The following is a 50,425-nucleotide window of genomic DNA, read 5'->3' as shown; positions in this document are numbered from 1 at the left end:
CCACAGGGTCAGACTTTCTACCAGTTCAAAAAAGAACGCACTCAAATCATTCTTTCCTACTCATTGTTGAGTCGGGTAGACTCACTACCAATTTTGATTCAGTTAAGGGAGTTTAATTTAAAACTATGGCTAAGGTAAACAATCTCAAAAAAGATCAATCTACCAAACGGAACACTCGACCAGGGGTTTCAGTGGACACCGTGCGGACTTATCTGCATGAAATTGGTCGTGTTCCTCTGCTTACCCAAGAAGAAGAAATTCACTACGGTAAGCAAGTCCAACAGATGATGAAACAGTTGGAAGAAAAAGACAAATTGACCAAAAAACTCGAACATGAACCCTCCAAAACAGAGTGGGCAAATGAAGTCGAATTAACGGAAGATGAACTAGATCGTATTTTAGATTGCGGTCGCCGCGCTAAACAAAAAATGATCGAAGCGAACCTGCGCTTAGTTGTTTCGATCGCTAAAAAATACCAAAAGCGCAACATGGAATTTTTGGATCTAATCCAAGAAGGAACACTCGGTTTAGAACGAGGTGTCGAAAAATTTGACCCGATGAGAGGGTATAAGTTCTCCACCTACGCTTACTGGTGGGTACGACAAGCCATTACTCGGGCGATCGCTCAAAATGGTCGTACGATTCGTTTACCGATCCATATCACCGAAAAACTCAACAAAATCAAACGAGTTCAACGGGACTTGGTTCAAAAATATGGTCGCAACCCGACACCCACCGAAATTGCAGAAGCTTTAGAGTTAGAACCCTCTCAAATTCGGGAATACTTGCTGGCTTCTCGCCATCCGATTTCGTTGGATCTGCGAGTGGGGGACAACCAAGATACCGAACTTCAAGAACTGCTTGAAGACGAAACAGCTTCTGCTGATAACTACGTCACCCATGAACTGCTACGTCAGGATCTCAAAAGCCTGATCGATGAATTAACCCCGCAACAACGGGAGGTGATTCTATTACGCTACGGCTTAGAAGATGGTAAAGAACTATCTCTCTCTAAAGTAGGCGCTCGGATGAGCATCAGCCGTGAACGAGTCCGTCAGCTTGAAAATCAAGCTCTCAATCACCTCCGTCGTCGGAAGTCTCAAGTGCGAGAATATCTGGCTAGCTAGTTTGATTGATCGCAATTCTAACCTCTCTCCGTGTCAGAGAAAGCCTGGGGAGAGGGTGAACTACTCCGCCCACAAGGGGACGGAGCTTCCCAACTCAACAGCAACCGCCGCTACAGATGGCTTGCGCCCCCGTTTTGGTCTTACATTGCCTCCTTGGGCAGTAGCGCTGGTTCCCAACGCTAATATCCGTAAGCCGTCCGGCTCGAATATTTACAGCCGCATTTATGTCTCTGTCGTGCTTAGTTTTGCAGTTGGAACACTCCCAACTCCGAATATCAAGCGGCAAGCTGTCAATTCGATTTAGGCATACATGACAAGTCTTGCTAGACGGGAAAAATCGACCAATTTCAAGGTAGGTTTTCCCGTCTTTTTCTGCTTTGTATTTTAATTGTCTGGTGAATTCAGACCAGCCACAATCGCTAATTGCTTTCGCTAGATTGTGGTTTTTTATCATGTTTTTAACTGCTAGATTCTCTACAATGATGACTTGGTTTTCGTTCACCAATTTGCGAGAGAGTTTGTGCTGGAAGTCTTTGCGAGTGTTGGCGATTCGTTCATGCACTCGCGCTACAATGCGTCTTGCTTTTTCTCGGCGCTTTGAACCCTTCTGTTTTCGGGAAAGTTTGCGCTGTTTACGTTTTAGATTTTTCTCTCGTTTTTTAAACGGCTTGGGGTTGTCAAACTTTGAGCCGTCAGATGTAATTGCGATCGGGGGTTAATCCTACATCAATACCAATCGCTTTACCCTGATTACTTGTTTCGAGTTCCGGCAGTCCATCGTCAAACAGCAAGGAAGCGTAGTATTTGCCTGTCTTACCCATGCTAACGGTAACGGTTTTCAGCTTGCCATCAAAAGCTCGGTGAAACTTTGCTTTGACTTCACCAATTTTCGGAAGCTTAATCACTCCATCTAGTAGCTTGACGTGCTGCGGATACTGGATTGATTGTTTCCCGTGCTTGCCTTTGAAGTTGGGATATTTCGTTCGACCTTCAAAGAAGTTGATAAAAGCCCGAGATAAATTCAGGGACACAGACTGAAGCACCTGAGAATAGCATTCAGCCAACCAAGGAAACTCCTTCTTGAGTCCTGGTAAGCGGTTGTTATATTCCTGTCTTGATAATCCTTTCCCAGTCGCCTTGTAGATTTCGTTATTTAGGTTCAGAGCGTGGTTCCACCACCATCTAGCACAGCCAAACGCCTTTGATAAGGCTACTTGCTGTTCAGTGGTTGGATAGATTCTGACCTTAACAACGTTTCTCATAACTTGAGTTTAGCACGGAAAAGATTGATGGTAAGTTCGGTGGATCGTTGTAAATCTGCGCGGCACGAACCGCTTGATTGACCTGCCTTTCATCCCCACCCACGAGGGTATGGGGAATTCCGGCAATTTCAGTTAAAATATGATCTAGTATTCGATCCCGGGTTGAGCTTTAACCCCTTGTTCTCGAAAAGGGTGCTTAACCAGGGTCATTTCTGTTACCAGGTCAGCCCGTTCAATTAACGCCTGGGGTGCGCCTCGACCCGTTAAAATGATATGAGTGTCTTCGGGTTTTTCTGCGAGTCCGGCTAACACCGTTTCCACGCTGAGATATCCCAATTTGATCACCACATTAATTTCATCGAGCAACACTAACTTATACTCAGGATTACGGATAAAAGATAAAGCCATTTCCCAAGCTTGTTGCGCCTTTTCGATATCGCGATCGCGATTTTGAGTTTCCCACGTAAACCCTTCTCCCATGGCGTGAAACTCTAACTGATCCAACCAATGGCTAAAAACGGCTTTTTCTGCGGGTTCCCAAGCCCCTTTGATAAACTGAACAATCGCCACCCGATAACCGTGACCAAGCGATCGCATCACCATCCCCAAAGCTGCGGTTGTCTTCCCTTTCCCGTTTCCAGTATGAACGATAATTAACCCTTTCGTCTGCGACGCTTTAGCGACTCGCTGTTCTTGAACTTCCTTGCGTCGCTGCATTTTGAGGCGATGTTGCTCGGAGGTTAATGTTGTATCGGTTTGAGAGTCCATAGCTTTTCTGTTGTCAATTTGATTAAACTACTATCATAGGTTTTAACGCTTTACGCTGTAACCCTTATAAACTCGTTACCCTCTATTTACTCAATCCAAACAACAGTTAAAGGATGATTAAAAAGTGAGTAACAAAGCTGAAGCTAGCAATAGCGGGTCTTACAAAGGGTATGAAGCCGTTCTAAAGAACGCTAAGGATGTAAAGGACACAGTAGATGAAGTCAAGGCAACCATGCCCAAAGGTATCAGTTTTAAAATTCAAGATAATAAATACTTGATGCTTCAATTCAAGTACCCGGGGACTGGTAAGCGACTACCAAAGTCCTGTAACGTACCCTTTGCACCGGAAGGTGTTTATCAGGCGCGAGACAAGGCATGGAAAGTCAAAGAAGCACTAAGCAAGTTTAAAACAACATCAGAATTTTGGGGGTGGTACGATCAAGAAATTTTAGAAGTTAACGAAATTGTTAACGACCTTAAAACCTACCGTGAAATTTTTCAAGAAATAGAAGATGAATACTTCAACGGAGTACACAAAAATACAGGCGAAAAAAGGTCAAGAGATAATCCTAGCTTCACCAAATCGTACAAAGTCACATACTTGATTTATTTCAATAAATTCCCTAATTGGGACAAATGCCCTAACTGGAAAGACTTTAACGCTGTTTTAAGCAACTGGAACAAAGGTACAAAGTCTTTTCGTAACGCTTATTTCGTTCTCAAAAAGATAGCAACATATTCTAGCAAATCAACAGCAATGATGTTACTAGAAAAGCTTTCAGAAATTGACCCAAAGCAAACTGAATTCACAGAAAAGCAATACATCCTATGGGATGATTTCACAAAATGGAGAGAGTCGGCTAAAAGAGCTACAAAGGAAGGGAGTTGTTACGAGCAAACTAAAAAGCGGTGGTTATGGGTAACAGGAATGATTGCAATGTATGGGTTAAGACCAACTGAAATTGCAGCATCATTAAACCTTGACAAACCGTACACAAAAGACGGTGTAACTATCCCTGCTATCAACGACCCAAACAACGAACTAAAGTTGCTAGTAACGGGTAGTCATACACCGTGGGGAGCAACAACTAAAACGGGATTTAGAATTTCATTACCGTTTACTACAGACAAGGGTATCTGGAACGTCCTAGAACTCACTAACGTGTTCTGTTTTGACGAGGATAAAGACAGGTATCTATCAGAAGATGCGATAACGTCAGGTTTCAACAGAAGTCACAGGCAATGGATGACAAGCAACAATTCTCCCGTTACTCAAATGTACGCTTTCCGTCGCTTAAATAGTTGGTTAAAGCATAAGTACGGCATTCCTGAAACCGTTGTAGCGGCTTCATTAGGGCATAGCGTTGATGTAAACCGCAAGCATTATATGTCATGGTCTGACTTCCGCTCTACTGTTGATATGCTAACTGGATTCACTAAAGAACCACTTGGTTATAAGACGGCTACAGAACAGCTAACAGCACTAGGAATTGACGTAAATGACCCATCAGCTAAACTCATTCTAAGAGTCATTTATCAACTAGAATAGTTGCAGTAGATTGAATAGACTTGATTGAGTTCCTAATGTAGTGTTAAACTCCCTAGAGATAACTTAGGGGGTTTTGTTTGTTTATTTTTATTTGACTCATCCTTTAACTGTTGTTTGGATTGAGTAAATAGAGGGTAACGAGTTTATAAGGGTTACAGCGTAAAGCATAGCTTTTAACCCTCTACAATGCGATCACGTCCTTGTTCTTTGGCTTGATAAAGTGCCCCGTCCGTCCGAGCAATTAACATTTTCAATGAATCTTCCGGTTGGGGAACACAAGCACTCACACCCTGACTTAAAGTGATGAATGGACAAACCGTGGATTGAGGATGAGGAAGCTGGAGTTGATGAATTTGGGAGTGAATTAATTCCGCCACAAGTTTCGCCCCTTCTATGTCCGTATTGGGTAAAATCACCGCAAATTCTTCTCCCCCATAACGAGCGACAAAATCAGCCGGACGCTTAACTGCATCATGGATCGCTTGAGCAATTTGACGCAAACACTCATCTCCTGCTTGATGGCCGTAATGATCGTTATAACTCTTGAAATAATCAATATCTGCTAGGATCAAAGACAGGACTAATTGCTCTCGTTTAGCTCGATGCCATTCTTGTTGGAGATAATGATCAAAAGCACGGCGATTTCCGATTTGAGTTAAAGAATCTGAAATCGCTTGTTGATAGATATTTTGACTGGTTTCATTGAGTAACATTTCCCATTCTTTGCCTTCGGAAATATCACGAATCGTCACCGCAAACCCCTCTCCATTTTTCACCGCTGTAATTTGATACCAGTTTTGAGTATGGTGTATATTAAAACGGAACTCTTGATTTAAAGTTTCTCCCATTTCGACAACCTGAACTAACTGTTCAAATAGAGTATGATCGAGTTTATCAATCATACTTTTTAGGACTCGTTGACCGACTAAACTATTCGGAGGCTGACCGATGAGTTTAGCGAACCGAGGATTAGCGACAACACAGCGAAAATAAGCAATCTTTCCCGTCTGATCACGAACCGCTTTAAAAGCTGCGATTCCATCGGGTGAACTATTTAAAACACTTGCTAATAGCGATCTAGACTCACAGAGAATTTCTTCAACCTGTTGACGACGTTCTATTTCTTGAGTGAGTTGTATTTTTTGACGTTTGAGGGCGAGCTGATTTTCAACCCGAGCGACCACTTCTTCAACTTGAAAAGGTTTAGGAATATAATCAACTCCTCCAACTTTGAAGGCTTTTATTTTGTCAAACAATTCATCTAAATCACTCATAAAAATAATCGGAATATCAGAAGTATTAGGATGATATTTTAGAGATTGACAGAATTTATAGCCATCAACTTCAGGCAGAATAATATCTAATAAAATTAAGTCTGGATTATGATATTCTGTCTTGATTCGTGCAATCTCTGCATTTTCGGCTTTGATCGTCAAATAACCATAACTGTTTAACATTTCAGCTAAAAAGTTTAAGTGTTCTAAAGAGTCATCAACAATGAGGATGCTACCCAATATACTCTTATCGTTAGAATCAATCATGATTTATATTACACCACTTATAATTTTCAATGTTTTTAAATTCCTCAACATGAGTCTCTCTCAAAATGAGAAAACAATCACCCCATTCAGAAAAATTACTGAATCATAGAGAACAGGCTGTTGATCGGTTTCTACACTCTCTAAAAAGAGTTTTCCTGGTCTTCGACAAGAATAACAGACTAATGGAGAGGGAATATAAACAAAGTTGATTATAGGGGTAGAGAAAGAAATCAAACGCGAAAATAAAGCTTGTTCAGATTGAACACAGGGATCGAGGTATTTCTATTATGCCAAAATCAATTCAAGTTTAACAGTATTGTAAAGAAAACCCTCACCACCCCTCAAGACAATAACGGGTTATTGCAATGGTAAAATATTGTCATCATCATAGTCAGTTTTGCTTTGGGGGTAATGGCAAACCCTTAAAATAAAATAAAATTGTTTTCTACTCAACTTCTATGTTACCTGTTGACCAAGCCGAATCAATCATTTTTGACTTAGTAAAGCCCTTAGAGAGTTCCCAAGATATACAAACTGTTGATCTCCGAGATGCTAGAGGACGAGTCTTAGCAACACCTGTGATCAGTCACCTTGATTTTCCTCACTGGGATAACTCCGCGATGGACGGTTATGCAGTACGTTATGTAGATATTACCGGATGTACTACTGATCATCAGCCAACCCTAGAAATTGTCGAAGAAATTCCTGCCGGATATCAACCCCAACAGACTCTACAACCCGGACAAGCCGCCCGGATCTTTACTGGGGCTTGTTTACCAATGGGGGCGGATACAATAGTCATGCAGGAAGATACCCAACGTCAAGGTGATCGGGTAACTATTTTGAACTGTCCACCATCGACAGCGTTTGTGCGTCGTCAGGGTTCTTTTTACAAAGCCGGAGAATTGCTATTAACGCCGGGAATTCTTCTAGATGCGGCAGAGATGGCGGTATTAGCGGCGAGTCAATGTGTACAAGTTCCAGTTTTTCGTCGAGTCAAAGTTGCCATTTTTTCTACAGGCAATGAATTAGTCACACCCGATCAACCCTTGGGGCCAGGACAATTGGTTGATTCTAACCATTATGCGTTAACTGCGTTGATGCAGAAAATGGGCGTAGAACCCCTGAATTTTGGGATTGTACGGGATGATCCTCAAGCCTTGAAACAAACCATTTCTGAAGCGATTTCTCAGGCGGATGTGGTGCTTTCGACGGGGGGAGTTTCAGTCGGAGATTATGACTATATCGAACAAATAATTACGGAGTTAGACGGTAAAATTCACATCCAATCTGTGGCGATGCAACCCGGTAAACCCCTAACGGTGGCAAAGTTTCCCGATTGTGTTTATTTTGGCTTACCCGGAAATCCGGTTTCGGCTTTAGTCGCGTGTTGGCGGTTTATCCAACCGGCTTTGAGGAAACTTTCGGGGTTAAAATCAGAGTATTGTCAACCTGTTTTTATTAATGCGCGATCGCTGAGTCATTTACAGTCGAAAGGAAAACGAGAAACCTATCTTTGGGGCAAACTGAGTGTGAACAATGGTGAGTATGAGTTTAAACTCGCAGGGGGAACCCATAACAGTGCAAATTTAGTGAATCTCGCCCAAACTACAGGTTTAGCAGTGTTACCTGTTAATTGTACCCAAGTTGAGGCCGGAGAGGTTGTTAAAGTGTTGCAAGTCTAGGTTTTTTTAAATAAGGTGAACTATGCGTGTTTTAATTGTGGAAGATGATCCGATGATGCAACTCGGCTTAGAACAGGTTTTATCGGATTGGGCAGATATTGATTTAATTGGAATTGCAGAAGATGGTTATTTGGGTGTAGAAACGGCGTTAAACCAAAAACCGGATTTGATTTTAATGGATATTGGTTTACCTCGGATGGATGGGATAGAAGCTACCCAAAAAATTAAGGAAGCTTTACCTGAAATTCGTGTGGTGATGTTAACCTCTCATACCGCAGAAACAGAGGTGATCGCAGCGTTGTCGAGTGGGGCGGATGCCTATTGTATTAAAGGGGCGAGTGTTGATCGTTTGCGGGCGGCGATCACAGCAGCCAGTGAGGGGGCGACTTATCTTGATCCGCAGGTGGCGAAATGTGTGATCAATCATTTACAACCGCCAACTCCTCAAAGTGATCTCAAAAGTACGAATTTATCGCCCCGAGAGTTTGAGGTTTTGAAGTTGATGGTCGAGGGGAAAACGAATGTAAAAATTGCTGAAGAATTGTACTTGAGTCCAAATACAATTAAAACTCATGTCCGAGGAATTATGAATAAATTGTCGGTTGATGATCGGGTGCAAGCTGCGGTTACTGCATTACGTTTGGGGTTAGTGACGTAAGCAGAAATCAGGAATAGAGTCTAGATTAATAATCAGTCTTTAGAATGAGGAATTGTTGCGCTCAAAAGGTTGATAATCTGTACAATCTTTGGCTTGTTCACTCATCACTAGAGAGGGTTGAACTGCACATTTAAGATAAACGTTACCATTAAAATATTGACAATTTGTACAAGGAATTTTTTGAAAAGGCTTGCTGATCGAGAGTTGAGTTCTAATCAGTTTCCGGGCTTGTAACTGTTTAATCAAGATAACAATAAAAGCAATTCCTAAAAAACCGGAGGCGAGATAAACTAATCCTATCCCTTGCTGAGATGCAGAGGTTTGATTAACAGACTCTTTCGAGAGAGGAACTTCCTGTACAACCGACTCTCGTGAGTCTACTTCGTAATAGCTTACGGCTGTGGAATCAGAGATTAACATACTAGAGGGAAAGGTAATGTTATCGGGGGGCTATTGGTATTATTCTCAGTATCAGACGATTGTCCGGACACCTGCCTCTTTCTTAGGGAAGAATTATCATCGATCTCTGTCTCTGTAAAAAGACGGGTTGGTGAGATGACATGAAACTCAAGAAAGAATACAGATTAGTTATCGATCAAAAATTAGAAGAAGTCAAGAGGCAAAAGTCAGAAGTTTTTTTCTTTCTCCCCCTTTCCTCCGCCCCCAACTTCTGGCTTTCCCATCACCCGATCTCCCTATCCGCTACCTCTAGCAAATAGAAAACGACAGCGACGACGTTTTTTCAGGAATAAAAAAGCTGCATAGAGAATTAGGGTTTCTCCTAAAAGTTCTGAGAATTCTTCAATCGCAACTCTGACTTTCTCCGCAAAAAAAATAATAAAATCATGCTGAAATAATAACCCAATAATCACTCGAAACGAACCTTTAAACAGTTCCGCCCCCAATCCTCCGACAATTAATAAAGTCAGTCCTAACAATACAATTAAAGCTTCCTGACGATACACTCGCCACAACTTCCGAACATCTTTGTACCAAACCGCAGGCGCGATGGAAAATACACCCAAATAAATTCCCATCCAATCTCCTTTTCCTAAGACTGAAAACCAGTTATCCAGTTGCAGATGAATTTCAAAGATTTCATCCAAAGTCGCGTACAATAATAAAATAGCGATCGCTAACTTAAAACCCCCAGAAGGCGGTAATTTAGAACGGCGTTCCGTCACAAACAACATCAAGGCGATCAAACCAATGGCAAACAGATAAAACGCCTGCAAAAAAGAAGGAATCGTCATTTGACCATTCATGTCGAAAGGCGCGTAGGGTTCCCCTGTTAATAAAATGCTTCCCAGATAGATAGCCACAATGACAAGTTCAAATCCAATCACACTCGCTAAAATAGCAGAATTAGAGGGTTTTAGAGGGAGTTGCGGGAATCTCTTGATCTTGTTCACAGTGGTGATCAAAATAAATACAACTTTCCCCTCTACAGCTTCTATTGCGTTGATTCCTGATCGCGATCAAGATTTATTGCGGATGTACCGAACCATCGGGTAATATCGCCCCAGCGAGAATTGTCCCTGTGAGTTTAACCATAATGCGATCGCCTGTTCCGACTTTCGCCCCGGTTAAATTAGCCCCTCGCAGATCTGCCCCACTCAAGTCAGCGCCAATTAAATTCGCTTCTTGTAGATTGGCATATCGTAAGTCTGCTTGCAGGAAATTTGCCCGAAACAAATTCGCCTTGTACAAACAAGCCCCATTCAAGTTAACTTTATGCAGAAAAGCATCACTCAAATTTGCATGGCTTAAGTCCGCCCCGGTTAAATTCCGCCCCGAAAAATCTCTTTCTTTGAGATCTGCCCCTTTGAGGTCAACTCCACTCATATCGGGCGCGTGAGGTCGCTGGTAGGCTGGTTGTGGGGGATAATTGGGTTGAGGTTTGGGTTGAGGTTTGGGTTGAGATTTGGGTTGAGATTTGGGTTGAGAAGTTCGGTAAGTGGTGGATGTCGCCGGACGAGAATAGGGTTTCGCCTGGGTTTGAGTAGACGAAGCGGAATATCGAGTTGTGGTTTGTCGAGTGGATGCAGTCGTCGTTTGCTGAGGAGTAGACTTATATTGAGAGGTTGTGCTTCGTTTTAAAATTGATCGCAGTTTATCTCGGGCTAAATTAATTTCTTTTAGCTTTTCTTCCGCTATTTTTCGTAATCGTTGATTGTCTTCTGGAATGCGATCAGGATGCCAAATAAACGCCAAGTCCTTATAAGCTTGATCAACCACATCCAGAGTGGCACCTGGCTTCAGTTCTAACACGCGATAGCAGTAGTTTAGTTCGCTTGGAGTCATCATGGAAGTGGCAGAACTCACTCAAGTTTCGATTGGGGATTTTGGGCGACTTGCATTTTCACAGAAACCTTTGCAATTTCAGCCCGGAGATTGGGGATTAACCCGTTAACTGTGATTCTGACATGGGGTTAAAATGCCTGCACAGTTCTCAACAATATAACGCTCAAAATGGATCACGGCATTTATTCCCTCAACACGTTACGCTTGTTAGACTATTTTAGCGTCTTGCTGGAATACAACAGTGTCGGATTTTCCCAATAAAAGAAATAGTATTCAAAAAATCGACTGCACATTTTGTTTTATTTTTGACGATTTTCTAATTTCTTGATCTCCAAAATAAGCCTAAACCGTTATGAACTCGGGCGGCGGTATCTGCTGTCCGGTTGAGTAAATGACCGCCTAAAATCAGGCTAGTCGAACTTCCGCCATCCAAATTTAATCCCTCTACGGCCCCAAGTTGCTGTATCAATTGCGCCAATTCTGTTAAATCTGGCCCTGGCCCTCCCACTCGGTTATGAACAGTGACAATCAATAAATCTCCATTGGCAGTCACACCAATTCCACTACGAATTGCACGCTGTTTAGCAAACCAAATATTAAACCCTTCGGCTTCTGCATCAACAACGATTTGACCTTGTTGTAATAGTAGCGGCCCTGCTCCTAAAATGTGAGGATATTGGTTAAACTCGGAGGGTGTTGTTTTGGCTGTGATCGCAATTTTACCACCCAGGGGAAACGCACTCAAAGCACTTCTAAAAGAACGAAAGGTGAGTAAATAACCATTTTGAGGAATTTCGATGGGGGTTTGATCATCGTTCGATTCGATTTGACGACTCAGTTGATTATTTTCAACCGTGATTATAACTTCATTTAAGGTTAATGGAGTGTAACTTTTTCCCCAGTCTGGAGTATAACGGGCTATTCCGGCTTTGACATAGCCAGTATTTAACAAATCAATTTCAAATTCTCGTCCACTGGAAAGGGTTAAGGTTTCTGTTAATTTTAAGCGTGCCATTTTGACGGTTCCGGTATCATTCCACGCCATCACACCTCGGTTGAGAATTGGCCCTGAAAACCATTTGTTATTTTGTCGAATGGTTCCTAAAGGTAATAAATTGTTGCGGTTAAAGTATCCACCATTAATTGCGGCTAAACTTCCCCAACTATTGGTAATCTGAGACAGAGATGCTGTTCCTTTCATCTGAGTTTTGTCTGTCCAAATCGGTTGCAGTTTCAAACCAGAATTTCGTTTGACTTCCAACCACACAACCGGAAAGCGATCCTGATTTAAAGTTAAATATTGTTGTCGCCAATTCAAACCTGTAGTCCAAAGAATATTACGTTCAATTAAGGCATCTTTCCGCACTTCTATCCAAATCCGATTGGGGTTTGTTAGTGTAAATACTTTGATTCCATAACCATCGGGTAATTTTCCTTTAATTACAGTTTGAGTTTCTCCTGGTTTAACCACAGGACGGGGAATTTTAGCCTCACTTCCACTGGTTTCTCCTTCGTTTTTTTGGTCTTCATCGGGTTGAGGAATCGTTGACTCTGGAGGGGCTTCTGAAAAGCGATCTGCAATGGATTTTTCGGTCAGTGCATCAACAACAACTTCCCAGTCGGAACTGAGTTCATACAACTCCCAGGGTGTAGCTTTGTTGAGATTAATCACCATCCGAGAAACATCAGAAAATTCTTCATAAGTAATCTGATTGATTTGACCGATCTCTGAGAAAATATTGAGAGTGTTTCCCTCCCGTTCAACTTCCCATTCTCCAGTTTTGGCTAAAGCATCAATGTTGAGATAACGATAGTCTCGATCAAATTGAGTTAGCATAGAAACAGGTTGAACAAGTGGAGAAAACCAATTAATCGGTTGCCAGGAAGTTTGTTGATTATTTAAGGGATTCATCCCCAAAACTAACATTATCCCTTTATCACTAATTCCGGTTAAAGTTGAAACGCCCGAACTCCATTGACCCCAAGCTGTTTTCCAACGTCTACCATTGACTGATAAATGGGTTCCTGTACGAACAATTCCCGGTTTTGTCGGTTCCACACAATAGGGAGAAGCCAGAGGTAAAGCTTTTCCAAGAAAAACTAAAGCTTGATAAATAATTGCTGCAACTTCAGAGCGAGTCGCAGGTTGATTTGGATTTAAAATTACGGCTTGAGGATAATTGACAACTATTTTAGACTGAGTTGCACCGGAAATTGCACTAACAGCATAGTTAGGAATTTGATCGGCATCTTTGTAAACTTCAGCTAAAGAAAAAGCCGTGGTTTTTGGAATATTTAAACCCGCAACTAAAGATAACAAAACATGAAGACGGGTAATATTTGCTTGCGGGCGAAAGGTGTTGTCAGGAAAGCCAGAAATAAAGCCAGCTTCGTAAGCATTTTGAATGGCAGAAAACGCCCAAAAACCTGTTGAAACGTCTGAGAAGGGAAGATAAGCCCGTTTGGGAGGACGCTGGAAGGCGGCTTGTAGCAGAGCGGCATATTCGGCGCGAGTCAGGGTTTGTTCCGGGCGGAATGTCCCATCTTGAAAACCACTGACAATATTTTGGCGTTGTAGGCGTTGAATGAAAGAACGCGCCCAATGTTGGGTAAGATCGGGAAAAGGAAGTTGAGAATTTGCCATTAGTTGTTGAGGATACAGGTTATATCTAACGATCTAAGCATTGTTTTTCTTTTCCAGATCGTATAAGTCGTGATCCGCATCAAATCTATAGACCAATGGTGAGTAAATTTTCTTTACAATTGGGGTGACAAATTTCTTCAAAACTTGCTTTTCCCTCATCGTCAATGTGCCGCCAGGCGACTGCATCTACACTCAACAGTCGAGTTGGGGTGTCAATATTGATCCTTGATTTGATCCTCGACTGCACACCTGCGATAGATCAAGTTAAAATTCAAGATAATTTTTGATAACCTCCTTCTTTTCCGGAGAAGCCGGAACGTAATGTGTAGCGTCGATCTGTTTATTATTCTGATCCGAGAAGTCCAAACTCCCACACATTGTAGTTCAGCGTCAGTAAAAACGCGATTTGAGTCGGAATCGGTTCTAGGTGCTAACCCTTAGAAGCAGGTAATCTTGACTAAGGCTGTACACTTTAGCCGTTGTCAATGACATCTAATGTGTCAGTGTTTTCACTGAATTTTCACATTAATGAGGCTCAAGTTTAGTAAATTCTACTGACTTTTTTACAACTTTAAAGCACAATATCCATGATAATTAAATGGTAAAAATCACGAATAAACCCCAAGATAATCTAGCAAATTACAGAAAATATCAGGCAATTATTCTCTCAAAAATATAGGGATAATCAGCAATATTTTCCGGTTTTTTGTAAAAACTCTGAGAAAAGATAAATAATAGATATAAATTGTTCTAGGGATAGAGGACTTGATGATTAACTTAGATGTAGATGATGCGTTCTGGTCGAGTGATTCAGAGTCAATTGCTCGATATATCAATGATCAAGTGGGCTTAATTGAAGACTATAATTGTGAGATGGATTGGAGTTTGATTGAAAGGATTTGTTCAACCCCGACTACCGTTCCCCCCAAGTATAAATGGCTGAGAAAGCTATTACAGATGATCGAAGTCACTTTTGATTGAGAGTTTGAGAACCGGAGTGATTGATTTTCAGGCTTGGTATTGTGAAGGAAGGGTCTTGGCAGATATTTAAAGTAGCAGACGGAGACAAGGTTGTTAAAATTGAAGCTATGATTAGGCGCTCACTGCTCATTTTAGGAGTTGAACGCCTCTGAGATTCTGCCAATTGTCCAGAAATAACCCGGAGAAGGCAGAATAAAAATAGTGTTTAATTGGTTGGGGGAAACAACAAATGATGCTCAATCTGGCGAAATTTTTTCGAGCTTGTAGTCCAGCCTACAGGTTGAATATGTCGAAGCCTGAAGATCGTCAATATTATATCGATTTTGCGAGTGTACGCGGTAGTCATGTGATTAAAGAACTACGGCGAACAATTATGTTATCGGATGATGAACCCACTTGTCAGTTATTTACTGGACATATTGGCTGTGGAAAATCAACCGAATTATCTTGTTTGCAAGCCGAATTAGAACAACAAAATTTTCATGTTGTTTATTTTGAGTCTTCGCAAGATCTAGATATGGCTGATGTTGATATTAGTGATATTTTACTAGCAATTGCTCATCAAGTTAGTCAAAGTTTAGAAGGAGCTGGAATTCGTCTCAAACCCACTTTCTTGCAAAATTTACTCAAAAATGCGGCGAGTTTTTTAAATGCTGATATTACGAATTTAAGAACGAATATTCCCATGATGGGAGAGGTGGGGGTGAGTGCGGAGGAAGATACCTTTTCTATCTCACTGGGGATTGGAGAAATTACAGCAAAAGCCAAAAATAGCCGGGATGTCAGAGCGTTATTACGCCAACATTTAGAGCCGAGAGTTAGTAATATTATCGAAGCGATTAATAAAGAGTTAATTGAACCGGCTAAAAAACAACTGAAACAGAAAGGAAAAGCCGGATTAGTTGTGATTATTGACAACTTAGATCGCATTGATGATACTCTAAAGTTATCAACTCGAACTCAACCCGAATATTTATTTGTGGATCGTGGGGAACAACTGAACAAACTCAAGTGTCATGTGATCTATACCATCCCTTTAATTTTAACCTTCTCCAACGATAAAGAAACTTTGAGTAACCGCTTTGGTTCTCCCGCAAAATTATTACCGATGGTGCGAGTCACAGAAAAAAATGGTAACGTTTGCGATAAAGGAATACAATTATTGCGAGAAATGGTTTTAGTTCGGGCTTTTCCTGATATTGAACTGGAAAAACGAATGAGTTTAATTCCAGAAATTTTTGAGGAGCCAAAAACCTTAGATCGGTTATGTCAGGTGAGTGGGGGTCATGTGCGAAATTTGTTAATTCTAGTATCAAACTGTATTCAAAAAGATGATCCTCCTTTTTCTCATCATTTAATTGAGCGAGTCATTAGTGAACGTCGCAATGAATTGAGTAAAGCGATTACTCCGAATGAATGGAAACTGATTAAACAAGTTGCTCAACACAAAGCTGTGCGGGGGGAGGATGAATATCAAATATTATTGCGAAGTTTATTTGTCTTTGAATATCGCGATGATCGTCAGGGAAATTGGTTTGATATCAATCCAATTTTAGCTGATGCTAAGGAACTCAATGATGTCTGATTTTTATCAACCAGAAGCCGTTACAATTTATAATCAAAATTCAGTTCAGCAATTGATCCGTGCAATTACGCTGTCTCAGGGAGAATTTTCCCTAATTTTAGCCTGTTGTAGCTACAGTATTGTTACTCAACGTATTGTCGATAAAATTCGCAATCTGTGTTCAGTCGGTTGGGAAGATGTTTTTTTAGAACCGACAACTCAAACTTTGTTAACCCCTTTAATTGATCAACTACAAGGAGATAAACCCGATGCGGTGATGGTTTTTGGGCTAGAATCTGTTGTGGATTTGAATCAATTGTTGCTCACAGCCAAACGAAATATTGAGGAGTTTAATAACTTCTCTTTTCCTCTGATCTTGTGGGTGACAGATGAGGTTCTCCACAAAATGATTCGGGTTGCTCCTGACTTGCATAATCGAGCCACCAGTATTGAATTTTTGATTGAAACAGATGAGTTGATTTTATTTCTTAAATCCACAGTTAATGATGTTTTTCAAGCCGTTTTATCTTCTCAAGAAAATCTCTTTTTAGAAAATACCGCTTTTCATTTAGAAACAGGTTCATCTCGCCGCATTGAACTTCAGTCTGGACGCAAAATTTTAAAACAGCGAGGGATTCAGTTAGATCCTGAATTAGAAGCAGGTCTAGAGTTTGTCATGGGTCGAGTTTATGATAATACAACAGAAGAATCTCGACAACATTATGAACAAAGCTTGATTTTATGGCAACAAATTGGAGACTTAGAAAAGCAAGGAAATTTATGTTTTTATCTAGGATTATGGTGGCTCAATCATGCCATTCGACAACGAACTCAATATCAGCAAGCTTGTCTACAAGCAAAAGATTATTTTTCGCGATCTCTGAATGCGTTCAAAGCTGCAAAAAGACTCGATTTAGTCGCTAAATTTATTAACTTTTTAGCAGATACTTTACATCGTCTTGGCGACTGGAAAGGCTTAGAAGAATTAGTCGCAAAACGACCTAAAATTAATGCTTTATGGCTACACAAGAAATACGCTAATCTTTTTAGATCTGCTCGTTGTTATGGTTTTTTAGCAGAAGTTGAGCTTTCCAAATGTCAACCGAATAACATTATTTTTTGTTGGCAAAATTCTGCCAATATTCAGCGAGCAAAACGCTTTGCGATGAAAGCCTTAGATTTACTAGATGAAGCTGAAAAAACGGTTGATAAGTCTACAGGTAATTTACAATCTTTTTTGGATTGGGAACGCTCCTTTCATCAAGGATGGTATTTATTTTCACTGGGAAAAGCACAACAACTTTTAGGTCATATTAAAGCTTCAATTTTAACGCTAGAAGCCGCCAAAGAAATTAGTCAACCCTATTATGACCCCGAGCTTTATATTGGAATATTATCTCAACTTCGTCAAAGTTATTTTCAAGAACAAGACTATTTAGTTGCATTTACTCTCAAAAAAGAACAACTTGCGATTGAAGGTCAATATGGCTTTCGAGCCTTTGTCGGAGCGGGTCGATTGCGTCCTAAACAACAAGTCACCAAATTAACTCGACCCCTCCAGAAATCACCCGGAATGGTCGCGCCAGAAATTACCGCTTCTCCCCGACAAGAAGATATTGAATTTTTAGTCAAACGGATTCAACGAACCGACCATAAACTTACGATTATTCATGGACAGTCTGGTGTGGGAAAAAGTTCACTTCTCCAAGCTGGATTAATTCCAACTGTTAAGCAAAATTCGATTGATTCTCGTCAGGTTATCCCCATTTTACAACGAGTTTATACAGATTGGATACAAGAGCTAGGAAAAAAGTTAACTGAAACTTTAGAAGAAACTCAATCCTTTAAAAATCTACCTCAATTTAATACCAAAGAAAATATTATTAATCAGTTTCAGGTGAATGCTGAACGAGAGTTAGTCACACTTTTAATTTTTGATCAATTTGAAGAATTATTTTTTACTTTACAAAAACCTCAAGAACGTCAGGAATTCTATACTTTTCTAAAAACCTGTCTTGATATTCCTTATGTTAAAATTATTCTCGCTTTACGCGAAGACTGTTTACATTTTCTCCTAGAATGTAATGAACGTTTAGTCAATTTAGATATTGTCGATAATAATATTTTAGATCGGAGAATTCTCTATCATCTAGGTAATTTGCAACCTGAACAAGCTAAATCTCTGATTCAAAAAATTACCGAACAAACTCCATTTAGATTAGAAGATCGCTTAATTAATCGAGTGGTTAAAGATTTATCCGAGGAGTTTGGAGAAGTTAGACCCATTGAATTACAAGTGGTTGGAGCGCAACTACAAGCCGAACAAATTACCAGCCTTCAAGGATATCTCAAACTCGGTGAAAATCCGAAAGCAAAACTTGTTAATCATCATCTCGAAGATGTTGTTAAAGATTGTGGACGCGACAATAAACGAGCCGCAGAATTAGTCTTATATCTACTCACTGAAGAAAATGAAAAACGTCCTCTTAAAACTCGAACAGATCTCGAACGAGAGTTAAAAGTTTTAGCAAAATATCCTCTTGATGAATTAGAAAAACTGAATTTAGTTCTGGAAATTTTTGTCCAGTCAGGATTAGTGATTTTACTGAAGAAAGCACCTGAACATCACTATCAACTTGTCCATGATTATTTAGTCACAATTATTCGTCAACGAGAGGGGGCGAAATTCATCTCCGACTTAACAAAAGAACGAGAACAACGTAAAAAACTGCAAAAATGGTTAACGATTGGTTCTGTGTTTGTGAGTTTGGTGATGGTGATTCTCTCGGGAACAGTTGTTTGTAAATGGTGGGAAGCTAAAGAACAAAAAGCTCAGGTAGAAGAACAAAAAAGAGAAACCACTTTAGCGAAGTTAAACGCCACCTATCAACTCTTACGTTTAGTTGAAGAAAATCAACTGGATGCTTATGTAAAAATTCTCAGAGCAGGTCAACAATTACAACAACAAAAGAATGATCAAAACTTGTCAGAATCTGCACAAGAAACTCTACGACATTTGTGGAGAGCCGCTTATTTCACCTCTGAACGAAATCGTTTGCAAGATCATCAAGATAGTGTTTTAAGTGTGAGTGTCAGTCCTGATGGTCAATTAATTGCTTCGGCGAGTTCAGATCAAACTATTAAACTTTGGAATAAAAATGGTGTTATTAATAAAACTTTAACCGACCATAAAGATACAGTTTGGTGTGTCACTTTTAGTCCTGATCTCTCTCCAGAACGTCAAATTATCGCCACAGCGAGTAAAGATAAAACCATTAAACTGTGGAGTCGAGAGGGTAATTTAATCATGACTTTACGCGGACATCAAAATGAAGTTAAATGGGTAACTTTTAGTCCTGACGGTCAGTTGATTGCATCAGCCAGTCAAGATCAAACCATTAAAGTTTGGAACCGGAATACAGGTGAATTATTAACAACGTTTAACGGACATCAAGACTCTGTTTTGAGTGTTAGTTTTAGTCCAGATAGTCAATTGATTACGTCGGCGAGTAAAGACAAAACTATTAAGCTTTGGAACCTCGAAGGAAAGCTAATTCAGACTTTAAACGGTCACAGTGATGCAGTTTGGACGGTGAATTTTAGCCCCGATGGAGAAATGATTGCCTCGGGAAGTGATGACTATACAATAAAATTATGGAAACGCAATGATTCAACTTACCAGATTTTTAAAACTTTAAAACAAGATCAAACTCCTGTTAATAACATTAGTTTTAGTCCTGATGGTCAACGCATCGCTTCCGGGAGTAGCAACGGTGAAGTTAAACTTTGGGCGAGTGACGGGACATTAATTTCAACTCTAATCGGTCATGGGGGCGCTGTTAATCAGGTGAGTTTTACTTCAGATAGTCGAACCCTGATTTCTGCGAGTAGTGACTGGACAGTGAGACTGTGGAGTATGGAAAATATTCCGCCAAAAGTCTTTCAACCTGAATATAAAGTATTTGGTTTGGGGGCGAGTTTTAATAATGATGGGAAACTGATTGCTACACCTAGCGATAATAATACGTTTAGATTATGGAATCCAACTCAAGGAACTCGACAGTTAACGGTTCCAGGTCATCAAGATCAGGTAACAGGAATTAGCTTTAGTCCGGATGATACAATGATGGCTTCGGCAAGTCTCGATAAAACTATTCGACTTTGGCAAACAAATGGTAAACCAATACGAACTTTACTCGGACATTTACAAGGGGTTAATGATGTTAGTTTTAGTCCGGAAAGATCACCCGAACGTCAGTTAATTGCCTCTGCAAGTCAGGATCAAACGGTTAAGGTCTGGCAACGAGATGGTAAACTGCTTTATACTCTCAGACATGATGACGCTGTTACCAGTGTGAGTTTTAGTCCTAATGGTCGAATTTTAGCCTCAGCGAGTCGAGATCAAACTGTACGACTTTGGAATCGTCAAGATGGGAAATTGATTGCTAAATTGCCAAGTAATCGTAAGTTTTCTTCAGTTAGTTTTAGTCCGACGGATAATCATTTGATTGCAGCAGCGACGGATGACGGTTCGATCAAACTTTGGCGATCGCAAGATGGAAATTGGCAAGATATTTCGATTTTAACTCCGATTGGAGCGCATAAAAAAGCCGTTTATCAAGTCAGTTTTAGTCCTGATGGTGAGACTCTCGCCTCCGCCAGTGAAGACGGAACGGTGAAAATTTGGGATCATACAGGTACACTATTATTGACTCTACAAGAAGGTTCAAGTCGGGTTGAATGGGTTGGTTTTAGTCCTGATGGTCAACTGGTTTCTATCGATGCGACTAACCGGGTTAGTGTTTGGAATTTGGATTTTCAAAAACTCTTTCAAAATTCCGATATTGATCGCTTATTGGAACGGGCTTGTGATCAAATCGGCAATTATCTTCAGTATAACCCGAAAGTGGAAACAGAAGACAAGGAACTCTGTAATTTAGTTGAACCTCCAGTCTTTTAATCTATAATGATATCTGCTCAGAAAATGAACAATCTTATTGAACTAAGAATCGCTTCAGATTTTTCTGCTAAGTTAGGTTCGGCTTGTTGTTGCAATTGCTGATAGTGTATTTCAATGGAAGACGGAATAACTTCTAATACATCTTGCTCGGTTATTTCTTGAATATAGGCTAATTTTCTAGCCATTTAAATATCTTAGATCAATTTCTATTTTCATTGGCGATCGCTCCTAAAAACCATCACATTTATTATGTCTTAATCAAATGTTAATTTAACACGGTTATTTCATGTTTAAGTGATCGCCTCAAACTCCGGTAATATTGAAACTAGAAGCAACTCTGATAGAATTTATGGAAGCACAACCGAGGGAAATTCGACGTTATATTAAAGTTGATGGTAAAATTCCGTTTAGTGACTGGATAGATTCATTGCAAGATAGGAAAGCTAGACTTAAAATAAAGTTGAGGCTTGACCGAGTTGAAGAAGGTAATCTCGGTGATTATCGCTCTGTTAGTGAAGGAGTATTTGAACTCAGGCTAAACTATGGCCCCGGATATCGCATCTACTTTGGACAAGTCGGGTTCACAATTATTCTTTTGCTCTGTGGCGGAGATAAAAAGACTCAAGTTAAAGATATTCAAACGGCTCAAAAATATTGGAGAGACTATAATGCAAGAAATACAAGTTCCAACCAGTGATAGCTACCATGATTATCTGATTGAATCTCTCAAAAACTCTGACGAAGCAGCAGGTTATATAGAAGTTTCTTTAGAAGAAGGGGGCGATGAACCTTATCTTTTAAGAAAGGTTTTGAGAAATGTAATTGAAGCAAAAATTAAAATGAATAATCTCTCAGAGTCAGCCAAGCAAAATTATGAAAAGCTCGATCAAGTTTTAGCAGAAAGGGGGGGAAGTGAAATCTTTACTTTTGTTGAACTGTTGAATACTTTGGGTTTTGAGTTGTCTGTCAAGGTCAAAGAATAACTAACGCGATAACTCCGAACAGTTTATAATAGATAATGCCGTTCAAAAGCTTAATTTTGTCTTGTGATTTGGAGAACAATATGCACCCCCCTAAAAAAAGACTAATTTTGGATGAAAAAATGCGCCCAGTTGGTGTTATTATTGATTATCAGGATTGGCAGAAAATTGAGAATTTTCTAGAACAGAGTCATTTTTTCGAGCAAGAACAGTCTGATTTATCAAAGTTTTCAGGAGTGATTAAATTAACTCAAGATCCTCTAGAATATCAGCGTCAAGTTCGGGATGAATGGTAATGACAGAATCATTATTGGTGCTGGATACAAATATTTGTTTATATTACTTGGGAGGTCGTTTGGTTGACCCTTTACCATTGGGTCAGTATTTTGTATCTATAATTACAGAAATGGAACTGTTATCTTATCCCCATCTCAGTACGGATGAAGAAAAACAAATTCAGATTTTTCTCAATCATTTGATTGTTATTGGAATTGAGAACGAAATTAAGCAGTTAGCCATTTCATTTCGTAAACATTATAAGATCAAGCTACCCGATGCACTGATCGCAGCAACAGCCAGATTTTTAGATGCAACCCTACTAACGAACGATCAGAAACTCACCAACCTGACAGAAATAAAAATACAGTCTTTAGCCATTATTTGAGATTTGGCGATCGCCTCTCGCTGCGGTGGATAACATCAAAACGTTGGCAATTTCAACAGTAGGGTGGGTGACATCAAAAAGTTGACGATCTCAACAGTTAATTTATCGGTTGTCACCCCCCTGCTACCTGCTATTAGTATGAATATCTCAAAGGGGGATTATAATACCACTCTCTTCTTCCTTCTATCCTAAAATTTCTATATGTTGTATGAAACTCCTTTTCTAGTTCTTTATCACCTTCCACATATCCTAAAAGATGTAGTTCTCTCGGATTTCCAGTTTGAAGATTAGAACGTCTTGAACTTATTCCTGTAGAATGACCGATTTTTACACAAAGAGTATTTTCTTCTTGCATAAAATATATAATTCCGGCATTTTCGGGTAAATCAGAGAAATTATTACACTTGATAATGGGTGGAATAGTAATTAAACTGAGTAAAGTATCTCGATCAATTTTCAAGCGTTAAATTTTATCTTGAAATTCAATTTTTAAGCGTTCATTTTCATATTTCAATTCACTTTTTTCATATTTCAATCTTTGATTGTCCTCTGTTAATCTTATTATATGTTCATTGTTTAAATACCTGATATACCCAAAATCAGTATTAGGAGGATAGCGTCGATCAATATCTTCAAAAAAGTCTCGTAGTCCACTCATCTCAAAATCTCCAAATTGTTGAATGATAAAAAATCAGTGTTCTTCTCAAGTAGAACATATTTTTCTAGGGACACAACAATATTGTCATGTCCCCAACGAATATTCTACTCGTTACTGAACCCTTCTATCGGCGCGAACCCTTGACGTTGAATATTTTCTGTGATCGTCCGAGGTTCGAGGAATTGTAACAAATAATCCGGCCCTCCCGCCTTGGAACCAACACCGGAAAGTTTAAACCCTCCGAACGGTTGACGGGAAACAATTGCACCCGTAATACTGCGGTTAATGTACAAATTCCCGACTTCAAAATCGGCTTTTGCTTGGGCAATGTGCGACGGAGTTCGAGAATACAAACCGCCTGTTAATGCAAAGTTTGTCCCGTTAGCAATATTAATCGCTTCCTCAAAATTCTGCGCTTTAGTTACCGCTAAAACCGGCCCGAAAATCTCCTCTTGGGCAATTTTTGCCGTCGGAGAAACATTCACAAATACCGTTGGCGGAACAAAATATCCGGTTTCGGGTGCGGGAACTTGAATGGCAAGATCAGCTTCTTGTTTACCAATTTCAATGTATTCTAAAATGCGTTTTTGAGCATTCGCATCAATCACCGAGCCAACAAACGTGCTAGGATGAGCAGCATTACCCACATTTAGCGATCGCACTGCTTCGGTTAAACGGCTAACAAACGCCTCATAAACGGGTTCCAAAACAATCACCCGAGAACAAGCCGAACACTTCTGACCACTGTAGCCAAACGCCGAATAAACGACACCCGCAACTGCCTGATCGAGATCCGCACTTTCATCGACAATAATCGCATTTTTCCCACCCATTTCGGCAATTACACGCTTGAGATGTTTTTGTCCGGGTTGCAACACCGCAGCTTCGGCATAAATGCGAGAACCAACTTCTTGAGAACCCGTGAAGGTAATCATGTGAACATCGGGATGTTTTACCAGATGAGAACCAACAGTTGAACCTTTACAGGGAATATATTGAAATACCCCTTCTGGTACGCCCGCATCGACTAAAATTTCAGCAATTTTTGCCGCAATTACTGATGAGACTTCGGCTGGTTTTAACAACGTACAATTTCCCGTTACCAACGATGCAACCGTCATCCCGGTGGGAATTGCAATGGGAAAATTCCAAGGCGAAATCACAACCGAAATCCCTCGGGGTTGATAATGATAACGATCTGTTTCTCCAGAAGTATCATAGTTATACCCTTGATCTAAGCGTTCCATTTCATCCGCATAATAGCGACAAAAATCAATCGCTTCAGAGACTTCTGCATCACATTGATGTAACGCTTTTCCGACTTCATAAACCATCCAAGCACACAACTCATGGCGGCGTTGTTCCATCAAGTCTGCGGCTTTGCGTAATACCCCCGCACGCTGACGAACGGGAGTCCGTTTCCAAGCCGGAAATGCGGCTTTAGCAGCTTCTAATGCTTGGTCGGCTTGGTCGATACTAATTAACCCAATTTTTCCGACAATTTCTGAGGGATTAGACGGGTTAACAGAATCAACAAGGGTTTCAGTTTGTTCGCGTTTTCCGTTAATTAAAGGCAGGTAAGTTTTACCCAATTGTTGACGAACTGTTTCTAATGCCTGAAATGCTTTATCTCGTTGAACGGGATCGGCATAATCACTATCTGCGGCATTGGGAAATACAGGTTTCCAAGTGTCTTTAATATTGCTTTCGGTGTTGGGTTTGGGCGGTGCTAACAGTTCTTCTATCGGTCGATTTTCTGAACTTTGACGCAAGAAAGAACTATTGGCGGTATTCTCTAATAAACGGCGAATTAAGTAAGACATTCCGGGTAATAAATCACCGTAGGGACAATACATCCGCACCCGATATCCTTGTTTGGCTAAAGTCTTCGCCAGTTGATCACCCATGCCATACAAAACCTGCATTTCAAAGGCGCGACGGGGAACGTTTAGGGTTTGGGCGATCGCAATCGCTTTGGCTTGAGAACGAACGTTATGGCTACCAATAGCTGAATAGATGTATTGATGATTTTCTAACATCAATTGTGTCAATTCTTCGTAGTTAGCATCAGTCGCCGCTTTATCATTATAAACAGGTTGAGGCCAGTTATTTTGCATGGCTTTGATGGTTTCTTGATCCCAATAAGCCCCTTTTACCAATCGCACCGTTACGGGATGTTCGCGTAATTTTGCCCATTCAATGATGCCTTCTAAGTCTTTTTTAGAGTCGCGTAAATAGGCTTGAATCGTCATGCCGATATCCGTCCGACTGCGAAATTCTTCTTCCATCAACAGATTTTTTAAAATGCTGAAGGTGAGATCTTTATAGGTGTATTGTTCCATATCGAAGTGAACAGCAGCGCCTAATTCTGCCGCCCGACGGAGTAAAGTTCGGATACGTTCGCTAACTTTTACTTCACTTCCTTTGGCATCTAAAGGGTCAAATTGGGAATAAAAAGCGGTTAATTTAACGGAAACTTGAACTTTAGAAATCGGTTGTCCGTCGGCTTGATCAATTTGAGGAATAGTTGACCATCTTTTCGCCGCCTCACTGAATTTTTCCATCAACTCTAAATAACTGTTGAGGTAAGCCTGGGCTTCTGCTTCGGTAATAACGGCTTCTCCGAGTAGGTCAACGGTGAAAGCGAGTTTATCTTTCCGCAGTTTTTCTAAGGTGTTAATAACATGAGGAATGGAGTCTCCCGCAATATATTTATGGGCGAGGGTTTCCACTGCGGGGGCGACAGTTGTTGCGGCTAATTTTCCCGGTACGGAGTCGGGGTTGGCGAAGTTGAGAAGTTTTTTTAAGGCATCAGGAAGTTCGACTTCTGATGTGGTAAGATATTCTTGCAAATGAGCGGCGATTTCGGGTTTACTTCGCAGGGCGGGTAAACAGTCGATAAAATGGAATAACTGCACGCGCAGTCCGGGGTTCGCCATCGTCCAATCTAGCAGTTTATCATCCCAACGCATTTGGTCTTGCAACTGTCCGAGAAATGAACGTTTTTTCTCTTGCGTTGCGGCGAGGAGTTGTTTAGCGATTTCTTGAGTTTTGGTTTCGTAAGTCTCAGGAGCTTGTGCAACCACGGTTAATGTTTCTCCAACAATAATTCAACAGGAGTAACAAGGGAAAGAGACTGTTTACTAGCGATTTCTCTCTCCCTCGTTGGTGAATAGATTCTTTTTTCTATTGTACGTCGAAAGGGTCAATTATTTTTAAGGTTTTTTAAGATTGCAATAAAAAGTAATTTTACTTAGAGATGGATTTGAATAGGTTTTAACTTCAGTTCAAAATTTTTAATTTCTGATTTTTTGTTCAATTAACGTTAAAATCTCTATAATTTTGCATCAGAAATAATTACCTCCAACGGGATTTTTATATATAGCCGTTATTTAGTCGTTTATATATCCCGATCAATATCTTGTGGTATTCTTACTGAAAAGAATAGCATTAATTTTTAATTAAAAGTAAGGCTCAGAGCATTTACTCAGTCTTTTTTTATTAAGTCGAAAAGGATTAAGGATAGTTAGATTTTGCAGCTTCAGTGGAATGACGACAAGTTAACTAAGCTTAAATTTATCTTAACCTGCTAAATCCGGGCTTCAGCGTCTCTATAACTGAGGATAGCCCCAGGAAATCACGATATATCAGCATTCTCGCCGATTTTGATTCCCTCAACCGAAGGTTAACAGACGATAACCTGTTGGTTAATTGCGTTATCTTACTAAGAAGCGGCTAAACCCGCCTGTAGTTGGTGAAAATTTCTATCTTAGGGAGGATATATTTTGAATTTAGATTAACAATAGGTTAAACTAAGGTAATTAATTACGCCCTCAGGCAAGTCCCTACAACTGAAGGGTTGTCTTGGGGTTGTCAATCCCTTCATTTGTTCACTTTCAAGTTTTGAAAATGAAAGTCTATTCTCCTGTGTCTAATTTTAGAAAAAATTTCCCCAAAAAAACTCTTGTCAATTTAATTATATTTTATCTTCCCTTCTTGATTATTTTACTCGTTTCGAGTTGGCAGAATCAAATTCCTGTTAAAATATTAACGCGAGATATTTTTGCTTCTGGAAAAATTCCAGTTTACACAGGATTTATTTCTAACCTGGGGATTTTAACGTGGTGTTGTAGTGCGGTGGTTTGTCTATTTACATTTTTTGTCATTCAACCCACAACAGGAACAGCAAATAAATTTAAAAATTGTCTGGGTGGGTTTGGATTAATTTCAACTTGGATGATGCTGGATGACTTTTTTATGCTGCATGAAAGAGTGATTCCATCACGATTAGGCTTCCCCGAAAAAGGGGTTCTTATTCTAACTTTAACTTGGGTAATTTTTCATGTCATTCACTATCGAAATATTATCTTTAAGCGGACAGATTTTCTGCTTCTAGGTTTGGCTTTTTTATTCTTTGGAAGTTCTTTAATCATTGATCAGTTCCTAAAAATTGATGATATCGGATATGGCAGTAATCTATATTTTATTCTCGAAGATGGCAGCAAGTTAATGGGAATTGCTACCTGGTCTTTTTATTTATGTAGGCTTTGTTATCAACAAATGGTCAGCTTTCAAAATCCCAATTATCCCGTTAATCATTTAAAGTGAATTGCGGATATCCTGAATCACCTCTAACGCTGTGTTTTGCGTCTGAATATCGCCTTGATTTCCTAACAAATCTGCTGCTTTTTGTAAATCTTCAATCGCTTTTAGACTCTCTCCCTGTTGGTAGTAAATAAATCCCCGATCTAAATACGCTTGAGAATAGTTAGGATTAAATTGAATTGCTTTATTGTAATCAGCTAGGGCTTTCGGTGCATTTCCAGCTTGCAAATATTCATCCCCTCGATAATAATAAGCTTCTGCATTATTCGGAGCGAGTTGAATGGCTTTATCATAATTTGCAATTGCTGAAGCATGACTATTTAATTCTGAATAAGCGACACCCCGATTTAGATAAGCTTCTAATTGTCCTGGATTAAGATTAACCGCTTGATTAAGAGTTGAAATAGCTTCTTGATAATCACCCGACTCGATTAACTTCATCGCCCGATTATTCAGTTTAACTGCTTGTTTAGCCTTCTCATAATATTGATTAACAACTTCATAATTTTTCTGGTAGTCTAGCAGTTTAGCTTGAGCGGCTGCAAACTCCGGGCTATCTTCGGGAATATTAATCAATTGAGTCATAGCTTGTTGCCATTTTTGCTGTGCTTGCTGCCAAACTTCTACGGGATGGGGGGAATTTTGAACTAACTTTGCCGCTTCCCAAGCTAACTTTTTAGCCGCTTCTATACTCTGTTCTCCGAGTGCTTTTTTTTGCAATCTTTGCTCAATTTCATCGAGTTTAGCCGAGTATTGATCGAGGTTTTCTATAACCGCTTGGGGTGCGGGAGCAACAACAGGTAAAGTCGGTATATTATCCAAGGTCAGTAAAGCAGATTCAATTTCCTGTTTAGCCTTTTCAAGTTGCTCTTGCTGAGAGATTTGATTGAGATCTCCGAGGTTTTCAACCTGGGTTTCCGCCTCTGAAATCACTTTACTTTGTACAGATTTTGTGTGCCAAACTAAACCCAATGAACTCAAGATAATAATAGTTAAAGCCACAATCAGCGTTTTACGTTCATTCATCATCCATACCCTTCAATGCTAATTCATTGTAGAAACATTAACGTTCAACGTCTACCTCATTATTGTAATGAGAGTCAAACCCGGTCATTTCGCACTCAATCACACAATTTTTACAATTAATTCTAGATGTGATCGCCCTTTCGTTAAATATCTTAATCTTTAAGTTCAATGAATCTTGATATAATTGGGGGTTGTCCATAAGTGTAACGTAGATGACTAACTTAGATTAAAATCTACAACACCTGACTCACTTTTTGCTTCCAGATGAAACGCCTACACCTACTCAGCTCCATAACGACAGGGGGAGCGACAACTGCGACTTTAGCTGCTCTTACTCATCCTACATCTGTGGCTGTCGAAGCGCAATCCCAACCGCAAATCCGCTGGAAAATGACCACCAGTTGGCCAACCTCCCTCGACACCCTCTACGGTGCGGCTCAAACGGTGGCGCGACGAGTGAGCGAGATGACAGATGGGCGGTTTAGTATTCAAGTGTTTGCGGTGGGTGAAATTGTACCGGGATTGCAAGTTTTAGAAATTCTAGAAGCTGCTCAAAAAATATCTGTAGAACTCTTGCGGGAAAAATCAGCAGAGAGTCAATCTTTTCAGCAAACTTATCAGCCTTGGAAAAAATTTAGAGATGCCGTTTTGACTTGGAGTGCCGTCGGAGAATTCGCTGATAATAACTGGGTAATTGCCAATAGCAAACTAGAAATAGATTAAAAATAATTTATATTTCTTAACCTGAGTTGATCCCGACTTTGTTAAAATTGAATCGAATGACAAATTTCATCTCAATCCCTTGTTAATATCCTAACTTTACCCTTAATTTTAACCCATGAAACGACGTATTCTTTTAAGTTATGCCGCCACTGCCACCGCTACTACTGCTACCCTGGCTGCCTGTAGCCCCACCAACACCACAAGCACCACTGGGGGAGCCTTACCGAACGTTCGCTGGAAAATGGCAACCAGTTGGCCTACTTCCTTAAAAACCCTCTACGGTGCTGCTCAGAGAGTCGCTCAAAGAGTGAGCGAAATGACAGATGGACGGTTTACCATTCAAGTGTTTGCAGCAGGTGAAATTGTACCGGGTTTGCAAGTTTTAGATGCGGTACAACAGGGAACAATTGAATGTGGTCACTCTGCCAGTTATTATTATATCGGCAAAAATCCCGCTTTAGCATTTGGCACGGCAGTTCCGTTTGGATTAAATGCTCAACAACAAAATGCTTGGCTGTATAAAGGCGGTGGATTAGACTTAATGCACAAGCTTTATTCTGACTTTAATACTATCGCTTTTCCGGCGGGAAACTCGGGTGTACAAATGGGCGGTTGGTTTAAAAAAGAAGTGAATACTCTGAGTGATTTACAGGGTTTAAAAATGCGAATTCCCGGCTTAGGGGGAGAAGTATTATCACGTTTAGGGGTGAATGTACAGGTGTTACCGGGTGGAGAAATTTTTCTGGCATTAGAACGAGGCGCAATTGATGCAGCAGAATGGGTTGGGCCGTTTGATGATGAGAAATTAGGGTTAAACAAAGCTGCACAATTTTATTATTATCCGGGCTGGTGGGAACCGGGATCAAGTTTTGATTTACAGATTAATTTAGATGCTTGGAATAAGCTTCCCAAAGAATATCAAGAAATTGTCAAAGCCGCCGCAGTTGAAGCGAATATGGAATGTTTATCTACCTACGATAGTGAAAATCCTATCGCCCTAAAACGGATGATAGAAGGCGGAACCCAACTTAAGGCTTTTAGCCCAGAAATTATGACCGCAGCACAACAACAAGCCTTTGAAATTTATGATGAAAACGCCAGTAAAGATGCTACATTTAAAACTATTTATGAACAGTGGAAAACTTTTCGAGAAAATATTTATCAATGGAGTGCAGTTAGTGAACTTGCCTATGGCAATTTTACCATTGCTCCGGCTTTACAATCAATCACTGAAAAAAGTTAAGTAATATTCTCTGTTTATGTAGGATGGGCAATGCTCATCTTACGGGTGATTAATTTTTTTCTTGAGAACAGAATAACTTGTCTGATCAATCACATTTTTTAGAGGAGTTAATTTATAAAATAAAACATCAGTTTATATAATATTTAAGGAGAAAAAATTGTCTTTCAAACTCCTTCTGAAAATCAAAATAAAATTATTGGTATTGATTTCAATTATTCTGTTGGGAACTCAAAAGACAGCCCTAGCCGCCTCAACTGAACAACCCGGCATAATCTTTACCGTTATTGATCAAATCTTTCAAAAGATCGTCAATGTTCTTGATGCCATCATCTTTTATAATATTGCAGGTTTTCCGTTAATTGTTCTCTGGTTAATTATCGGGGCAATTTTCCTAACCTTTAGAATGAAATTGATCAATATTCGAGGGTTTAGACACGCCATTGATATTATACAAGGAAAATACGATGACCCCAACGAACCCGGCGAAGTCACCCACTTTCAAGCCCTAGCAACTGCCGTTTCAGGAACCGTTGGAATTGGGAATGTTGCCGGGGTTGCCATTGCTATTCAACTTGGTGGCCCAGGAGCGGTTTTATGGATGACATTGGGCGGTTTATTTGGAATGACAAGTAAATTTACAGAAGTAACTTTAGGCTTAAAATACCGCAATATTAACCCCGATGGAAGCGTTGCAGGAGGGCCTATGTATTACCTCTCAAAAGGGTTATCACGGCGAGGTTTTAGCAAGTTTGGACAAGGAATGGCGACATTATTTGCCTTCTTTTGTGGACTCTCAACGTTAGTCGGGGCGAGTATTTTTCAAACTAATCAATCCTATGCCGCAGTTGCTAATGTTATCCCCAATTTATCACCGGGAATTTATGGAATTATTGTCGCGATTTTAGTGGCAATTGTGATTCTGGGAGGTATGAAACGGATTGGGGCTGTTGCGAGTCGTATTGTTCCAGCGATGGCTATTATTTATATTCTCGCTTGTTTGTGGATTTTAGCTGTAAATTTCACTCAAATTCCCTCGGCTTTTGCTCAGATAATCACCGAAGCTTTTGCCCCCTCAGCAATGGTTGCAGGTGGATTTGGGGCAACCTTTTCAATCGGTTTGAGACGGTCAGCCTATTCTAACGAAGCTGGCTTAGGAACGGCTTCTATTCCTCATGCTGCGGCTAAAACAAATGAACCAATTCGGGAAGGTTTAGTCGCTTTACTTGAACCGTTTATTGATACGATTGTTATTTGTAATATGACGGCTTTAGTAATTGTTATTACCGGAGAATATCAAAATGAAATTTATCAAAATATAGGCGGAGATTTAGCTGGAGTACAGATGACGGCTGCTGCTTTTAGTCAGGTGTTTAGTTGGTTTCCCTACTTACTCGCGGTGGCAGTTTTTTTATTTGCCTATTCTACAATGATTGGTACTGCTTATCAAGGCATGATTTCTTGGACGTATTTGTTTGGGAGTCAAACTCTCTTGATTCCGAAACTTATTTATATTTTGGGGGTTACAGTTGGGGCGAGTATTGGGGTTGGTGCCGCCCTTGATTTTACGGATATGATGTTATTAGCCATGGCTTTTCCAAACTTAATTGGATGTTATATCATGTCTGGAGAAGTTGCAGCCGATTTGAAAGACTATATGAGTCGTCTAAAATCAGGAAAAATGCACCAATATAAACCGCAAATCAAACAAAATTAAAAGACCTCTAACGTAAAGTTTTAGAAATCTCGTGAGTCAAAATAGCTCATTAATGAGATAATAGAATCCAACCGTCGATCAAATACGTTGAGGAAAACAAAATGAGTGCAACTGAAAAAAACTGCGTGGTTGTTCCTGTTGACTTTGGGGAACTTTCTCTCATGGCGATCGCGACAGCATTAGAGTATGTAAAATCTCCCAACCAAATTCATGCTATTCATGTATTAGAAGCACTTCCGGCTACCGATCCAGCCATGATTTGGAACACTCTAGATGATGAAGTTCGCAAGAATAATGTTCATAAAAAGTTAGAGGAAGTCTTAAACAAACCTGAACATCAAGGAATACAAATTTATGTAGAAATCGGACATCCTTCTGAACAAATAGTTGACTTTTCTCAAGAAAAAAATGCAGATTTGATTGTTATTCCCACTCATGGACGACGAGGAATTAGTCGGTTTATGTTGGGTTCAGTGACCGAACGAGTAATTCGATTTGCTCAATGTCCAGTCTTAGTATTACGATAACTCAAAGCTTGGGGAATTTTATCTCGGAAAATCAAGTCGGATCTATCTAGGATTTTAAAAACTGGATGGATTCAAAAAAACTAATGTAGCCTATTTAAAATACTCCTGGTTAAATGTAGCAATTGTAACTGCATAAATTTATTTTTTTTGTATCAGTATAATTTACTCCCAATTATTCTCTAAATCTGCAAAAATTTAACCTAAATTTAACCTAAATTAAACCTAAACGGTATAGGGTAAGGTGTAAGCATTCATAAGGGTCTTAATCGTGACGATCTCGACGCTTGCTGTACTTCCTTCTAGTCAAACTTCTGATCAAAAGTCTCGTGATTTTTACAGACGTGATTTGATTCCCCTGATGCCAGAAGTCCTCTGGAAAATAGAGTCTGGAATCGTCCGTACTATGACTTGGAATCAAGAAGGAAACCAAATTAGTTTAGGATATTGGGGTGTTGGAGATGTGATTGGTCAACCACTATCACGACTCGACCCCTTTCAAGTAGAATGTGTGACATCTGTAAGAGTGAGTTTGATTCCTCCTCAAGAGTGGTCACATGAGTTGGGTTCAATTCTTTCTCATATACAACAAGCCCAAGAACTGCATAGTATTGTTCAGACTCAAAGCACCGATTTGAAATTATTAAATTTCCTTAATTGGTTAGCGAAAAAGTTTGGGAATACCACCGAGTTAGGACTGTTAATTGATGTGCGGTTAACTCACTTAGAAATTGCTGATGTAATTGGTATAACGCGAGTGAGTGTAACTCGAATGATGCAAAAATTAGAACGAAAGGGAATCATCTTGCGCCCTCGTCGTCATTGTATTATTTTGAAATCAGCCCAGTAAATCTCTCCTCTAGAATCGCATCAAAATTAGAGTGTATGAAGCCTTTCGCAAGCTTTTTAACAATCAGAAGACAGTCTTACCCCTTAGATAACGTAAATTTAACCTGTTTTTGATACTCTTGCTCTCTTTATTAAAATGCAGAAATAGGGTCAATAATCGTATCTTTACGTGAATATACGGGTTAAGCGGATTAAGTCTTTTTGATGAATAGCAATTCCGTTTTGATTTCCTCTTTTTCCATTTTGTAGTATCATATCTAATCGGAATCAGTATTATCAGTCATAGAGAACAGTGAATTTGCAGCAATTGCTGTTACCCTAGATAGGGAAATCCAAAATTTAAGCTGATCTCATCGCTGATAATACTGATCTCATTAGGCTGTATGACTTTCCATTGTTTAATACCCAAGCTAACTTCTATTGCTTGAGTACCATTAATTCTGACTTGATTATTTTTCTCTAGAAAATGAAAACTTTGAGAGATTTTTAAAATTCTTTCAGAAAATGCAGTCAGTAATTACAATAACAATGGAATGAGTTTTTGAGTGTCAGCTTGATAGTTTTAATTTAAGTTCAATTAATTGGGTTCGTGAGGGGAATTAATTACCGTGAAATTTGCTACATTCAATGCTTCTCTTAATCGTGATACCGCAGGTCAACTGATTACTGATCTGACCATACCAGATAACCCACAAGCCCAAAATATCGCCGAGATTATTCAACAAGTTAATCCCGATGTTTTATTAATTAATGAGTTTGATTATAACTCAGAAAATCCTAATCAAGCCATTGATTTATTTCAACAAAACTACTTAGGCGTTGACCAAAATATCGCAGATTCTGCTGGAACTGTAAACTATCCTTTTGTTTACGTCGCCCCTTCTAATACCGGAGTTGCATCAGGATTTGACCTCGATAATAACGGTGAAATTGTTAACACTCCCGGCGCAGACGGTTATGGAAATGATGCGTTAGGATTTGGGAATTTTCCCGGTCAATTTGGGATGGTATTGTTATCAAAATATCCCATTGATACAGAAAATATTCGGACATTCCAAGACTTCCTCTGGAAAGATATGCCAGATGCGTTGTTACCCGACGCAACACCCGAAGAAAACGACTGGTATTCCACAGAAGAATTAGCCGTATTACCGCTATCTTCAAAAAGTCATTGGGATATCCCTTTAGAAGTAGATGGTGAGATTATTCACGTCCTCGCTTCTCATCCCACACCCCCAACTTTTGACGGAGAAGAAGACCGAAACGGACGCCGAAACCACGATGAAATTCGCTTTTGGGCAGACTATGTTACTCCGGGCGAAGGTGATTATATTTATGATGACAACGGAAATAGTGAAGCCCCAACAGGCGGACTACCAGCAGACGCCGCTTTTGTAATTATGGGCGATCAAAATGCCGATCCCTTTGATGGCGATAGTACCGACGATGCGATTTTACAACTAATAGAAAATCCCAACATTCTCGCCTCTGCAACCGACGTCAATATTACCCCAGACAGCAACGGAGGAGAATTTGCAGCAACTACCCAAGCCGGCGCCAACGTTGGACAGCAAGGAAACCCCCGTTTTGATACCGCAGACTTCAACGATAACGCCCCCGGAAACCTGCGAGTAGACTATGTACTCCCTTCACCGAACCTACAAATTGATGAAACCGGAGTATTCTGGCCAGCGCCAGGTACACTCGGATCAGATTTAATAGACGCTTCCGATCACCGTTTAGTCTTTGCAGATCTCAGTTTTGAGGATGACAGCAATGAGGGTAGTCCCTTTACTCTAGAACTTCTCCACACCTCCGAACAAGAAGCAGGAATTTCGGCAGTTACCGATGCAGTCAACTTTTCGGCTGTTGTTAATGCTTTAGAAGCCGATCCTGAATTTGAGAATACCCTCAAACTGACTTCCGGTGACGTCTTCATTGCCGGGCCATTTTTCAACACCAGTCGGGAGATTTACGGCGAACCCGGAATAGCCGATATTTTAATTAACAACGCCCTCGGTTTTCAAGCCGCAGCCATTGGCAACCACGAATTTGACCTCGGCCCCGACGCCTTAAATACCCTGATTCGTCCCAACGCAGAAATTACCGGGCCAGGAATTCCAGAAGGCGGTTATCCGGGAACAGCCTTTCCCTACCTTTCCACGAACCTCGATTTTACAGGCGAACCCGACTTAGCCGAATTAGTCGTAGACCCCGCAAATGCCCCCCAACCGAACACAATTAGTGATAGTGTCGTCATAGAGGTTAACGGCGAATCGATAGGGGTTGTCGGTGCCACCACGCCTCGCTTACCTGCTATTGCTAATATTGGTGGGATTACCGTTACACCACCCACTCCTGATGATATTGCAGCTTTAGCAGGAGAAATTCAACCGAGTGTCGATCAACTGGTGAGTCAGGGAATTGATAAAATCATTTTAGTGTCTCATATGCAGCAAATCTCCATTGAAGAACAATTGGCAGAATTGCTCACAGATGTTGATATTATCATGGCGGGGGGTTCTAATACAATACTTGCCAACGAAGACGATATCTTGCGAGAAGGCGACACCGCAGCAGACCCCTATCCGCTTGAGAAAACTTCGGCTAGTGATGAACCTGTTTATGTGATTAATACCGATGGAAATTATCAGTATGTGGGGCGGTTAATTGCTGATTTTGATGCCAATGGAATTATTACCGAAATTGGGGAAAAAAGCGGTGCCTATGCAACCGATGAAGCCGGAGTTGATCGGGTTTATGGCGAAGATGTTAACCCCGCAGATGTTGCCGATCCGATAGTTGTTGAAGTGACCTCGGCAATTGATGAAATTGTTCAAGCCAAAGATGGTAATGTTTTTGGTTTAACAGACGTTTTCCTGAATGGAACTCGGGGAGATGTTCGCACTCAAGAAACAAATTTGGGGAATTTAAGTGCAGATGCTAACTTAAATATTGCCCAAGAATACGACGAAGATGTTGTTGTTTCCATTAAAAATGGGGGCGGAATTCGTGATAATATTGGGACGGCATTTATTCCGCCCGGTGGTGTGAGTGATGAGTTAGAAAAACTACCTCCCCAAGCCGTACCCGGTCTTAAAGAAGAAGGAGAAATTTCTCAACTCGATATCGAAAACGCCCTACGGTTTAATAATGATTTATCCCTATTAACTGTAACCGCAGCAGAACTCAAACAAATTCTCGAACATGGTGTGGCTGGTGTCGCCCCCGGTTCAACACCCGGACAGTTTCCCCAAGTTGGGGGTTTGCGGTTTACTTATGACCCGACTCAACAAGCGATAGAATTTGAACGGGATGACAACCAAATTGCAACGGGTGTCGCTACAGAAGGGGAACGAATTGTTAGTTTAGAAATTGTTGATGAAGACGGGACGGCTGTTGATACCGTCGTTGAAAATGGGGAAATCATTGGGAATGAAAACCGCGAAATTCGTTTGGTAACGTTAGGGTTTTTAGCGGGGGGTGGTGATAGTTATCCCTTCCCGTTGTTTGGGGAAAATCGGGTTAATTTAGTCGAACAACCCGCCCCCGAAACGAACCTAGAAACCTTTGCAGATGATGGAACCGAACAAGATGCGTTAGCAGAATTTTTAACAGAAACATTCCCTGCTGATGAAGATGCAACGACTCCTGTATTTACGCAAGAAGACACTCCCCCAGAACAAGATCAACGCATCCAACAAGTTGAAACAGAGACTCCTCCGCCTCAGCCACCTCAACCTCAACCCAGAGAAAAGATATTAGAGGTTCAAGGACGGTTTGAAACGGGAATTTTTGATGATTCTGCCAGTCAAATCAACGTTTTTGATACCACGACTCAACGGGCATTTGTTACCAATAATGCTGATGTGAGTCTCGATATTATCGACTTTTCTAACCCGGCTGAACCGACATTATTTCAACGAGTTGACCTCTCATCCTTTGGCGGTGTTGTTAATAGTGTCGCCATATTTGAGGGGGTAATTGTCGTTGCAGTTGAGGCGAATGTCGGTCAAGAAAACGGTCAAATTATCTTCCTCGATACAGAGGGAAATATTCAAGGCGAATCTATTATAGCCGGGGCGTTACCAGATATGGTCACGTTTACTCCTGATGGTAGCACAATTTTAGTTGCTAACGAAGGGGAACCCAATGCAGATTATAGCGTTGACCCAGAAGGTTCAATTAGCATTATTGACGTTGAAACTCGTGAAATTACAACCGCAACCTTTACCGATTTTAACGACCAAATAGATGAGTTAAAACAAGCCGGAGTCCGAATTTTTGGGCCGAATGCAACGGTCGCCCAAGACGTCGAACCTGAGTTTATTTCTGTTTCCCCAGACTCGACAACTGCTTACGTTTCTTTGCAAGAAAATAATGCGATCGCAGTTGTTGATATTGCCACCAGTACGGTAACAGATATTTTCCCGCTTGGCTTCAAAGATCACAGCCAAATTCCTCTAGATGCGAGTGATCGAGACGAGGCTATTAATATCACCACTTATCCGAAGTTGTTTGGGATGTATCAGCCCGACGGAATCGCAACTTATGAAGCAAATGGTGTTACCTATATTGTCACAGCGAATGAAGGCGATAGTCGCGAATATGACACTTTTACCGAAGAAGCCAGTGTCGAAGATCTCACCCTTGATCCAACCGCTTTCCCGAATGCAGCCGAGTTACAACTTCCCGAAAATTTAGGACGTTTGGAAGTCACAAATACACTTGGAGATACAGATGGTGATGGCGACTATGACGAACTTTATGCTTTTGGCGGTCGATCTTTTTCCATCTGGGAACCCACAGAAAATGGTTTAGAGTTAGTGTTTGATAGCGGTGATCAATTTGAACAGATTATTGCCCAACAATTCCCCGACTTCTTCAATACTACCAACGATGAAAACGTTTTTGATAACCGCAGCGACAATAAAGGACCAGAAACCGAAGGCGTTGCAATTGGACAAATAGACGAAAAAACTTACGCTTTCATCGGTTTAGAACGGATGGGCGGGATTATGTCTTATGATATTACCAACCCTAGCCAACCCCAGTTTGTTGAATATATCAATGACCGTGAATTTAGTGGTGATCCAGAAGCAGGAACATCTGGAGATCTCGCCCCAGAAGGGATTACTTTTGTACCAGGAGAAAACCCCCAATTAATTGTTAGTAACGAAGTTAGCGGAAGCACAACGGCTTATTCGATTACCGCCCAAAATAGCGCCCCGGTTTTCTCAGAAGATACTCCCGATGACTTGAGTTTAGGGGAGTTGGAAAACCTCTCCAATCCTGATAACTTGGAGGGAATTTCAATCGCTGATTTTGTTGGAGAAATTAGCAACGATAGTGATGATGATGATATCGGAATTGCGATCGCAGGCGTTGACAACACAAACGGAACTTGGGAATATTCCACAGATAACGGTGAAAGTTGGAACACGATTATCGGTGTTTCTCAAGAAAATGCAATACTTTTGAGTGCAACCTTCCAAATTCGTTTTATTGCTACCAGTATTCAGTTTAGCGGAACAATTGAACGGGCTATTACATTCTTTGCTTGGGATGGTACTTTTGGGGAAAGTGGTACTTTTGCTAATGTGACTCAAACGGGTCAAACCACTGCCTTTAGTCAAACCTTCCAAACCGCTAGCTTAACGGTGATTGAACAACAAAATATTCCTCCTGTTATTGTTGAGGATATTCCTAGCCAAACCGGAGAGGTGAATATTGGTTTTAACCTCAATATTGCAGATAATTTCAACGATGACGATGACGATCCGTTGACTTTTAGTAGTCCGAATTTACCTGCGGGGTTAACTCTTGATGAAAATACTGGGTTGATTATCGGAACACCTGTTAATCAAGGAACGTTTAATGTTACCGTTGTCGCTAGTGATGGTGAAGCGGAAGTCGAAACCAGTTTTGAGTTGCAAGTCTCATCATTTATTATCCCTGAAATTCCGCCATTACCCGAAGACGAAGAACCTCCTGTCGATGATGGTGATCAAGAAGAACCTCCCGTCGATGATGGTGATCAAGAAGAACCTCCTGTCGATGACGGTGAAACCCCAGAACCCCCTGTCGATGACGGTGAAACCCCAGAACCTCCTGTTCCTCCCGTTGATGTAGACATTCCTGTTCGTCCCCCGAATACCACCACCAATATTATCGAAGGAGATGCAGACGATAACGAACTATTGGGAACCGACGAGGGTGAGGATATTTTCGGCTTCCAGGGTAGTGATCTTCTCGCCGCTTTAAACGGGGATGATAATATCTATGGAGGTTCAGAAGATGATCTGATTTTAGCAGGTCAAGGAAATGATAACTGCTACGGCGATGCCGGAAATGACTCGATCTTTGGCGGTATTGGCGGTACACTTCCCGGCGATGACTCTAGCGATATTGACTACATCGAAGGTGGAAATGGAAATGATATTATCTTCGGAAATACTGGGTCAGACACAATTCTGGGCGGTAACGGAGATGATATTATTTTCGCCGGAAAAGGCGATGATCTCGTTAGCGGAGGTGAAGGGAATGACTTCATTACTGGGGATGATGGAAATGATACACTAGACGGCGGTAACGGACGCGATCGCTTCTTGTTCGTCGAAGGGTCAGGAACAGACTTGATTGCAGACTATGAAGATGGTCAGGATCTGTTTGTTTTGGGTCAAGGGTTAACCTTTGACCAACTGACGATTTCTCAAATTTCCGGTCTAACTCAAATTCAAGTGACCAGTACAGATGAAGTTCTCGCGACTTTACCGGGTATTGCGGTGGGGGATATCGGTGAAGAAGACTTTACCTTATTTGAACCCATTGAAACGCCGCTAGAGTCCTAATTTGATGGGTGGGGAGATGGGGAAATAGGGAGATCAAATTCTCACCCCTCTCTCCACGCCTCATACTCCCAACTCCGACAATATAGAATCGCTGAAATAGCATTTATACAAAAATCCTAGACCATAAGGCTAGGATGGGGAAGAGAAAAACATTTGAGAAAGCTACTGAGAATTAATCATGATCCAGTGATCAACTCTATTTCTATTCTTTAATGTTTGACGACTTTTGACGGTGGGAAAAAGTGGGGAATTGAAGTAAGTTTAAATTCTGGGATCTAATGGCGATTAATGCAGATCTAGAATTTTAAGGCGATCGCAGGTTTTGTCGAGATTGACTAAGTGCTATTTTTTTAAGATATAATGCCGTAGTTTATCCTATTCCCTAATGCAAATTGCTCTATTTGGCACCAGCGCCGATCCTCCCACCGCAGGCCATCAAAAAATTTTGAGTTGGTTATCTCAACATTTTGATCAAGTTGTCGTCTGGGCTTCTGATAACCCGTTTAAGTCTCACCAGACCACAATAGAACATCGCACAACGATGCTGAAAATTTTGATAGAGGATATTTCTCCTCACGATAATATCGCCCTTCACCAAGAACTCAGCAGTCGTCGTACCCTCGAAACGGTACAAGGGGTTGAACAATACAGGCCTGATGCCGAGTTACATTTAGTCGTCGGTTCGGATTTAATCGCCCAGATGCCGAGTTGGTATAAGATAGAAGCATTACTGAGTAAAGTTAACCTGTTGGTTATTCCTCGGCCTGGTTATCAAGTTGAGGATGAGAATATCAAAAAGCTACAACAAATAGGGGGAAATGTGGCGATCGCTTCAATTACAGGTTTACCCGTTTCTTCATCAAACTACCGCGAAAATGGAGATCCAGAAACCTTAACGCCTGCTATTATCGCCTATATTGAACAAAATAGTTTGTATCAGTCCTCGACCTAGCATTCCAGGAAACCCAGTTCATCGAGTTCTAGGCTAGAGTTAAAATTAACGTCAGCGACTTAGACTCATGTAAGATTTTCATCGGACTGAACCGTTGAATTGTAAATCAGTAACTCAAGCAGAACTAGATGGCAGGACGCAGCCAAAAAAAAACGACCCCTCATCCCCTAGAAGACTTCAAAGTTGGAGTCGATAATATTATTTTTTCAGTTGAGACGACCCAAAACCGCCTGTTGGTCTTATTGGTGATGCGACCAGAAGATCCGTTTCGCGATCGCTGGAGTCTTCCAGGAACCCTTGTCCGCCAGGGAGAATCTTTAGAAGATGCTGCTTATCGGATTTTATCGGAGAAAATTCGCGTTAATAACTTATACTTAGAACAACTGTATACTTTTGGGGGGCCGCATCGAGATCCCCGTGAAAGTCCTGAAAGTTATGATATTCGTTATTTATCGGTGAGTTACTTTGCCTTAGTTCGGTTTGAAGAAGCTGAATTAATTGCCGATGGTGTGACCGGAATTGCTTGGTATCCTCTCGAACAAGTTCCCTCACTGGCTTTTGATCACAATCAAATCTTGAAATATGGTTATCAACGTCTACGTAACAAACTTGAATATAGTCCCGTTGCTTTTGATGTACTTCCTGAATTATTTACTTTGGGAGATTTGTACCAACTTTATACAACCGTTTTGGGAGACGGCTTTTCTGATTATTCAAATTTTCGCGCCCGTTTACTGAAATTAGGCTTTCTGAGCGATACTGGGAAAAAAACATCACGAGGGGCGGGGCGACCCGCAAGTTTATATCGGTTTGATGCTGAAGCATTTGCACCGTTTAAACACAAGCCATTAGTCTTTGTTTAGGGTGTGAATTTTTCGGGACTCAAGGTTAAAAAAGAAAAAACTCTAAATTAATCCAACAAGAATCATTTGGGTTTTTCTTCAACTGTCGTTACTCTTTTCTTATCAACAACTTGCCACTCTTCCTTGGGTTTCTCTTTCTTCGGTTGGTTTTCTTCTCCCCAAATTAAATAAAGAGCAATTCCCATAAAAATTACAATCACTTCCATTGTACAACTTTCTCCTATTTTGTTCAAGGACACGAACTTGTAAGAAGTATGAAATGAGTTTCTCAACTCGATATACACTCTCTTTCAGTAGAACATTGTTAAGCTAGTCGTTTTCTGCTAAATATTGGGTATTCTACAGATTACTCTGTGTGAACTTCCGTAAAAAAATCAAGAAGTTTTGTGACATCCCCAAATCATGCCTTCTAATTCCCCTAAATTACACTGCTATTAACATGATATCTCAATTTTTTAGAATCCTTAACTGTCCGAAAGAATAGTTAAATTGGCCATTGTAGCGTATTAAAACCCACCTAACCTTCGTCACAACTTAGCGAAGAGTAATTACTCAAACGGGGGATTAAATACCGGATGGAAGTTCAATCCTATCTCAGACTTTATAAGTTGATTTTTACAGCAATTTATCAACCCAAAATGAATCCGTAATTTTGTCTAATTTGAGAGGACGCAGAATATACACTCTCCCTTTCGATAGAGTTTAACCGAAAAACATTTTGATTATAATAAACATCAAATTGATTAAAACTATACTCAATCCCAAAAATATGATCATAACTTAGGTTTAGATCTTTAATCATCAGACTGTTTCCAATCCAAAAAAATCCTGTTTTAACCAAACAAAATTGACAGCAGTATAACAGTTAAATAATCAGTTGTCGGACATCAATCGCCCAAACTCTATAGCAATAAGAAATCATTTGTAAACGACATTGCCCCCAAACCCCCAATTCTGGGGGCTGCTCTGGATAGATTTTTTACAAATCAGGTAATATTGCTATATCTAAAAAGTTCTATTGTGAACGAAGCATTGCAGTCGCGATTCCTGTCTAGACCTACAGACCACCTAGCATTCCACAGTTGACCTAACGCCAATTTGGATATTATGCGGATGCGCCTTACCCACCTTAGAAAAACAAGGATGACTATCTCTGTACCAAAAATCCCTTGTTACTGAACCCAATCTCAGATACGCTTAAGAATTGTTGTCTGACTTTTGGTGTTAACCCTTCACCCGCACAATGCTATGAAATGGATACGTCAACGAGTGAACAACCGACCCACCAGTACCCGTCAACCCGCGAACCGCAAGCTAACCCGCTTTCAACACAAAGCCGCGATTAGCATCTTTTTTGTGTTCATGGGATTAATGCTGACTCAGGTTCAAGCTTATTCTTTACCGCCAGATTCAATTTATCCCAATATTCCGACACCGAAGGTTGAAAAACCCGAAGGCGAACTGCTTCATAAATTGCGGTCAAATTTGTTAGAAAAACGGGAATTTTTTCGCAACCGTATTCAGCAAGTTTTTTCCGATTCAACAGAAGTCCAAGACAGATTAAACAAATTAACAGAAGAAGTCGAATCTCTCACTCAAACCGCCAATATTTCTGAAAACAATCTTCCGCAAGTTCTCCCCGATTTACCTCAGGTTAAACAAAAATTGGGAGAATTAACTCAGGAAGTCGAATCTCTCATCCAAAACACCAATAGTCCGAATCATAGTTTTCAGAAAGTTTTCCCTGATTTACCCGAAATCAAAGAACAATTAGGCAAATTAACAGAGAAAGTAGAATCTCTCTCGCCAGCGACAAATATTCCTCAAAATCAACAAGCAACACGCCTCGATAACGTTAACCATCAACGGGAATTTCGAGGAGTATGGGTTGCCTCAGTTGTCAATATTGATTGGCCGAGTAAACCCAATTTACCCGTCGATCAACAAAAATTTGAACTGTTAGGAATTCTCCGCCGCATGGAGGAGTTGAATCTAAATGCCTTAGTGCTACAAATTCGACCCAATGGCGATGCCCTATATGAGTCTCAAATTGAACCCTGGAGTGGTTGGTTAACGGGAGCGCAAGGAGTACCACCAAGCCCCTATTATGACCCGCTCCAATATGCAATTGAAGAATGTCATAAACGTAATATTGAACTTCATGCTTGGTTCAATCCCTATCGCGCTAGACTCGCCCGCCAAGACTCTCCTTTTTCCCCTAATCACATGGCGGTTGTTTATCCGCAATATGCCTATCGTTATGGTGATTTGATTTGGATGGACCCCGGCGTTAAAGAAATACAAGACCGCACCTATAATGTGATTATGGATGTGGTTCAACGCTACGATATTGATGGGGTTCATTTGGATGATTATTTTTATCCTTATCCCAAATCTGGTGTTGATTTTCCTGACTCTCAAACCTACGCCGCTTATCGGGCTTCTGGCGGAACTTTATCGCTGTCAAATTGGCGTCGTCAGAACGTTGATCAGATGATTAAACGTATTGCGGAGGGGATAAAAGCGACGAAACCTTATGTTAAATTTGGGATTAGTCCGTTTGGAATTTATCGCCCCGGAAAAGCGTCTGGAATTGTCGGAATGGATCAATATGAAGCTTTGTATGCGGATGTCAAATTGTGGATGGAACAGGGATGGGTAGATTATTTGGCACCTCAATTATATTGGCGAATTGATCCCCCGCAACAAAGTTATCCAGTTTTGTTGAATTGGTGGTTAAGAAATAATCCTCAGCAACGTCATATTTATGCGGGAAATTATTTGAGTCAACTCGACAATGGTTGGCCGATTTCTGAGTTTGAACGTCAAGTGGAAATTTCGCGCCAAAATGCCCAGTATTTATCCCTGGGAAATATCTTTTTTAGCATGAAGATTTTTCGGGATAATCGTCAAGGTGTGAATGATATTTTCAAGTCTGGGTTGTATTCAAAACCTGCGTTAGTTCCAGCGATGACGTGGCTAGATAATGAACCCCCTCAACCGCCCACAGATGTCACAGTTCGTTATGATACGGTGAGTTGGAGTCCGTCTTTATCGGAAGATATTCGCTCTTGGACGGTGTATCAACAGCAGGGAAATACTTGGGAATTAATGAATATTCTCAACGCTGAAACCACAACGGTAAGACTTCCCCAAGGAACTTATGCGATTAAAGCAGTTGATAGAATGGCGAATGAAAGTGTTGAACAAGTGGTAGCAGTTCAGTAAGTTCTCTCGTTGGGAAATAAAAGGGTTTTGTCATTCTGAACGTCACGAAGAATCTATAGAGATGCTAGACTGCGTTCAGGATGATATTTTTTACTCTAGAATAATTGTCATTCTGATTAATTACACTAGAAGTCTCTACCAAGGACTACTAATAAGAGTAAATCCTGACCAATAAAAAGGATGATAAAAATCTGTTTCTCCTAAGACAGATAAATTTTTAGGTAAAGATATTTCTCTTTCCGAAAATTTCAACTTATTATTCACTAAACGCACATTACCTTGAATCATTTCAATTTGAGTTTTTTGAATTGCTTCTGCTTTAGAAGGTGCCGTTTTTAACTGTTGGTAAAATTCACTCATCAAGGCTAAAGTTCCAATATCACTCACATACCATAAACTTGCTAATGCAGACTGAACCCCCGCTTGTAAGGCTAATCCCGCAAAACCCAACTCCACATCTTCATCTCCAACTGCGGTTTTACAAGCACTTAAAACTAATAATTCAGCCGAGGGATTATTCCAGCTAATCTCTTTCATTTCATCTAAATTCAGTTTAGTATTCCAAAATTGAATATAGGAATTTTCGGGTTTTCCGGGTCGAAATTCTGCATGAGTTGCTAAGTGAATAATACTAAAACTTTTAGAAGCCAGTTGAGCTTTTAAGTTCTCTAGGGTAAAATCTTGATTGAGAAATGATTTTCCAGGCCAACCTCCAGATAAATTTTGAGTTGAGATATTTTCCATAGCGTTTGTATCAACAATGGCTGAAAGTTCCAGGGGAACAGCAGGTAAAGGGCTTTTATTTTGAAATTCAGACTCTCCCATTGCCAAAATTCTTGCTTTTTTTATAGGAGTATAATTAGAATCAATTAAGTTAAATGCTGGAATAATTGAGAGGCTGTATTTTTCGACTAAAAATTGTTGACCATCGTGCAATGCGGCTATAGGTAGAGTACGCAACCCTTTTCCTAAACAAAATAATACAGTGTCTATTCCTTCTTTTTTTAGGTTAGCTTCAAAAGGTTTGATAATCCAATTATACAGTTGTTGGGCTTGATTTAAGTAGGAGTCGGTATAAAGGTTGCGGGGATTAGTAATTTCAAAATTAAAGGCTGTTACTGCATTAACAAGAGTTTCGCGTTTGAGAGATTCGACATTTTGAACGAGAGGTTTTTGTCCAGGAGAAATCAATACTAAATGCAAATATTCAGATTCAGGAATCGCCCAAAAAACGGCAGGTTTGATGTTACTTTCCTGACTAATTTCTAACAGCTTTTGAGCAATACCATCACCCGCTTGTGCAACTTCAGCTAGGTTTCGATCAAAATAAACCTCAAATTCTTTTTCTAGCCTCTGCTCCATTTTCATCACCTTCTCTGATAAAGTGGAGTCAGAAGCAATTTCGGACTGTTCTGGGGGACTGAGGGTTATGTTTTGAGAAAGAGTTTTTCCCGTATTCAAGTTGATCACAACTACGAGGGAAAGGATAAACCCAATCATGGTTATACCAGTCTTGTATCTATTCTTAAAAGCGAAGAATTTTCGGAACATCTCGCACCTCATCTAACATCTTCTATTTTTCAATATAACGAATATCTCTTGAAACGGGAGAGATGAAATCTTGACTCCTTGATAGTTTTAGTCAAAATATGGTTCGTAATTCCTTCTTGTATCTGAGTCAAATTCCGTCGAGGGGTTAGCATGACTCATAAGAATCCACCAAAATATTATAGAATAGTTATGCGTTACTACACCCGTCGGCGATCGCACTTAAAAAGTGGAGGTGAAAATGATTGTATAAATCAAATGGCTTTAGGACAATATACTTAATCTCGAAATTTAATTAATCTTACTGAACCAGAATATGAAATTTATCTAGCAGTTAAGAATAGTATTGAAGGGGTATGTTAAACTCTTATTCTCTCAGGTTTTTAGGCTGTTTTTCACCCTCGTCAGAAAATTTTCTAGACAGAATTTGAAGGGAAATGATAAACTGTTTCTCTATCTGGTCTTCTCTCAAGAGTCGCATTCAGTTCTAGAGCTTTACTTTCGATAAAATCTTGGGCTTCCTGTTGAGATAATCGAGTGTATTTAACCAAATCACTCACTTTAATTTTACCGTAATTTTGGCTCAGTAAATGAAAGAAGATAGAATTAATTCGGCGGGAATGATGTTCTATCTTCTGACGAAATTGATGATATCCATTCCACAACAGCCAACTGCCAAGGCTTAACGCAGGTAAACCTAAAGTCAACCCACCAATTGTAGTGCTGAGTTTGCTATCAGAAGAAGCATCTGGATTGACGAGTTCGGTTGCGATCGCCAACCCAAAAAATAGCCCTACAGAAACTAACAAACTTGCAGTGATCAGTTTAATCAACTGCATTACCTTCCCCTAGAATGATATTAGCAATCAGCAGGCAATTTAACATCGCTTCACGCTCTAGCTGAGATTGTTATTTCCAATAGCAGTTGACTGTAAACGAATGAAGTTCAAGAGCGAACCGCCTCTAACAAACGAGAGAAATAGAAGCGAGTGCTAGTCATCTCATTCCGAGTAATCTTAAAGCCACGAGCCTCTAATATTTTCACGACATCCGCTTCTCGATGTTGATAAGCACGAGTCGTTTTGCTAGGGCCTGGAAAAAACTCACCAATTCTTTTGAGAATCGTCAAAGCTAGGGTTTTGGGTGCAAAACTCAAAATTAAGCGATCTGTCGCTAAGGATGCCAAATGATCAATCATATCCGCCATTTTATCATCAGGATAGTGAATCAAAACATCCAGACAAACCACGGTATGATATTGACCCTCTAAGGTTTCTAAATCCTGAGTCGTAAACGTGACATTGCTAGCTTGCTCTCCTAATGTCGCTTTGGCTCGAACACTCGCCTCCGACACCATTTTTTCAGATATATCGCTGGCATTGATCACAGCCCCTGCTTCTGCCAGAGGAATACTTAAACTCCCCACACCACACCCCGCATCGCAAATGGATAAACCCGAAAGATTGCCATCTGCTTTCAGCCAGTTTAGCACGCGATCGACGGTTTGTTGATGTCCATTGCGGATATCGAGTTGAACCTTGTTTACCTCACCATCGCCATAGATTCGTCTCCAACGGTCAAAGCCTGTGGAGTTAAAGTATTCTCGAACAACGGTTTTATCGTCTGCAACGCTCATAAATTGGGTTTGTTTTTAACTTGAGTCTAACTGTTCAACCTACCATTATCCGGTACAATGAAACCAAATCTGAGATGATTAATCTGAGGTTGCCAGAATCTGATCAGACAATGTTCAACTCAATGATCAATGTTGAATTAATATTCATCACTCTCGCTATTTGGAACATCTCGAACCCAAGGGATTGCATTTACAAGTCCAGGTCGAGTTATTGAAAACTCAAAAAACAAATAATACTCTCTCAAAAATTTTGATTTAAAATTAAACTAAAAAATTCTATAAAGTTTTGACAAACCCGGTAAAATTTTAATTTCATTAAGCAAATCAACTGAGAGACTAGAGGAGGATAAAATGCAGTCAAGTAAGTTCGTCGCCTAGCGATCCTTTGTTAGAGAAAGTCTAATTGTGACCTCAGCTTTGTATAATAGAATTGTTCAAACTTTGATCCGCGATTTCTTAAATGAACGCAGGCTCAGACCGAATTGATCCACCCCCTCACCTCGACAAAGTTATAATTTAGAGAATAATGTCGATGTTCAAGACCAAAGCACAGATTTTACAACGAAGAATCAACCTCTGTTCTACTTCTGGCAATCTGAGTTAGCTATTCTCATTGTTTCATTCTCCTCTCAGTCTTGATGCCATGGCATCTACCCTAACTTTAGTATGAAAACGAACATCAGTGAAAAAACAGAAACAATTATTAGACAGATCTTTAAACCCCTTCCCATTTTTGTTTCGGGGATGCTAATGGGATCAATTGTGACGGTTTACGGAACCTTAACTCATGTCGATCTATTTAATTATTTAGGAGCTAACAACAAAGATGTTATTGATTTTTATAGTGAACTTTTGGGTTTTTCCAATGAATACCTTCAGCAAAAAAAAGAGTTGAGAGGCTACGTTGAAGAAATTAATATTATCGTTAACCCTAATGATCTGAAATTGTACGCTTTACCCAATTCCTTTTGTGAAAATGCTATCGTAGAAGGAGATCAAATACAAATTTCTGTCGCCTCAGATGATCCCGAGCAAAATCGCTTTGAAATCTTTCAAGAAAAAATCGATAAAATTCTGAAGGATGGAGTCGGAACCCTAGAAATCATCAATATTAATAATGAACCTGCCGCTATAGAGATTAACCTTTTAACAGAAAAAAAGACCTGTATTCGGAAACCATTAGAAATTCAAGAGTTAGAGAAACTACTCCAAGAAAGAAAATGGAAAGAAGCCGATCTCAAAACCTATGATGTCATGCTCAAAGTCACAAATCGCAAGTCTGAAGGAGATCTCAATAGTGAATCAATCCAGAACTTTC

At 40.3% G+C, this 50,425-nt stretch carries 36 protein-coding genes and 2 pseudogenes; 22 read left to right on the top strand and 16 right to left on the bottom strand.

From position 1 onward, the window contains the following. Window positions 1–125 precede the first annotated feature (125 nt). Window positions 126–1,127 (top strand): RNA polymerase sigma factor, RpoD/SigA family, encoded by a 1,002-nt coding sequence (locus L8106_RS24665; RefSeq protein WP_009787234.1) that lies wholly within the window; start codon window positions 126–128, stop codon window positions 1,125–1,127. Window positions 1,128–1,187: 60 nt separating this feature from the next. Here L8106_RS24665 and L8106_RS24660 read toward each other — a convergent pair. Next, window positions 1,188–2,389: pseudogene (locus L8106_RS24660) on the bottom strand (RNA-guided endonuclease InsQ/TnpB family protein). Window positions 2,390–2,533: 144 nt separating this feature from the next. Further along, window positions 2,534–3,157 (bottom strand): cob(I)yrinic acid a,c-diamide adenosyltransferase, encoded by a 624-nt coding sequence (gene cobO, locus L8106_RS24655; protein WP_009787231.1) that lies wholly within the window; start codon window positions 3,155–3,157, stop codon window positions 2,534–2,536. Window positions 3,158–3,281: 124 nt separating this feature from the next. On the opposite strand from cobO, the gene L8106_RS24650 reads away from it, so the two are divergent. Then, a complete protein-coding gene (locus tag L8106_RS24650) occupies window positions 3,282–4,706 on the top strand; it encodes a hypothetical protein (protein WP_009787230.1) in 1,425 nt (474 codons plus the stop codon). A gap of 173 nt (window positions 4,707–4,879) precedes the next feature. Here the strand turns inward: L8106_RS24650 and L8106_RS24645 are convergent, their stop codons facing one another. After that, the gene (locus L8106_RS24645; RefSeq protein WP_009787229.1) at window positions 4,880–6,247 is read right to left on the bottom strand and encodes a diguanylate cyclase domain-containing protein; all 1,368 of its coding nucleotides are present in this window, start codon (window positions 6,245–6,247) and stop codon (window positions 4,880–4,882) included. A gap of 458 nt (window positions 6,248–6,705) precedes the next feature. On the opposite strand from L8106_RS24645, the gene glp reads away from it, so the two are divergent. Both glp and L8106_RS24635 read left to right on the top strand, forming a co-directional pair. Further along, window positions 6,706–7,932 carry a gephyrin-like molybdotransferase Glp gene (glp, locus tag L8106_RS24640; RefSeq protein WP_009787228.1) on the top strand — a complete coding sequence of 409 codons (1,227 nt, stop codon included), beginning with the start codon at window positions 6,706–6,708 and terminating at the stop codon, window positions 7,930–7,932. Window positions 7,933–7,954: 22 nt separating this feature from the next. Then, a complete protein-coding gene (locus L8106_RS24635; protein ID WP_009787227.1) occupies window positions 7,955–8,590 on the top strand; it encodes a response regulator transcription factor in 636 nt (211 codons plus the stop codon). Window positions 8,591–8,629: 39 nt separating this feature from the next. On the opposite strand, the gene L8106_RS24630 is transcribed toward L8106_RS24635, so the two are convergent. The 4 genes from L8106_RS24630 to L8106_RS24615 all read right to left on the bottom strand — a co-directional run bounded on the left by L8106_RS24630 (window position 8,630) and on the right by L8106_RS24615 (window position 13,538). After that, window positions 8,630–9,010 (bottom strand): hypothetical protein, encoded by a 381-nt coding sequence (locus L8106_RS24630; protein WP_009787226.1) that lies wholly within the window; start codon window positions 9,008–9,010, stop codon window positions 8,630–8,632. A gap of 275 nt (window positions 9,011–9,285) precedes the next feature. After that, entirely contained in the window at window positions 9,286–10,002 is a 717-nt protein-coding gene (locus tag L8106_RS24625) for a hypothetical protein (protein ID WP_009787225.1), read from the bottom strand. Between the two features lie 73 nt (window positions 10,003–10,075). Continuing rightward, window positions 10,076–10,894, bottom strand: a complete 819-nt coding sequence (locus L8106_RS24620; protein ID WP_039897165.1) for a pentapeptide repeat-containing protein — start codon at window positions 10,892–10,894, stop codon at window positions 10,076–10,078. Between the two features lie 316 nt (window positions 10,895–11,210). Further along, window positions 11,211–13,538, bottom strand: coding sequence for a phosphodiester glycosidase family protein (locus L8106_RS24615; RefSeq protein ID WP_009787222.1), 2,328 nt, complete (start codon window positions 13,536–13,538; stop codon window positions 11,211–11,213). Between the two features lie 768 nt (window positions 13,539–14,306). Here L8106_RS24615 and L8106_RS24610 point away from each other — a divergent pair. The 3 genes from L8106_RS24610 to L8106_RS24600 all read left to right on the top strand — a co-directional run bounded on the left by L8106_RS24610 (window position 14,307) and on the right by L8106_RS24600 (window position 21,043). Beyond that, window positions 14,307–14,519, top strand: coding sequence for a hypothetical protein (locus L8106_RS24610; protein WP_009787220.1), 213 nt, complete (start codon window positions 14,307–14,309; stop codon window positions 14,517–14,519). Window positions 14,520–14,748: 229 nt separating this feature from the next. Further along, window positions 14,749–16,104, top strand: coding sequence for a P-loop NTPase fold protein (locus L8106_RS24605; RefSeq protein WP_009787219.1), 1,356 nt, complete (start codon window positions 14,749–14,751; stop codon window positions 16,102–16,104). Beyond that, window positions 16,094–21,043: a WD-40 repeat protein gene (locus L8106_RS24600; protein WP_009787218.1), complete on the top strand. Its 4,950-nt coding sequence runs from the start codon at window positions 16,094–16,096 to the stop codon at window positions 21,041–21,043. The genes L8106_RS24605 and L8106_RS24600 overlap by 11 nt, the downstream gene beginning before the upstream one ends. Window positions 21,044–21,060: 17 nt before the next feature. Here the strand turns inward: L8106_RS24600 and L8106_RS33215 are convergent, their stop codons facing one another. Continuing rightward, the gene (locus L8106_RS33215; protein ID WP_009787217.1) at window positions 21,061–21,228 is read right to left on the bottom strand and encodes a hypothetical protein; all 168 of its coding nucleotides are present in this window, start codon (window positions 21,226–21,228) and stop codon (window positions 21,061–21,063) included. 164 nt (window positions 21,229–21,392) lie between these two features. Here L8106_RS33215 and L8106_RS24595 point away from each other — a divergent pair, with 164 nt between their 5' ends. The 4 genes from L8106_RS24595 (at window position 21,393) to L8106_RS24580 (ending at window position 22,687) form a co-directional block, all read left to right on the top strand. Continuing rightward, complete coding sequence (locus L8106_RS24595; protein ID WP_009787216.1) at window positions 21,393–21,740, top strand: type II toxin-antitoxin system RelE/ParE family toxin; 348 nt, start codon at window positions 21,393–21,395, stop codon at window positions 21,738–21,740. Further along, window positions 21,712–22,026, top strand: a complete 315-nt coding sequence (locus L8106_RS24590) for a hypothetical protein (protein WP_009787215.1) — start codon at window positions 21,712–21,714, stop codon at window positions 22,024–22,026. The genes L8106_RS24595 and L8106_RS24590 overlap by 29 nt, the downstream gene beginning before the upstream one ends. A gap of 80 nt (window positions 22,027–22,106) precedes the next feature. Beyond that, window positions 22,107–22,319 carry a hypothetical protein gene (locus L8106_RS24585; protein WP_009787214.1) on the top strand — a complete coding sequence of 71 codons (213 nt, stop codon included), beginning with the start codon at window positions 22,107–22,109 and terminating at the stop codon, window positions 22,317–22,319. Next, window positions 22,319–22,687: a type II toxin-antitoxin system VapC family toxin gene (locus L8106_RS24580; protein ID WP_009787213.1), complete on the top strand. Its 369-nt coding sequence runs from the start codon at window positions 22,319–22,321 to the stop codon at window positions 22,685–22,687. The genes L8106_RS24585 and L8106_RS24580 overlap by 1 nt, the downstream gene beginning before the upstream one ends. Before the next feature lie 133 nt (window positions 22,688–22,820). Here L8106_RS24580 and L8106_RS31025 read toward each other — a convergent pair whose 3' ends face one another. From L8106_RS31025 to pruA, 3 genes are all read right to left on the bottom strand, one after another. Continuing rightward, window positions 22,821–23,147: a GIY-YIG nuclease family protein gene (locus L8106_RS31025; RefSeq protein WP_071941445.1), complete on the bottom strand. Its 327-nt coding sequence runs from the start codon at window positions 23,145–23,147 to the stop codon at window positions 22,821–22,823. A 3-nt stretch (window positions 23,148–23,150) separates the two neighbouring features. Next, the gene (locus L8106_RS24575) at window positions 23,151–23,345 is read right to left on the bottom strand and encodes a hypothetical protein (protein WP_009787211.1); all 195 of its coding nucleotides are present in this window, start codon (window positions 23,343–23,345) and stop codon (window positions 23,151–23,153) included. Window positions 23,346–23,449: 104 nt separating this feature from the next. Further along, on the bottom strand, window positions 23,450–26,431 hold the full coding sequence (gene pruA, locus L8106_RS24570; RefSeq protein ID WP_009787210.1) for an L-glutamate gamma-semialdehyde dehydrogenase: 2,982 nt from the start codon (window positions 26,429–26,431) through the stop codon (window positions 23,450–23,452). An 823-nt stretch (window positions 26,432–27,254) separates the two neighbouring features. On the opposite strand from pruA, the gene L8106_RS24565 reads away from it, so the two are divergent. Further along, window positions 27,255–27,953, top strand: a complete 699-nt coding sequence (locus L8106_RS24565; RefSeq protein WP_009787209.1) for a hypothetical protein — start codon at window positions 27,255–27,257, stop codon at window positions 27,951–27,953. Here L8106_RS24565 and L8106_RS24560 read toward each other — a convergent pair. Then, on the bottom strand, window positions 27,945–28,979 hold the full coding sequence (locus L8106_RS24560) for a tetratricopeptide repeat protein (protein ID WP_083798476.1): 1,035 nt from the start codon (window positions 28,977–28,979) through the stop codon (window positions 27,945–27,947). The genes L8106_RS24565 and L8106_RS24560 overlap by 9 nt on opposite strands. A 261-nt stretch (window positions 28,980–29,240) precedes the next feature. On the opposite strand from L8106_RS24560, the gene L8106_RS24555 reads away from it, so the two are divergent. From L8106_RS24555 to L8106_RS24520, 8 genes are all read left to right on the top strand, one after another. Continuing rightward, on the top strand, window positions 29,241–29,699 hold the full coding sequence (locus tag L8106_RS24555; RefSeq protein ID WP_009787207.1) for a hypothetical protein: 459 nt from the start codon (window positions 29,241–29,243) through the stop codon (window positions 29,697–29,699). A gap of 115 nt (window positions 29,700–29,814) precedes the next feature. Next, entirely contained in the window at window positions 29,815–30,942 is a 1,128-nt protein-coding gene (locus L8106_RS24550; protein ID WP_009787206.1) for a TRAP transporter substrate-binding protein, read from the top strand. A 157-nt stretch (window positions 30,943–31,099) separates the two neighbouring features. Further along, the gene (locus L8106_RS24545) at window positions 31,100–32,656 is read left to right on the top strand and encodes a sodium:alanine symporter family protein (protein WP_009787205.1); all 1,557 of its coding nucleotides are present in this window, start codon (window positions 31,100–31,102) and stop codon (window positions 32,654–32,656) included. 101 nt (window positions 32,657–32,757) lie between these two features. Further along, window positions 32,758–33,183: a universal stress protein gene (locus tag L8106_RS24540; RefSeq protein ID WP_009787204.1), complete on the top strand. Its 426-nt coding sequence runs from the start codon at window positions 32,758–32,760 to the stop codon at window positions 33,181–33,183. A gap of 268 nt (window positions 33,184–33,451) precedes the next feature. Then, a complete protein-coding gene (locus L8106_RS24535; protein WP_009787203.1) occupies window positions 33,452–34,030 on the top strand; it encodes a Crp/Fnr family transcriptional regulator in 579 nt (192 codons plus the stop codon). A 607-nt stretch (window positions 34,031–34,637) separates the two neighbouring features. Then, the gene (locus tag L8106_RS29975) at window positions 34,638–40,880 is read left to right on the top strand and encodes a choice-of-anchor I family protein (protein WP_009787202.1); all 6,243 of its coding nucleotides are present in this window, start codon (window positions 34,638–34,640) and stop codon (window positions 40,878–40,880) included. A gap of 385 nt (window positions 40,881–41,265) precedes the next feature. After that, window positions 41,266–41,832 carry a nicotinate-nucleotide adenylyltransferase gene (locus L8106_RS24525; protein WP_009787201.1) on the top strand — a complete coding sequence of 189 codons (567 nt, stop codon included), beginning with the start codon at window positions 41,266–41,268 and terminating at the stop codon, window positions 41,830–41,832. A gap of 128 nt (window positions 41,833–41,960) precedes the next feature. Beyond that, on the top strand, window positions 41,961–42,695 hold the full coding sequence (locus L8106_RS24520; protein ID WP_009787200.1) for an NUDIX domain-containing protein: 735 nt from the start codon (window positions 41,961–41,963) through the stop codon (window positions 42,693–42,695). A 62-nt stretch (window positions 42,696–42,757) separates the two neighbouring features. On the opposite strand, the gene L8106_RS32580 is transcribed toward L8106_RS24520, so the two are convergent. Further along, on the bottom strand, window positions 42,758–42,901 hold the full coding sequence (locus L8106_RS32580; RefSeq protein WP_009787199.1) for a hypothetical protein: 144 nt from the start codon (window positions 42,899–42,901) through the stop codon (window positions 42,758–42,760). A gap of 1,042 nt (window positions 42,902–43,943) precedes the next feature. Here L8106_RS32580 and L8106_RS24510 point away from each other — a divergent pair. Next, window positions 43,944–45,923 (top strand): family 10 glycosylhydrolase, encoded by a 1,980-nt coding sequence (locus L8106_RS24510; RefSeq protein ID WP_009787197.1) that lies wholly within the window; start codon window positions 43,944–43,946, stop codon window positions 45,921–45,923. Between the two features lie 135 nt (window positions 45,924–46,058). On the opposite strand, the gene L8106_RS24505 is transcribed toward L8106_RS24510, so the two are convergent. The 3 genes from L8106_RS24505 to bchM form a co-directional block, all read right to left on the bottom strand. Beyond that, window positions 46,059–47,423, bottom strand: coding sequence for a CHAT domain-containing protein (locus tag L8106_RS24505; protein ID WP_009787196.1), 1,365 nt, complete (start codon window positions 47,421–47,423; stop codon window positions 46,059–46,061). 464 nt (window positions 47,424–47,887) lie between these two features. Then, entirely contained in the window at window positions 47,888–48,310 is a 423-nt protein-coding gene (locus L8106_RS24500) for a hypothetical protein (protein ID WP_009787195.1), read from the bottom strand. 107 nt (window positions 48,311–48,417) lie between these two features. Then, window positions 48,418–49,107: a magnesium protoporphyrin IX methyltransferase gene (gene bchM / locus L8106_RS24495; RefSeq protein ID WP_009787194.1), complete on the bottom strand. Its 690-nt coding sequence runs from the start codon at window positions 49,105–49,107 to the stop codon at window positions 48,418–48,420. 666 nt (window positions 49,108–49,773) lie between these two features. Between bchM and L8106_RS24490 the strand changes: the two are divergent. After that, a pseudogene (locus tag L8106_RS24490) lies at window positions 49,774–50,425 on the top strand (GUN4 domain-containing protein); the annotation flags it as partial.

The sequence above is a fragment of the Lyngbya sp. PCC 8106 genome, assembly GCF_000169095.1.
In the GTDB taxonomy this organism is placed as follows: Bacteria; Cyanobacteriota; Cyanobacteriia; order Cyanobacteriales; family Microcoleaceae; genus Capilliphycus.
Note: the sequence above shows the minus strand (reverse complement) of the source record. Positions and strands in the feature narration are given on the sequence as shown.

Excerpts from the sequence above, each read along its gene's own strand:
- L8106_RS24600 (WP_009787218.1), top strand. The coding sequence starts at position 16,094 with ATGATGTCTGATTTTTATCAACCAGAAGCCGTTACAATTTATAATCAA.
- cobO (WP_009787231.1), bottom strand. The coding sequence starts at position 3,157 with ATGGACTCTCAAACCGATACAACATTAACCTCCGAGCAACATCGCCTC.
- L8106_RS24615 (WP_009787222.1), bottom strand. The coding sequence starts at position 13,538 with ATGGCAAATTCTCAACTTCCTTTTCCCGATCTTACCCAACATTGGGCG.
- L8106_RS24575 (WP_009787211.1), bottom strand. The coding sequence starts at position 23,345 with ATGAGTGGACTACGAGACTTTTTTGAAGATATTGATCGACGCTATCCT.
- L8106_RS24525 (WP_009787201.1), top strand. The coding sequence starts at position 41,266 with ATGCAAATTGCTCTATTTGGCACCAGCGCCGATCCTCCCACCGCAGGC.
- L8106_RS24520 (WP_009787200.1), top strand. The coding sequence starts at position 41,961 with ATGGCAGGACGCAGCCAAAAAAAAACGACCCCTCATCCCCTAGAAGAC.
- L8106_RS24580 (WP_009787213.1), top strand. The coding sequence starts at position 22,319 with ATGACAGAATCATTATTGGTGCTGGATACAAATATTTGTTTATATTAC.
- L8106_RS24500 (WP_009787195.1), bottom strand. The coding sequence starts at position 48,310 with ATGCAGTTGATTAAACTGATCACTGCAAGTTTGTTAGTTTCTGTAGGG.
- L8106_RS24620 (WP_039897165.1), bottom strand. The coding sequence starts at position 10,894 with ATGACTCCAAGCGAACTAAACTACTGCTATCGCGTGTTAGAACTGAAG.
- L8106_RS33215 (WP_009787217.1), bottom strand. The coding sequence starts at position 21,228 with ATGGCTAGAAAATTAGCCTATATTCAAGAAATAACCGAGCAAGATGTA.
- L8106_RS24505 (WP_009787196.1), bottom strand. The coding sequence starts at position 47,423 with ATGATTGGGTTTATCCTTTCCCTCGTAGTTGTGATCAACTTGAATACG.
- glp (WP_009787228.1), top strand. The coding sequence starts at position 6,706 with ATGTTACCTGTTGACCAAGCCGAATCAATCATTTTTGACTTAGTAAAG.
- L8106_RS24550 (WP_009787206.1), top strand. The coding sequence starts at position 29,815 with ATGAAACGACGTATTCTTTTAAGTTATGCCGCCACTGCCACCGCTACT.
- L8106_RS24555 (WP_009787207.1), top strand. The coding sequence starts at position 29,241 with ATGAAACGCCTACACCTACTCAGCTCCATAACGACAGGGGGAGCGACA.
- L8106_RS24605 (WP_009787219.1), top strand. The coding sequence starts at position 14,749 with ATGATGCTCAATCTGGCGAAATTTTTTCGAGCTTGTAGTCCAGCCTAC.
- L8106_RS24665 (WP_009787234.1), top strand. The coding sequence starts at position 126 with ATGGCTAAGGTAAACAATCTCAAAAAAGATCAATCTACCAAACGGAAC.
- L8106_RS32580 (WP_009787199.1), bottom strand. The coding sequence starts at position 42,901 with ATGGAAGTGATTGTAATTTTTATGGGAATTGCTCTTTATTTAATTTGG.
- L8106_RS24645 (WP_009787229.1), bottom strand. The coding sequence starts at position 6,247 with ATGATTGATTCTAACGATAAGAGTATATTGGGTAGCATCCTCATTGTT.
- L8106_RS24595 (WP_009787216.1), top strand. The coding sequence starts at position 21,393 with ATGGAAGCACAACCGAGGGAAATTCGACGTTATATTAAAGTTGATGGT.
- L8106_RS24610 (WP_009787220.1), top strand. The coding sequence starts at position 14,307 with ATGATTAACTTAGATGTAGATGATGCGTTCTGGTCGAGTGATTCAGAG.
- L8106_RS24635 (WP_009787227.1), top strand. The coding sequence starts at position 7,955 with ATGCGTGTTTTAATTGTGGAAGATGATCCGATGATGCAACTCGGCTTA.
- bchM (WP_009787194.1), bottom strand. The coding sequence starts at position 49,107 with ATGAGCGTTGCAGACGATAAAACCGTTGTTCGAGAATACTTTAACTCC.
- L8106_RS24630 (WP_009787226.1), bottom strand. The coding sequence starts at position 9,010 with ATGTTAATCTCTGATTCCACAGCCGTAAGCTATTACGAAGTAGACTCA.
- L8106_RS24585 (WP_009787214.1), top strand. The coding sequence starts at position 22,107 with ATGCACCCCCCTAAAAAAAGACTAATTTTGGATGAAAAAATGCGCCCA.
- L8106_RS24560 (WP_083798476.1), bottom strand. The coding sequence starts at position 28,979 with ATGATGAATGAACGTAAAACGCTGATTGTGGCTTTAACTATTATTATC.
- L8106_RS24510 (WP_009787197.1), top strand. The coding sequence starts at position 43,944 with ATGAAATGGATACGTCAACGAGTGAACAACCGACCCACCAGTACCCGT.
- L8106_RS24565 (WP_009787209.1), top strand. The coding sequence starts at position 27,255 with ATGAAAGTCTATTCTCCTGTGTCTAATTTTAGAAAAAATTTCCCCAAA.
- L8106_RS24540 (WP_009787204.1), top strand. The coding sequence starts at position 32,758 with ATGAGTGCAACTGAAAAAAACTGCGTGGTTGTTCCTGTTGACTTTGGG.
- L8106_RS24590 (WP_009787215.1), top strand. The coding sequence starts at position 21,712 with ATGCAAGAAATACAAGTTCCAACCAGTGATAGCTACCATGATTATCTG.